Source organism: Microbispora sp. CA-135349 (assembly GCF_050947365.1).
Classification (GTDB): Bacteria; Actinomycetota; Actinomycetes; order Streptosporangiales; family Streptosporangiaceae; genus Microbispora.
This window is the reverse complement of record NZ_CP192001.1, coordinates 3,755,325-3,811,390: the sequence shown is the minus strand read 5'-3', so window position 1 is coordinate 3,811,390 and position 56,066 is coordinate 3,755,325. Positions and strand designations below refer to the sequence as shown.

At 71.1% G+C, this 56,066-nt stretch carries 53 protein-coding genes and 1 pseudogene (2 of these 54 cut by a window edge); 24 read left to right on the top strand and 30 right to left on the bottom strand.

Annotated features, from left to right (window positions below; translation table 11 throughout):
- From ACQPZZ_RS17720 to ACQPZZ_RS17690, 7 genes are all read right to left on the bottom strand, one after another.
- A protein-coding gene (locus ACQPZZ_RS17720) for a GDSL-type esterase/lipase family protein (RefSeq protein ID WP_432933382.1) crosses the window boundary here: on the bottom strand, positions 1–432 show its start. Its footprint begins 855 nt before the window's first position; only the first 432 of its 1,287 coding nucleotides appear in the window; it begins with the start codon at positions 430–432; its stop codon lies off the left edge, out of view.
- Entirely contained in the window at positions 429–2,546 is a 2,118-nt protein-coding gene (locus ACQPZZ_RS17715) for an alpha-glucuronidase (protein ID WP_432933380.1), read from the bottom strand. The genes ACQPZZ_RS17720 and ACQPZZ_RS17715 overlap by 4 nt, the downstream gene beginning before the upstream one ends.
- The gene (locus ACQPZZ_RS17710) at positions 2,533–3,267 is read right to left on the bottom strand and encodes a hypothetical protein (protein ID WP_432933378.1); all 735 of its coding nucleotides are present in this window, start codon (positions 3,265–3,267) and stop codon (positions 2,533–2,535) included. Before ACQPZZ_RS17710 ends, ACQPZZ_RS17715 begins: the two co-directional genes overlap by 14 nt.
- A complete protein-coding gene (locus ACQPZZ_RS17705) occupies positions 3,264–4,853 on the bottom strand; it encodes a GH39 family glycosyl hydrolase (protein WP_432933376.1) in 1,590 nt (529 codons plus the stop codon). Before ACQPZZ_RS17705 ends, ACQPZZ_RS17710 begins: the two co-directional genes overlap by 4 nt.
- Positions 4,854–4,923: 70 nt before the next feature.
- Positions 4,924–6,585, bottom strand: coding sequence for an ABC transporter substrate-binding protein (locus tag ACQPZZ_RS17700; protein ID WP_363642633.1), 1,662 nt, complete (start codon positions 6,583–6,585; stop codon positions 4,924–4,926).
- 59 nt (positions 6,586–6,644) lie between these two features.
- Positions 6,645–7,517 carry a carbohydrate ABC transporter permease gene (locus tag ACQPZZ_RS17695; RefSeq protein WP_432933373.1) on the bottom strand — a complete coding sequence of 291 codons (873 nt, stop codon included), beginning with the start codon at positions 7,515–7,517 and terminating at the stop codon, positions 6,645–6,647.
- Positions 7,514–8,506, bottom strand: coding sequence for an ABC transporter permease (locus ACQPZZ_RS17690; RefSeq protein ID WP_432933371.1), 993 nt, complete (start codon positions 8,504–8,506; stop codon positions 7,514–7,516). Before ACQPZZ_RS17690 ends, ACQPZZ_RS17695 begins: the two co-directional genes overlap by 4 nt.
- Before the next feature lie 345 nt (positions 8,507–8,851).
- Here ACQPZZ_RS17690 and ACQPZZ_RS17685 point away from each other — a divergent pair, with 345 nt between their 5' ends.
- Positions 8,852–9,847 carry a LacI family DNA-binding transcriptional regulator gene (locus ACQPZZ_RS17685; protein WP_432933369.1) on the top strand — a complete coding sequence of 332 codons (996 nt, stop codon included), beginning with the start codon at positions 8,852–8,854 and terminating at the stop codon, positions 9,845–9,847.
- A gap of 79 nt (positions 9,848–9,926) precedes the next feature.
- Here the strand turns inward: ACQPZZ_RS17685 and ACQPZZ_RS17680 are convergent, their stop codons facing one another.
- Positions 9,927–10,613 (bottom strand): MerR family transcriptional regulator, encoded by a 687-nt coding sequence (locus tag ACQPZZ_RS17680; protein ID WP_432933367.1) that lies wholly within the window; start codon positions 10,611–10,613, stop codon positions 9,927–9,929.
- Between the two features lie 147 nt (positions 10,614–10,760).
- Here ACQPZZ_RS17680 and ACQPZZ_RS17675 point away from each other — a divergent pair.
- From ACQPZZ_RS17675 to ACQPZZ_RS17665, 3 genes and pseudogenes are all read left to right on the top strand, one after another.
- Positions 10,761–11,096 (top strand): annotated as a pseudogene (locus tag ACQPZZ_RS17675) (aldo/keto reductase); the annotation flags it as partial.
- 80 nt (positions 11,097–11,176) lie between these two features.
- Positions 11,177–11,752, top strand: coding sequence for a hypothetical protein (locus tag ACQPZZ_RS17670; protein ID WP_432934717.1), 576 nt, complete (start codon positions 11,177–11,179; stop codon positions 11,750–11,752).
- Positions 11,749–12,840 carry an ADP-ribosylglycohydrolase family protein gene (locus ACQPZZ_RS17665; RefSeq protein ID WP_432933365.1) on the top strand — a complete coding sequence of 364 codons (1,092 nt, stop codon included), beginning with the start codon at positions 11,749–11,751 and terminating at the stop codon, positions 12,838–12,840. Before ACQPZZ_RS17670 ends, ACQPZZ_RS17665 begins: the two co-directional genes overlap by 4 nt.
- Before the next feature lie 45 nt (positions 12,841–12,885).
- Here the strand turns inward: ACQPZZ_RS17665 and ACQPZZ_RS17660 are convergent, their stop codons facing one another.
- A complete protein-coding gene (locus ACQPZZ_RS17660) occupies positions 12,886–13,383 on the bottom strand; it encodes an HAD domain-containing protein (protein WP_432933363.1) in 498 nt (165 codons plus the stop codon).
- Between the two features lie 136 nt (positions 13,384–13,519).
- Positions 13,520–14,041, bottom strand: coding sequence for a TIGR03086 family metal-binding protein (locus tag ACQPZZ_RS17655; RefSeq protein WP_432933361.1), 522 nt, complete (start codon positions 14,039–14,041; stop codon positions 13,520–13,522).
- 162 nt (positions 14,042–14,203) lie between these two features.
- Here ACQPZZ_RS17655 and ACQPZZ_RS17650 point away from each other — a divergent pair, with 162 nt between their 5' ends.
- Positions 14,204–14,356, top strand: a complete 153-nt coding sequence (locus ACQPZZ_RS17650) for a hypothetical protein (protein ID WP_432933359.1) — start codon at positions 14,204–14,206, stop codon at positions 14,354–14,356.
- A gap of 162 nt (positions 14,357–14,518) precedes the next feature.
- On the opposite strand, the gene ACQPZZ_RS17645 is transcribed toward ACQPZZ_RS17650, so the two are convergent.
- Positions 14,519–17,947 (bottom strand): helicase-related protein, encoded by a 3,429-nt coding sequence (locus tag ACQPZZ_RS17645; RefSeq protein ID WP_432933357.1) that lies wholly within the window; start codon positions 17,945–17,947, stop codon positions 14,519–14,521.
- Positions 17,948–18,114: 167 nt separating this feature from the next.
- Here ACQPZZ_RS17645 and ACQPZZ_RS17640 point away from each other — a divergent pair, with 167 nt between their 5' ends.
- The 3 genes from ACQPZZ_RS17640 (at position 18,115) to ACQPZZ_RS17630 (ending at position 22,861) form a co-directional block, all read left to right on the top strand.
- On the top strand, positions 18,115–20,775 hold the full coding sequence (locus tag ACQPZZ_RS17640; protein ID WP_432933355.1) for an SNF2-related protein: 2,661 nt from the start codon (positions 18,115–18,117) through the stop codon (positions 20,773–20,775).
- A gap of 167 nt (positions 20,776–20,942) precedes the next feature.
- A complete protein-coding gene (locus ACQPZZ_RS17635; RefSeq protein WP_432933353.1) occupies positions 20,943–21,272 on the top strand; it encodes a hypothetical protein in 330 nt (109 codons plus the stop codon).
- 143 nt (positions 21,273–21,415) lie between these two features.
- The gene (locus tag ACQPZZ_RS17630) at positions 21,416–22,861 is read left to right on the top strand and encodes an MFS transporter (RefSeq protein ID WP_432933351.1); all 1,446 of its coding nucleotides are present in this window, start codon (positions 21,416–21,418) and stop codon (positions 22,859–22,861) included.
- A 22-nt stretch (positions 22,862–22,883) separates the two neighbouring features.
- Here the strand turns inward: ACQPZZ_RS17630 and ACQPZZ_RS17625 are convergent, their stop codons facing one another.
- Complete coding sequence (locus tag ACQPZZ_RS17625; protein WP_432933349.1) at positions 22,884–23,492, bottom strand: O-methyltransferase; 609 nt, start codon at positions 23,490–23,492, stop codon at positions 22,884–22,886.
- 47 nt (positions 23,493–23,539) lie between these two features.
- Positions 23,540–23,890 carry a hypothetical protein gene (locus ACQPZZ_RS17620; RefSeq protein ID WP_363642660.1) on the bottom strand — a complete coding sequence of 117 codons (351 nt, stop codon included), beginning with the start codon at positions 23,888–23,890 and terminating at the stop codon, positions 23,540–23,542.
- Positions 23,891–24,130: 240 nt separating this feature from the next.
- Between ACQPZZ_RS17620 and ACQPZZ_RS17615 the strand changes: the two genes are divergently transcribed.
- Genes ACQPZZ_RS17615 through ACQPZZ_RS17605 form a run of 3 tightly spaced genes read left to right on the top strand, consistent with a single transcriptional unit; the run spans position 24,131 to position 26,648 of the window.
- A complete protein-coding gene (locus ACQPZZ_RS17615) occupies positions 24,131–25,318 on the top strand; it encodes a thiolase family protein (protein WP_432933347.1) in 1,188 nt (395 codons plus the stop codon).
- Entirely contained in the window at positions 25,315–25,992 is a 678-nt protein-coding gene (locus tag ACQPZZ_RS17610; protein ID WP_432933345.1) for a 3-oxoacid CoA-transferase subunit A, read from the top strand. The genes ACQPZZ_RS17615 and ACQPZZ_RS17610 overlap by 4 nt, the downstream gene beginning before the upstream one ends.
- Positions 25,989–26,648: a 3-oxoacid CoA-transferase subunit B gene (locus tag ACQPZZ_RS17605; protein WP_432933343.1), complete on the top strand. Its 660-nt coding sequence runs from the start codon at positions 25,989–25,991 to the stop codon at positions 26,646–26,648. The genes ACQPZZ_RS17610 and ACQPZZ_RS17605 overlap by 4 nt, the downstream gene beginning before the upstream one ends.
- Positions 26,649–26,706: 58 nt before the next feature.
- On the opposite strand, the gene ACQPZZ_RS17600 is transcribed toward ACQPZZ_RS17605, so the two are convergent.
- Positions 26,707–27,126: a hypothetical protein gene (locus ACQPZZ_RS17600; RefSeq protein ID WP_432933341.1), complete on the bottom strand. Its 420-nt coding sequence runs from the start codon at positions 27,124–27,126 to the stop codon at positions 26,707–26,709.
- A 47-nt stretch (positions 27,127–27,173) separates the two neighbouring features.
- On the opposite strand from ACQPZZ_RS17600, the gene ACQPZZ_RS17595 reads away from it, so the two are divergent.
- A complete protein-coding gene (locus tag ACQPZZ_RS17595) occupies positions 27,174–27,728 on the top strand; it encodes a hemerythrin domain-containing protein (protein ID WP_432933339.1) in 555 nt (184 codons plus the stop codon).
- Between the two features lie 142 nt (positions 27,729–27,870).
- On the opposite strand, the gene ACQPZZ_RS17590 is transcribed toward ACQPZZ_RS17595, so the two are convergent.
- Complete coding sequence (locus ACQPZZ_RS17590) at positions 27,871–28,434, bottom strand: TetR/AcrR family transcriptional regulator (protein ID WP_432933337.1); 564 nt, start codon at positions 28,432–28,434, stop codon at positions 27,871–27,873.
- 83 nt (positions 28,435–28,517) lie between these two features.
- Between ACQPZZ_RS17590 and ACQPZZ_RS17585 the strand changes: the two genes are divergently transcribed.
- Positions 28,518–29,402 (top strand): NAD(P)H-binding protein, encoded by an 885-nt coding sequence (locus ACQPZZ_RS17585; protein ID WP_432933335.1) that lies wholly within the window; start codon positions 28,518–28,520, stop codon positions 29,400–29,402.
- A gap of 14 nt (positions 29,403–29,416) precedes the next feature.
- Here ACQPZZ_RS17585 and ACQPZZ_RS17580 read toward each other — a convergent pair whose 3' ends face one another.
- Together ACQPZZ_RS17580 and ACQPZZ_RS17575 are read right to left on the bottom strand one after the other, a co-directional pair.
- Positions 29,417–29,908: a pyridoxamine 5'-phosphate oxidase family protein gene (locus ACQPZZ_RS17580; RefSeq protein ID WP_432933333.1), complete on the bottom strand. Its 492-nt coding sequence runs from the start codon at positions 29,906–29,908 to the stop codon at positions 29,417–29,419.
- A gap of 133 nt (positions 29,909–30,041) precedes the next feature.
- Positions 30,042–30,671 (bottom strand): DedA family protein, encoded by a 630-nt coding sequence (locus ACQPZZ_RS17575; RefSeq protein WP_363642677.1) that lies wholly within the window; start codon positions 30,669–30,671, stop codon positions 30,042–30,044.
- A gap of 227 nt (positions 30,672–30,898) precedes the next feature.
- On the opposite strand from ACQPZZ_RS17575, the gene ACQPZZ_RS17570 reads away from it, so the two are divergent.
- On the top strand, positions 30,899–32,110 hold the full coding sequence (locus tag ACQPZZ_RS17570) for a cytochrome P450 (RefSeq protein ID WP_432933331.1): 1,212 nt from the start codon (positions 30,899–30,901) through the stop codon (positions 32,108–32,110).
- A gap of 164 nt (positions 32,111–32,274) precedes the next feature.
- On the opposite strand, the gene ACQPZZ_RS17565 is transcribed toward ACQPZZ_RS17570, so the two are convergent.
- Positions 32,275–32,814, bottom strand: a complete 540-nt coding sequence (locus tag ACQPZZ_RS17565; RefSeq protein WP_432933329.1) for a hypothetical protein — start codon at positions 32,812–32,814, stop codon at positions 32,275–32,277.
- Between the two features lie 310 nt (positions 32,815–33,124).
- Here ACQPZZ_RS17565 and ACQPZZ_RS17560 point away from each other — a divergent pair, with 310 nt between their 5' ends.
- The gene (locus ACQPZZ_RS17560) at positions 33,125–33,568 is read left to right on the top strand and encodes a hypothetical protein (protein WP_432933327.1); all 444 of its coding nucleotides are present in this window, start codon (positions 33,125–33,127) and stop codon (positions 33,566–33,568) included.
- Between the two features lie 177 nt (positions 33,569–33,745).
- Here ACQPZZ_RS17560 and ACQPZZ_RS17555 read toward each other — a convergent pair whose 3' ends face one another.
- A complete protein-coding gene (locus tag ACQPZZ_RS17555; RefSeq protein ID WP_432933325.1) occupies positions 33,746–34,843 on the bottom strand; it encodes a LacI family DNA-binding transcriptional regulator in 1,098 nt (365 codons plus the stop codon).
- 312 nt (positions 34,844–35,155) lie between these two features.
- Here ACQPZZ_RS17555 and ACQPZZ_RS17550 point away from each other — a divergent pair, with 312 nt between their 5' ends.
- The 5 genes from ACQPZZ_RS17550 (at position 35,156) to ACQPZZ_RS17530 (ending at position 42,156) form a co-directional block, all read left to right on the top strand.
- Positions 35,156–36,028 (top strand): carbohydrate ABC transporter permease, encoded by an 873-nt coding sequence (locus ACQPZZ_RS17550; RefSeq protein WP_432933323.1) that lies wholly within the window; start codon positions 35,156–35,158, stop codon positions 36,026–36,028.
- A gap of 3 nt (positions 36,029–36,031) precedes the next feature.
- Positions 36,032–36,961 (top strand): carbohydrate ABC transporter permease, encoded by a 930-nt coding sequence (locus ACQPZZ_RS17545; RefSeq protein WP_432933321.1) that lies wholly within the window; start codon positions 36,032–36,034, stop codon positions 36,959–36,961.
- A gap of 63 nt (positions 36,962–37,024) precedes the next feature.
- Positions 37,025–38,389, top strand: coding sequence for an ABC transporter substrate-binding protein (locus tag ACQPZZ_RS17540; RefSeq protein WP_432933319.1), 1,365 nt, complete (start codon positions 37,025–37,027; stop codon positions 38,387–38,389).
- Positions 38,390–38,467: 78 nt separating this feature from the next.
- Positions 38,468–40,510 carry a beta-galactosidase gene (locus ACQPZZ_RS17535; RefSeq protein WP_432933317.1) on the top strand — a complete coding sequence of 681 codons (2,043 nt, stop codon included), beginning with the start codon at positions 38,468–38,470 and terminating at the stop codon, positions 40,508–40,510.
- Positions 40,511–40,611: 101 nt separating this feature from the next.
- Entirely contained in the window at positions 40,612–42,156 is a 1,545-nt protein-coding gene (locus tag ACQPZZ_RS17530; protein WP_432934428.1) for an FAD-dependent monooxygenase, read from the top strand.
- A 156-nt stretch (positions 42,157–42,312) separates the two neighbouring features.
- Here ACQPZZ_RS17530 and ACQPZZ_RS17525 read toward each other — a convergent pair whose 3' ends face one another.
- From ACQPZZ_RS17525 to ACQPZZ_RS17510, 4 genes are all read right to left on the bottom strand, one after another.
- On the bottom strand, positions 42,313–43,071 hold the full coding sequence (locus ACQPZZ_RS17525) for a maltokinase N-terminal cap-like domain-containing protein (RefSeq protein ID WP_432933315.1): 759 nt from the start codon (positions 43,069–43,071) through the stop codon (positions 42,313–42,315).
- A 66-nt stretch (positions 43,072–43,137) separates the two neighbouring features.
- Positions 43,138–44,082, bottom strand: coding sequence for an MFS transporter (locus tag ACQPZZ_RS17520; protein ID WP_432933313.1), 945 nt, complete (start codon positions 44,080–44,082; stop codon positions 43,138–43,140).
- Between the two features lie 161 nt (positions 44,083–44,243).
- Positions 44,244–45,542 (bottom strand): DUF2201 family putative metallopeptidase, encoded by a 1,299-nt coding sequence (locus tag ACQPZZ_RS17515; protein ID WP_432933311.1) that lies wholly within the window; start codon positions 45,540–45,542, stop codon positions 44,244–44,246.
- Between the two features lie 155 nt (positions 45,543–45,697).
- On the bottom strand, positions 45,698–46,222 hold the full coding sequence (locus tag ACQPZZ_RS17510; protein ID WP_432933309.1) for an NADPH-dependent FMN reductase: 525 nt from the start codon (positions 46,220–46,222) through the stop codon (positions 45,698–45,700).
- Between the two features lie 469 nt (positions 46,223–46,691).
- Between ACQPZZ_RS17510 and ACQPZZ_RS17505 the strand changes: the two genes are divergently transcribed.
- Together ACQPZZ_RS17505 and ACQPZZ_RS17500 are read left to right on the top strand one after the other, a co-directional pair.
- The gene (locus ACQPZZ_RS17505; protein WP_363642703.1) at positions 46,692–46,829 is read left to right on the top strand and encodes a hypothetical protein; all 138 of its coding nucleotides are present in this window, start codon (positions 46,692–46,694) and stop codon (positions 46,827–46,829) included.
- Positions 46,826–47,959 (top strand): YeiH family protein, encoded by a 1,134-nt coding sequence (locus ACQPZZ_RS17500; protein ID WP_432933307.1) that lies wholly within the window; start codon positions 46,826–46,828, stop codon positions 47,957–47,959. The genes ACQPZZ_RS17505 and ACQPZZ_RS17500 overlap by 4 nt, the downstream gene beginning before the upstream one ends.
- On the opposite strand, the gene ACQPZZ_RS17495 is transcribed toward ACQPZZ_RS17500, so the two are convergent.
- A complete protein-coding gene (locus ACQPZZ_RS17495; RefSeq protein ID WP_363642707.1) occupies positions 47,952–48,155 on the bottom strand; it encodes a hypothetical protein in 204 nt (67 codons plus the stop codon). The genes ACQPZZ_RS17500 and ACQPZZ_RS17495 overlap by 8 nt on opposite strands.
- 349 nt (positions 48,156–48,504) lie before the next feature.
- On the opposite strand from ACQPZZ_RS17495, the gene ACQPZZ_RS17490 reads away from it, so the two are divergent.
- Both ACQPZZ_RS17490 and ACQPZZ_RS17485 read left to right on the top strand, forming a co-directional pair.
- On the top strand, positions 48,505–48,987 hold the full coding sequence (locus ACQPZZ_RS17490) for a DJ-1/PfpI family protein (protein WP_432933305.1): 483 nt from the start codon (positions 48,505–48,507) through the stop codon (positions 48,985–48,987).
- Positions 48,984–49,232: a helix-turn-helix domain-containing protein gene (locus tag ACQPZZ_RS17485; RefSeq protein ID WP_432933303.1), complete on the top strand. Its 249-nt coding sequence runs from the start codon at positions 48,984–48,986 to the stop codon at positions 49,230–49,232. Before ACQPZZ_RS17490 ends, ACQPZZ_RS17485 begins: the two co-directional genes overlap by 4 nt.
- 113 nt (positions 49,233–49,345) lie before the next feature.
- Here ACQPZZ_RS17485 and ACQPZZ_RS17480 read toward each other — a convergent pair whose 3' ends face one another.
- The 6 genes in view from ACQPZZ_RS17480 to ACQPZZ_RS17455 are tightly spaced (at most 12 nt apart) and all read right to left on the bottom strand, a layout consistent with a single transcriptional unit that may run on beyond the window.
- A complete protein-coding gene (locus tag ACQPZZ_RS17480) occupies positions 49,346–52,147 on the bottom strand; it encodes a fumarate reductase/succinate dehydrogenase flavoprotein subunit (protein WP_432933301.1) in 2,802 nt (933 codons plus the stop codon).
- A gap of 2 nt (positions 52,148–52,149) precedes the next feature.
- Positions 52,150–52,938 carry an ABC transporter ATP-binding protein gene (locus ACQPZZ_RS17475; RefSeq protein WP_432933299.1) on the bottom strand — a complete coding sequence of 263 codons (789 nt, stop codon included), beginning with the start codon at positions 52,936–52,938 and terminating at the stop codon, positions 52,150–52,152.
- On the bottom strand, positions 52,935–53,810 hold the full coding sequence (locus ACQPZZ_RS17470; RefSeq protein ID WP_432933297.1) for an ABC transporter permease: 876 nt from the start codon (positions 53,808–53,810) through the stop codon (positions 52,935–52,937). The genes ACQPZZ_RS17475 and ACQPZZ_RS17470 overlap by 4 nt, the downstream gene beginning before the upstream one ends.
- On the bottom strand, positions 53,807–55,264 hold the full coding sequence (locus tag ACQPZZ_RS17465) for an ABC transporter substrate-binding protein (RefSeq protein WP_432933295.1): 1,458 nt from the start codon (positions 55,262–55,264) through the stop codon (positions 53,807–53,809). The genes ACQPZZ_RS17470 and ACQPZZ_RS17465 overlap by 4 nt, the downstream gene beginning before the upstream one ends.
- 12 nt (positions 55,265–55,276) lie before the next feature.
- The gene (locus ACQPZZ_RS17460) at positions 55,277–55,504 is read right to left on the bottom strand and encodes an indolepyruvate ferredoxin oxidoreductase subunit alpha (protein ID WP_432933293.1); all 228 of its coding nucleotides are present in this window, start codon (positions 55,502–55,504) and stop codon (positions 55,277–55,279) included.
- Positions 55,488–56,066 carry the 3' portion of a GntR family transcriptional regulator gene (locus ACQPZZ_RS17455; RefSeq protein ID WP_432933291.1) on the bottom strand. The gene runs 171 nt beyond the window's last position, so the window shows 579 of its 750 coding nt (coding positions 172–750); its start codon lies off the right edge, out of view; it ends in the stop codon at positions 55,488–55,490. Before ACQPZZ_RS17455 ends, ACQPZZ_RS17460 begins: the two co-directional genes overlap by 17 nt.

The following is a 56,066-nucleotide window of genomic DNA, read 5'->3' as shown; positions in this document are numbered from 1 at the left end:
GGTCAGGGGCGCGACCTCGAAGTCCAGCGGATCGGAGACCGCCTGCGCCCCGGCGGGAATCCGCACCGGCGCGTCACCGCTGAAGGTCACCGGCCGCACGGTGCCCGGCTGGATCACGCTCACCCCGGCCCGCCCGCCGGCCGGCAGCGCGACGGTGACCTTCGTGACGGGCAGCGCCGCGCCGCCGAAGGCGTTCGACAGACGCAGCCGGATCCGCTCGCCGCCCACCGACACCCTGATCGTCTGCCGCAGCGTGGTGTCGGCCAGGACCACGTCGTCGCGCGTGAACGGCGAAGGCGGCATGTTCTCCGGCTCGGCGGCCTGCGGCATCGCCGCCCACGTCGGGACCCAGTTCCCGCTCATCTCCGGTACCACGGTGATCTCCCTGGCCATCGGCGCTCCCGGCACGCCCTGCCGTCGTGCTCGCGTCATGGGATACGGCGCCCCTGAGCGTCGGGTACGCCCGACTTGCGGAAGAAGTAGGCGTTGATCTGGTCGCGCCACTCCTCCGCGCAGCGGAGCTGCTCGTCGAAGAGGCCCAGCACCCGGGCGTGCAGACGCTCGTCCACCACACCGGTGCCGGCGAGCTCCGCCCAGCGCCGCCTGGCCTCGGCCACCTGCTCGGCCCCGGCGAAGTGCGTGTCGTAGACGTGCTGGATGACCGTGGACCCGCTGCGCAGCACGTGCCCGTAAGGAACATGGTGGAAGAACAGCAGCAGCTCGTCGGGACAGTCGGCGAGCGACTCGTAGGTCTCCGACCACGGCGGCGGATACTGGCCGGTGAAGCCGGTGCCGGTGGCGCGGGTGCGGTCCACACCGACGCCGTCCCGGTCGGCGAAGTGATAGGTGCCCCACGGCGTGTACTCGTATCCGTCTACATCGGGCCCGTAGTGATGCCCGGGGCGGACCATGAACCCGACGCCGAGCGGCGCGGTGTACCGCTCGTAGGTGCGCCAGGAGCCGTCCATGATCGCATGCAGGGTGCGCCGCAGCCGCTCGCTTTCCCCGGTCGCCGCAGGCGTGAAGGTGAGGTCGATCCACTCGTCGAGAATCGCGGCCGGGTCCGCCCACGGCGCCCAGGCGAGCCTGCCGAAGGCGTACAGGTTGGCCTGGGCGAGCGGGTGACCGGTCCAGTACGGGTCGTCGCCCACGTTGGAGACCCCGACGAGCCCGCCGCCGTCGCCGGGCGCCCGGCCGTGCCTGTCCTCCGCTCCGTCCGCCACGTCCGCCGTACCGGCGGCGATGTCGGCCACGGCGGCCCCGTCCGGCCCCCAGGGACGGAAGCCGAGCACCTCGCTCCACATCGGCGCCAGGTAGCAGACGTGCCGCTGCTGGCCGGTGTACTCCTGCGTCACCTGCAGTTCCACGGCCAGGCGGGTGGCGGGCATGGCGGCGATCACCGGCGACACCGGCTCGCGTGTCTGGAAGTCGATCGGGCCGTGCTTCACCTGCACGATCACGTTGTCGCGGAACCGCCCGTCGAGCGGGGCGAAGTGGTCGTGGGCCGCGCGGGCCCGGTCGGTGGTCCGGTCGCGCCAGTCCTGCCGGTGGTTGTACACGAAGGCGCGCCAGTGGACGACCCCGTCGTACGGCGCCAGCGCCTCGGCGAGCACGTTCGCGCCGTCGGCGTGGTCGCGCCCGTACGCGAACGGGCCGGGCTGCCCCTCCGAGTCGGCCTTCACGACGTAACCGCCGAAGTCGGGGATCGTGTCGTACACCCCCTCGGTGACGCCCGCCCACCACGTCCGCACGTCCTCCTCGAGCGGGTCGGCGGTCGGCAGCCCCCCGAGGACGACGGGCGAGGCGAAGCTCACCGACAGGTGGACCCTGATCCCGTACGGCCGCAGCACGTCCGCGATCGCGGCGACGTCGCCGAGCCGGTCGGTCAGCAGGCGGGCCTCGGCGGCGTGCACGTTCACGTTGTTCACCGAGATCGCGTTCACCCCGCACGCGGCCAGCAGCCGCCCGTAGGCCCGCACCCGTGCCAGATCGCCGCGCGGCGCGCCGTCCCGCCAGAAGATCGACCCGCCGGCGTAGCCGCGCTCGACCTGGCCCATCACCGGATGGACCTCGACGTTGTCCCAGTGGTCGAGCATGCGCCGCCGCATCGCCGGCCGGTGGTGCTCGGCCTCCCGCTCGGCGGCGAACGCCCGCTCGCCCAGCCGTACGACGTGGAACAGGCCGTAGAGCAGCCCTGCGGAGTCGCCGGCGAGCACCACCGTGACGCCGTCGCGCCGCGCGAGCAGGTATCCCTCGGCGCCGATCACGCGCCCGGCAGGGCCGGCATCGCCCCGGAACTCCGCCAGGACCGCCCCTGCGGCGCCGGGGAGCGACTCCGCCGGGATGAGCGCGAGCACCAGATCGTACGGCCCGTCCTCGGCGCCGCGGCGCACGCGTCCGCCGTACCGGGCGCAGGCCTGCGCCACCTCGTCGTGCACGGTCTCGACGAGGAGGCCGTCGCCGAGCACGAGCGTGCGGCGTGAGCCGACGGCCAGGAACGCCTCGGGCGGCAGCCACGCCGGATGGACGGGATCAGGAATCTTCACGAGGCCTCTCCGTGTCGATCGGCGGCGGGGAATCGCCCCGCACGGTGAACTTCTCCGTGACCTCGGCGACCATCGGCCGGCTGTTGCGCAGCAGCGCCGCGGCGAACACCGAGCCGAGCAGCGCCGGCGCGGCCTCGGTGGCGACCAGCGTGACGCCGGCCGCGACGACGAGCAGGCAGGCGTTGCCCAGCGTGACCCGGCCCGAGGAGAACAGGAAGTAGGCGGCGAGACGAGCGACGTCCCTCGCCCGGAACGCGAACAGCGAGGTGATCACGAGGGCGTTCGCGCCCCAGAGGGCCGCCGCCAGCGCGAGGAGGAGCAGCAGGATCGCCCACCACCCGGGGACGCCCGCGGCGCCGAAGTTCGCGAGCGTAGATCCCACGACGGTCAGCCACGCCAGCCACGGGATCCAGAGCTTCAGCACCCCGCGCACGTTCATCCGGTATCCGCGCAGGAACGCCGCCGCCGGGTGGAGGTCCGTCAGGTCCAGCCGGCGGTGGTGCACCGCATACAGCGCGGCGGACAGCGCCGGGCCGGCCGGGAGCAGGCAGGCCGCTGCCAGCGGGACGTTGCCGGCGTCGCGGCCGAGCAGGACGAGCCCGATCAGGCCGGGCGCCGTGGTGGCCAGCAGCAGGAGCTCGACCACGAGCAGGGTGTAGACCAGCGCGGAGGCGCGCGAGAGCGGGCCCTCGCCGAACCGCCGCATCGTCGTCTCCGTCATGGCGCGGCCACCCCGCCCGAGGCGGACGCGTCCAGGCCGAGCAGGCGGCGCTCGTCCCACCTGTCCGCCCATGGCGGGGTCTCGTCCACCACGGGCGTGATCTCCAGCAGGGTGACCTCGTGACGGTCGAGGGTGATGTCCAGACGGACGATCCCGTCCTCGACGGGCAGGCCGCGGTGGCTGCGGACCGGCTCGGCCGCCTCCCGCAGCGCGTCGAGTTGCCGCGGCCGGGGCGAGGCCGGGCGGCCCATCTCGCACCACGCCCGCCAGGCGTTGCCCTTCTCCTCGCTCACCGACGAGCGCAGCAGGAAGGCCGAGCCGGACGGAGACCGGAGCGGAACCGACAGCCGCACGGTGTGCCCGTCGACCGGCGGGCCCCCGGTGACGTCCACCGGCGCCCAGGCCAGCACGGTGACCCGGCCTGCGTCGTCCCGCGTGACCAGATGGTCCCCGCCGCGCGCCAGGATCTCCTCGCCCATGCGCGCCATGAAGGCGTACAGGTGATAGGCGGGTTTCTTGATCTGACGGTGGGTCAGCAGGCCGAAGCCGCCGTGGAACAGCGACGTCGGCACCCCGGTCTCCTCGAACACGTCGCAGAAGGTCCAGTAGGAGAAGGAGTCGGCGTGGTCTCCCCCGGCGGCCAGCACCGGAGCGAGGTACGCGGCGTGGAAGGCCGTGTCGTGGATCGGGTTGTCGGGCCGGTAGGAGGAGTTGAACTCGGTGATGTGCACGGGCAGGTCCGCCAGCGGGCCGCCCCGCAGCTGCCGCCGGGGCATGGCGAACTGCTCCAGCAGGCGCGACGGCGGCGCCAGCGTCTGGTGCACGCCGAACGGCACGTGCCTGGCCGGGCCGGAGGTGTAGGCGTGCCTGCTGACGAAGTCGATCGGCAGGGACCGATCGGCGACGAACTCGGCGAAGCGCACCAGCCACTCGTCCGAGCCCGGGGAGATGGCCGGGCCGCCGACCCGCAGCGAGGCGTCCACGTCCTTGACGGTGTTCGCGGTCACCTCGTACAGGCGGTGGTAGGCGTCCCGGTCCGCGTCGAGCCAGAACTCCTTGAGGTTGGGCTCGTTCCACACCTCGATCGGCCAGGTGCGCACCTGGTCGAGCCCATACCGGTCGACCAGGTGCGTCACGGTGGCCCGCACCAGCGCGGCCCACTCCTGCCACGATCGCGGCGGGGTGATGTTGCCGCGCCACCAGAACACGGTCTGGTCGCCCGAGGCGAGCCCGGAGGGCATGAAGCCCAACTCCAGGAACGGCTTGATCCCGAGGTCGAGATAGGCGTCGACCACCTGGTCCACGTAGGTGAACGCGTGCCGTACGTGCCGCTTCCCCTCGTACTCGTACGGCCGGTGGACGCCGACGGCGTCGCTCAGCAGCCCGTGCCCCCGGATGTGCCGGAAGCCGATCTCCCGCTGGACCAGCTCCAGCGACTCCTGGTAGTCCCGGCGCAGGGCCAGGTCGAAGCGGCCGGTGCCGACGCAGAACCGCCAGGCGTCCGGCAATCGCCCCGGGACCTCGCCTGCGGAGACGTCAGCGGGCGCGGAGGGGGCGTCGGGCACATCGGGGGCAGGGTCGCGCATCATCGTCCTTCGATCACCGTTCGGAAAGGCGCGCGGCGGCCGTGGGACAGGCACGGCCGGCACGGTCCGGTCAGCCGTGCTCCTTCTTGTACCGCTCGTACGCGCCGTTCACGAGGTTGACGTAGGACGACACGTTCTTCGCCTCGAGCTCCTTGACGTACGCGTCCCACTCGTCGAAGCTCCGCTTGCCGAGGATGAAGCTGAGCATGTTCTGGCTGACGTGGTCCTTGAGCGGGGTCTCCCACAGCGAGGCCTGCTCGCGCTCCTCGTCGGAGAGCGGATGGGGAGGCGCCACCGGCAGCGCCTTCCTGGCGTTCATCGTCTTCTGGAACTCGATCTCCTCCTCGGAGAAGGTCGACTGGAGCAGCTCGGTGCTGCCGCCGTAGGCGAACACGCCGTTGGAGAAGCCGAAGTCCTTCTGCAGGTGCTTGGGTGCGCCGGGGTTGAGGCTGACGAAGTCGACGTCCTTCGCCAGCTGGAACTTGCCGGAGGCGTCCTTCGTGTAGGTGGTGCCCTCGACGCCCCACTTGGCGAACACCTGACCCTCGTCGGAGTACCAGAGCCAGTCGATGAACTGCATCATCGCGACGAAGTTCTTGCTGTCCCGGGCCTTCTTGGAGATCATGATGCCGTTCTCCAGGCGGGTGGTGTTCGACCCCGCCTTGATCGGGCCGAGCGGCCCGATGGGCACCGGGATCTTGACGAGCCTGGCTTTCGAATTCGCCTTCTCCAGCGGCGGGCGGTACTCGTTGACCAGTGTCTGCGCGTTGGTGCTGATCGCGAAGGACTTGCCGGACACCAGCTTCTGGATCGCCTGCTCGTCCTGCTGTGTGAAGCTCTCCGGGTCGAGCAGCTTCTCCTTCACCAGCGTGTTGAGGAACTGCAGCGCCTGCTTGAACTCGTCCATCGCGCCCACGTAGACGAACTTCTGCGCGGTGGAGTCCCACACGAGGCCGCCGCTCGTGTAGCCCCACCCCCAGGGAGCGCCGTAGCCCGTGCCGAGGTAGTTCATCAGGGCGCCGCCCGTCGTGGAGATGGTCCCCCACCGGTCGGAGAAGGGGTAGGAGTCCGGGTGTTCCTCCTTGATCGCCTTCAGCACGGAGTGCACGTCGTCCCAGGTCTGCGGGACCTGCAGGCCGAGCTTGTCGAGAACGTCGGCGCGCATCGCCAGGGTGTAGTCGACCCAGTAGTCCTCGTGGAGACCGGGGAGCACGTAGAAGCGGCCGTCGGACTGCCGGAGCGTGTCAAGGTCGGGCTGGAGGTTCCACTTGGCGATCTTCTCTTTGAAGTTCGGCATCAGGTCGATGTAGTCGCTGACCGGCAGGACGGCTCCGGATGCGACGAAGGGGGTCTCCTGGCCGGGATAGGTCTTCGGGATGATCATCGGCGCGTCGCCGGCGCCGATGAGCAGGCTGCGCTTGTTCTCGTAGTCGCTCAGCGGCACCACGCTCGGCTGCAGCGTCACGTTCGTGCGTTTGGTCAGCTCCGACCAGAACAACCAGTCGTTCTTGATCGGATAGAACGGGTGGTTGTTGTAGAGGATGCTGAACGACAGCGGCGCCGCCGCCTTGAACTGCTTGCCCGCCGCGTAGTCGGCCATCGCGCCGTCGCGGTTCGCCGCGAAGTCGTCGCCCTTCTTCGCGTCGCCGGAGCCGCCGTCGGTGCTGCAGGCGGCGAGCGCGAGGAACGCTCCCACGGCGACCATCGCCTGGCGCCGGTTGATCTCATACATGGATGGGGGGTCCTTTCCCTGACAGTGGGCTGGGGGGTGAGAGCGAACGAGAGGCGGGGCTATCCCTTCACCGCGCCGAGCATGACGCCCTTGACGAAGTACCGCTGGACGAAGGGGTAGACCACCAGGATCGGGATGACGGTGAGCACCATCGTCACCGCCTTGATGTTGGTGGCCACGGTCATGTCGGTGGCGTCGGCGCCGACGGAGGTGCCGGTGGTGGCGCCGGCGATGAGGTTGCGCAGGTAGACGGTCACCGGGAACAGGTCGCTCTGGCTCATGTAGAGGAAGGCCGCGAACCACGAGTTCCAGAACGACACGGCGTAGAACAGCACCATCGTCGCGAGCACCGCCTTCGACAGCGGCAGCACGATCCGGAGCAGGATCCCGTAGGTGCTCATGCCGTCGATCGCGGCGGCCTCCTCGAGCTCGGCGGGCAGGCCCTCGAAGAACGCCTTCATCACCAGGAGGTTGAAGACGCTGACCGCGTTCGGCAGCACGATGGCCCAGATGCTGTCCTTGAACCCGAGGCTGGAGATCAGGATGTAGTTGGGGATGAGCCCGCCGGAGAAGAACATCGTGAAGACCGCGATCCCGATGAGGACCTTGCGGCCCTTCAGGTGCTTCTTCGACAGGACGTACGCGTAGCACGTGGTCATGAACATCGCGATGACCGTGGCGACGACCGTGTAGACCACGGTGTTGCGGTAGTTCGTCCAGAACGTCGGGTCGGAGGCGACGAACTCGTACGTCCGGAAGGTGAACCCGACGGGGACGAGGTTCACCTTGCCGGCCTGGATGGCGAACTCGTCGCTGAGCGACCGGGCGACGACGTTGACGAAGGGGTAGAGGGTCACGATCACGACGCCGGTCAGGATGACGGCGTTGACCACCCGGAACACCCGGTAGCCCCGGGTCCTGTCGACGGTCACCACAGGCTCGTCCCCACCGTGCGCCGGGAGATCAGGTTCGCGGACAGGACCAGGGCCAGCCCGATCACGGCCTCCAACAGGCCGATCGCGGCGGCGTAGCTGAAGCTGTTGGAGACGATGCCCATCCGGTACAGGTACGTCGAGATCACGTCGGCCGTCGGGTAGGTCAGCGGGTTGTAGAGCAGCAGGATCTTCTCGAAACCGACCGCCATGAACGTGCCGATGTTGAGGATCAGCAGCGTGACCGCGGTCGGCCGGATGCCGGGGAGCGTCACGTGCCAGACCTGCCGCCACCGGCTCGCGCCGTCGATCCTGGCCGCCTCGTACAGCTGCTCGTCGATGGTCGTGAGCGCGGCGAGATAGATGATCGTCCCCCAGCCGACCGTCTGCCACATCTCGGAGGAGACGTAGATCGTCCGGAACCATCCCGCCTCCTGCAGGAACGCGACGGGATCGTCGCCCATCGCGCGCAGGAGCTGGTTGACCGGCCCGTCCACCGACAGCAGCTCCATGACCAGCCCGGCCACGACCACCATCGACAGGAAGTGCGGCAGGTAGGACACCGACTGCACGAACCGCTTGATCCTCTGGCCGCGTAGCTCGTTGATCAGCAGGGCGAGCACGATCGGCGTCGGGAAGCAGAACAGCAGGGTCAGCGCGCCGATGACCACGGTGTTGGTGAAGACCTGCCAGAACGTCGGGTCGTTCAGGAACATCTTCACGTAACGCAGGCCGACCCATTCCTCGCCCAGCACGCTGCCGCCGGGCTGGAACTTCCGGAAGGCGATGACGTTGCCGATCATCGGCAGGTACCGGAAGACCAGGAAGAACAGCAGCGGGAGGATCGCCAGCGAATACAGCTGCCAGTCACGGCGCAGCGCCTGCCGCCAGGTCCGGCGCGGGGGGCGCAACGCACGGGAGGGACCGGGTCTCGCGCGGCCGGGCTCCCCGGCGTCCGGTGACACGTCGATCGTTCTGGTCGTGCTCATCCCTGTGCCTCCGGTGCCCTGCTCACGCCGACGGCCGCGGCCACCGCTCCGGACGGCCCCGCGAGGGGCTGCGGCACCGCCGTTTCCCCGACGCCGACTGCCGGAAATGCCGGGTGACGCGACAGAAATTTTCGGTGATCCTCAGTAATATTGCGGAAATATAGGCGCAGCCCAGAGCCTCGTCAAGGGGGAAGTCAGCCATCTTCACAAGGGAGTTGATGGCCTCATACCCCAGCGTGGTCTTGGGTTATGCCCGACAACTTTCGATGCTAGAGTTTCGCGAAAGTTTCGACAACAATGAGCGGAACGATGCCCAGCCCTTCTCCAGCCTCCGGCCCACGCCCCGTGACGATCGCGTCCATCGCCGAAGAGCTCGGCGTCTCGGTGACCACGGTTTCCAAGGTGCTCAACGGCCGCCCCGACGTCGCCCCCGAGACCCGGGAACGCGTCGAGGCCGGCCTGACGCGCCACCAGTACCGTCGCCGCCTCCGGCGCAGGCCGCTCAAGGGACAGATCGACCTCGTCTTCCACCAGCTGAACTCCATGTGGTCGATGGAGATCATCCGGGGGGTCGACACCGTCGCCTCCGCCGCGCGGATCGAGGTCGTCCTGTCCCAGCTGAAAGGGGCGCACAGGCCGCCGGAGGAGTGGCTGGACGGCGCGCTCGACCATCGGCCTCTCGGCGTGCTGTTCGTCATGTGCAGCCCGTCGCAGTCGCAGCAGCAGAAGCTGCGGCGCGCGCAGGTCCCGTTCGTCGTCGTCGACACCGACGGCGAGATCGCCGAGTCCGTTCCCGTGGTCGGCTCGAACAACTGGGACGGCGGCCTGCTCGCCACCCGTCATCTCCTGGAACTGGGCCACCGCCGCATCGCGGTCGTCTCCGGCCCGAAGGACGTGATGTGCAGCAGGGCACGGGTCGCCGGCTTCCGGGTCGCCCACGACGAGGCGGGGCTCGCCGTCGACCCCGACCTGGTCAGGTACGGCAACTTCTATGTGAACGCCGGGTACGAGCACGCCATGGACCTGCTGACGCGCCAGGACCGGCCGACCGCGATCTTCGCCGGGTCGGACCTACAGGCGCTCGGCGTCCTGCGCGCGGCCCGGCGGCTCGGCCTCGACGTCCCCGGCGAGCTGTCGGTGGTCGGCTACGACAACGTGCCCGTCGCCGACTGGGTCGAGCCCGCCCTCACCACGGTGGGCCAGCCGCTGTGCGACATGGCGACCGTCGCGGCCCAGATGCTGCTCGACCTGGCCCGCGGCGTGGAGCCGGCCACGAGCCGGATCGACCTCGCGAACGAGCTCGTCGTGCGCCAGAGCACGGCCCCGCCGCCGAGGTCCTGACCCCGGTCACGCCCGCCGCGCCCGGCGGACAGCGCCGGCCGGGACGCGGGGCGCGGCGACAGCACTAACCGCGCCGCGGTCACCGGCCGGAGCCGGTCGGCCCGCCGCCCTGTCCGCCGGGCTCCCCGCTGCGCTCTTCGTCGTCGCCCGGAGAGCGGTAGGCGACGTCCTCGTGGGCGAAGCGGCGCAGCGAACTGAAGACCACGTCGCCGAGAACGGTCCAGATGACCGCGCTCTCCACCAGCGCGTCCGGATCGGTCTCCGTCGCCAGCAGCGCCAGCTCGGCCTCGGCGACGCGCCGGGCCGCCGCGGCGTACTCGTCGAGCAGCTTGAGCTGCGAGGTCTGCCCCAGCCGGAAAAGCGTGGCGACGGCCGAGGCCAGAGCCTGCCGGGCCGGGTTGCTGGCGCGGACCTGCCAGCCGAGCCGGTCGAGCAGCGCGTCGGTCTCCTTGAGCGCCCGCTCCCATGACTCGTCCTCGATCACCGGACGCGGCGTGGTGAGGGCGAACTGCGCCTTGCCCGCCGAGTCGATGACGCTCATCCCCGGGGCGTACATCTTCTCCAGGACGTCCCGGGTGGCCGCGACGCTGAGCCCGCCGACCTCGATCAGCGCCCGGATCACCTTGAGCCGGCGCACGTGCTCCTCGGTGTACTGCGCCTGGTTGTAACTGGTCCGTTCCCCCGGGAAGAGCAGCCCCTCACGCAGATAGAACTTGATGGTCGGCACCGACACGTCCGCCCGCCGGCTCAGCTCGGCGATCCGCATGCATTCCTCCTCGGGGTGTCTTGCCAGTCTACCAAGGAGATAGTAGAAAGTTCTTATATCCATTTTCGTGAGAGGCGAGCCGTCCATGGACTACCGCCTCTGTTCGGACGGACCGGCGTCAAGGTCAGCCCGCTCTGCCTGGGCGGGATGATGTTCGGCTGGTGGGGCGAGAACGGCTACGACGAGACCGCCAAGATCATCCAGCGGGCGCTCGACGCCGGGATCAACGTCATCGACACCGCCGACGTGTACTCCGGCGGCGAGTCGGAGGAGCTGATCGGCAGGTTCCTCGCCGAGAGCGGCACGCGCGACAACGTGTTCCTCGCCACCAAGGTGCACGGCGTGATGGGCGACGACCCCAACCAGGGCGGCAACAGCCGCCGGTGGATCAACCGCGCGGTCGACGACAGCCTGCGCCGCCTGCGCACCGACTGGATCGACCTCTACCAGGTCCACCGTCCCGACCCCGCCGTCGACATCGACGAGACGCTGGGCGCCCTGACCGACCTGGTCCGCGCCGGCAAGGTGCGCTACCGCGGCATGATGGGGCCGTCTTCCTGTTCGTGCAGTTCCTGCAGGACGTGCTCGGCTACCCGCCGCTCGACGCCGGGCTGCGTACCCTGCCCTGCACGCTCATGCCGGTTCTGGTGGCGCTGCTCGCGGGGGCGTTCGGCGAGCGGCTGGGCGTGCGCCGCCTGCTGGTCGCCGCCGGCGTCGGCATGGGCCTGTTCTTCGCGCACGGCATCCGGCAGACGATGGACTTCGTCTCGGCCGCCGAGCACGGCGTGGCCTCGGGCGTCAACAACGCGATGCGGCAGATCGGCATCGTGATGGGCGTCGCCGTACTGTCCGGGGTGTTCGCCACCGCGGGCGGCTACGGCTCGGCTGAGGCGTTCGTGTCCGGACTGCGGGCCGCGCTGTGGACGGGCGCCGCCATCGTCTCGGCCACGGCCGTCGTGGCGCTGCTCGTCCCCGCCGCGGCCCCTCCCGCGTCCGGCGCCGAGGCCGGCTCCTCCGACGACCCGGCCCGAGCAGGCCGGATGTTTCCTACGCAAGGTGAGCACCGGTTCCATCTGATCGGCGGCCTCACGGCAAGACCGCTACGGTTCACTCCAGGGAACGAAAGGAGTCAATCGTGAGCGATGCCAAATTGGGCGACATTCCGTTCGACGCGCGGGTACGCGGCTGCCTGCTCGGCGGGGCCATCGGCGACGCCCTCGGCGCGCCCGTCGAGTTCGACCCGATCAGCGCCATCCGCCGCGATCACGGCAAGGCGGGGCTGACCGACCTCACGCCCGACTGGCGCGGCAGGACCGGCCTGATCACCGACGACACCCAGATGACGCTGTTCACCGCCGAAGGCCTGATCCGCGCCCACGTACGCGTGCGGGAGCGAGGCACCTGCGATGAGGTGCAGGTGATCCGCCACGCGTACCTGCGTTGGCTCGACACCCAGGAGCACCGCGTGCCGCCACCGGCGGACGATCTCGTCCGCACCGGACGGCTCCGCGAGCAGGCCTGGCTGTACTCGCGTCGCGCGCCCGGCAACGCCTGCCTGTCCGGGCTGCGCGCCGCTCCCGGCCCGCTCGCCGCCCTCGGCACGCCCGGGCCGGTCAATCCCAATTCCAAGGGCTGCGGGACCGTCATGCGCTCCGCGCCGTTCGGGCTGGCCACCCGCGACGCGGAGGAGGCGTTCACGCTCGCGGCGCGGTGCGCCCAGATCACGCACGGGCACCCCACCGGGTATCTGGCCGCCGGGGCCTTCGCCGCGCTGACCTGCTTGCTGGCCCAGGGCGCACTGCCCGCGGAGGCCGTACCCGACTCCCTCGCGCTGCTCGGCGAGCGGCCCGCGCACGAGGAGACCGCCGCCGCGATCGAGGCGGCGGTCGCCCTGGCCGGTACGGCGGAGCCGTCGCCGGAAGCGGTGGAGACGCTCGGCGGCGGATGGGTGGCCGAGGAGGCGCTCGCGATCGCGGTCTACTGCGCCCTCGTGAGCGGCGACGACATCGAGCGGGCGCTGCTGCTGGCGGTCAACCACTCCGGCGACAGCGACTCCACCGGTTCCCTCTGCGGCAACCTCCTCGGCACGGCGTACGGCGAGGCGGCCCTTCCGCAGCGCTGGCTGTCGCGGCTGGAAGGCAGAGACACCGTCGTGGAACTCGCCGGCGACTTCATCACCGAGTTCACCGGCGGCCGCCTCGCACCCGGCAAGTACCCCGGCTGCTGACCCTGCCCGGCACACGGCCGGGCCACCCAGTGGGAACGAGCTGACTCACCGGCTCCGAAACCATCGTTCGAGGGTCGTGAAGTCGTCGTCGGTGAGCCCCCGGTATGACTCCACACGGTGGAGGAGAGCTCGGCCGCGATGGTGCGTGGCGACCCACTCCCTGTCCGCGCCGGTGATCTCGTCGTCGACCCAGGCGAACGGGCGTCCGGCCGCCCAGCTCACCAGGGTCCGGGTCTTCCAGCACAGCCCGAACCATCGGTCCTCACGTTCATCTCGGTCGGTCGGCTCCGGCCAGCGCACGACGGGCAGCCGCGGGAGCCCGATTCGGGGTGCCACCTCGGCGTTCGCCTCCTCTTCCCAGGTTGTCGCCCAGACGAGTTCGCAGGGCAGCGCCGCCAGCCGCCTCCCCGGCGTGGCGGTGAGCCGCGCCCAGCGCGCACCGGGTGCAGTACCCCGCGGTGCGCGGTGCGGGTCCTCGCCGAACGGGAGAAGCGGCCCGTCGACGTCGAGGAAGAGCAGCGGGCGTTCGGTCTGAGCGGTCATGCCGGGTCGGCCTTGTCACGTTTCACAAGTACGCCGCGTTCGGAAGCGGGCGCGGCACACACGCGTGCGGCGCCCGGAACGGACCGACCATCCGCACCGGCCGGCGAGGGCGGGATCGTGACAGCGGCCGGCCGGCTCACGGTCTCCAGGCCGGGTCCCGGCCGATGACGCCGAGCAGCCGGTCGAACGGCGGGGCGTCGTCCGGCACCGCGACCGGCGGCCCGAAGGCGCCGTGCTGCCTGCCCATCTCCACCATCTTGTCCGTGAAGCTCCGCGCCCGCGAGACGGCCTCGGGGTCCGGCTCGTACTCCTGACCGGTGGCTGTGGCGAGGTCCCAGCCGTGCACGACCATGTCGACGAGGTACATGTGCGCCAGCGTGGTCATCGGCAGGCCCATGGCGGGGCTGGTCCCCTCCCACGCCTCGGGCCGCGACCAGGCGGCCAGCGCACGCTCCGCCCGCTCGGGGAAGTCGCCGGCGTAGGGCCCCTGCTCGATGCGTGGCCCCTTGTGAGCCAGCGACTCGAACAGCTCCGCCGCCCACTCGAGGTGGTTGATCAGGTCCTGCACGTCGAACTTCGCGCATGGCGTCGGCAGCCCGAGCTGCTCACGCCGCACCGCCCGCACCAACGCCACGGTCCGTTCGGTGGCGCGCGTCATCGGAGGCATCATCTCTTCCATGTCTGCCATCGTGCCCCGCCCGTCCGAGGCGCGGCTTGTAGAAACGCGACAGCGCGGCTGGATCAACCCGTACGCGGGGCTCGACGCCTTCGACTTCGTCCGGCAGGGACGATCGCCAAGGACTTCCACCGGATCGCGGGAGTGATCAAGGGCGGCTTCTCCCACACGATGCGGAGCAGCGGCCGCATGCTCGGCACCCGCTTCCGGCCGTTCCTCGGCGGTCCGGTGTCCCGGCTGTCCGGCCGCTTCTTGGAAATCGGCGAGGTGTTCGGACGGCCGGGGCGGCCCTGGTAGAGCAAGTCCTGGCCGAGCCCGACGCCCGGCCGAGCCACCACCCCGGACCTGATCCGACGACGACCGGTGATCCCTCAAACTCGAGATCACCGTCTGTGCACGTATCCGGATCGGCAAACGTTCACCTGCATCGGCCGCATCGCCCATGAGCGGCGGCAACGGTCAGAAGGGCCGGCTGCCGGCGGCCCAGGTTCTCGGCCAGTCGGCCCGGACGCCGGTGGCGGCGAGGTCACCGAGGTCCACGCCGGCGAAGGGATCGGCGATGTACCGCACCTGGTCGAACTCCGGGCCGGCCGTGCTGACGGTGACCAGTGCGAGCCGGTAATGAGGGGCGGCGTTCTTGCCGGTGACGATCTCGTTGTGGGTGACGTAGAAGTCCTCGGCTCCCTCGATCCGCGCCTTGACCTCGATGCGGACGGAGGGGCCGCCGTCGGAGGGCAGGGACAGGATGTCGTAGCCGGGGTTGTTGAACGCCCGCTCCCGCGGCTCCCGGCCGAGAGCACGCTCGGTCGCGAGCACCAGGTCGACGCCGCGCCGCTCGACGGCCTTGGTCTCCCTGGCATGGATGGGGGCGTCGGCTGCGATTTCGGTCTCCACCATGGACAGCGGCAGCACCAGCGCGGCGGTCATGATGCGCGGCGGCTTGGTCGCCAGCTGTGCCTGCTGCTCCAGCAGCGCCAGACGGGTCTCCCGCCGGACCTGGAGGTCCTGCGCCTTGCGGAGAAGACTGTCGGAGCTCTCCTTCGGCCTGATGCCGGCCCGCTCCTTTTCCTGAGCCGCGACCGCCTCGCCGACGAGCCGGTCCGACTCGTGGGCCAGTCGCTCGTCCACCCGCGCCCGGGTCCGTTCGATCTCGGCGAGCCGGCGGGGTGCCACCTCGCCGAGGTACTCCTTGAGCTGGTGACCGATGATCCAGGTGCGGGCCCGGGACTCGGCCTCGGCGAGCCAGGCCGTCTTCGTGACCGCCGCCACGGCGGGGGTGTGCGGCGCGGCCACGCAGTCGAGGTACGGCGCGGGACCGGCGGGCCTGACCTGGCCGGCGGCGTCGACGTAGGCGTAGCCGAACCGCCGGGCGATCGACGCCCCGGTGCCGTCGACGACCTCCTCCACGACGCCGGCCAGCAGGTTCGGCTCCTCCACGTCCGCGGAGACCAGGACGGTCCCGCGCTCGAGGATGGGGCGCAGCTGCGTGATGGTGAGCTCGGCGACGGCGTCGTGGAGCGGGTGCCCGGGGGCGAGCAGGTCGGCACGGGGCTTGCCGGGGACGTCGATGCGGTCGAGTTCGAACGTCACCCGCTCGTAACGGCTGGCGACAGGGCCGTGCTTGGTGACGGCGCGGACCGCCGCGGGAACGTGCGCGATCTCGTAGCGACCGCGCTCACGTCTCGCGAGCCGGCCGCCGAGGCGCTGAAAAGCGAAACGGAAGGCCCACTCGATGTAGTGCGGCTGCAGCCGGCGGGCGCGCGCCTCCTCCATGACGCGCTGCATCTGGGCCAGGTCCGCGTCTGACATGACGTCGTGGGTGAGCGCGCGTTCCTGGAGAAGCTCCTTGAGGCCGTGGGCGACCGAATCGTCGATGACCTGCTCCATCCTGGCCCGGGTCTCGGGGAGGTCGCCGTACCGGATGGCCTCGATCAGCAGCTCGCGCAGCGGTGTCTCGTCGAAGGCCGACCCCAGAACGTCGAAGACCTTGCCGCCGTAGGCCTTGCGCTGCTCCTCGACCTTCTGCAGCAGCCGGCCGAACACCTCCCCCTCGCGGGTGTTGGCGGCCACGAGGTTCCACAGGCGGCACACCTCGGTCTGGCCGATCCGGTGGATGCGGCCGAAACGCTGCTCGATGCGGTTGGGGTTCCACGGGAGGTCGTAGTTGACCATCAGGTGGGCGGCCTGGAGATTGAGCCCCTCACCGGCCGCGTCGGTGGCCAGGAGCACCTGGCAGGCCGGGTTCTTGGTGAACTCCTCGGTGATGGCGCGCCGGTCGGCACGGCGGACGCCGCCGTGAATGGCCTGTACGGTGCCGGGCCTGCCGAAAAGCGAGCGGATCTTGCGGGCGAGGTAGTCGAGGGTGTCTCGGTGCTCGGTGAAGATGATCAGCTTGCGCGGCTTCTCCGCACCGGGATGAATGAGGTCGTTGTCGTCGAGGATCTTGCGCAGTTCGACCCACTTGCGGTCGCTGTCGAGATCGCGCACCCGGAGGGCGACGTGAATGAGCTGGTCGAGATCGGCGAGCTCGGCGTTGAGCTCCTCGATGGTGCGCGCTGCGGTGGCCGCGTCGAGCAGTTCCTCCTCGATTCGCTCGACCTCCTCGGCGCTGTGCTCGTCGTCGTCCCAGCCGGCCGGGTCGATCGGAGCGAGCTCGCCGGCGACGCCACGGCCGTGGAGCAGGTCGTCCCGGCGGCGCTGCAGCCGTGCGGCGCGCCGGACCAGGGACCGGTAGATCGCCTCGGGACTGGAGGCGAGGCGTCGCTGGAGCACCGTCAGCGCGAAGCCGACGGTGTTGCGGCGCTTGTCGTCCAGGCGATCGGCGCGGTTCATCCCCTCGCGCACGTAGTCGGTGACGCGCTCGTAGAGGTCCTGCTCGTCCTCGGTGAGCTCGTAGGGCACGGTCTGCGCGATCCGTTCGGGGAAGAGCGGCCTGCCCTCGAAGGTGAGCAGGTCCTCCTTGACCATGCGCCGCATGAGCCCGGTGGTGTCGGCGTTGTGCACGCCCGACTTGAATTTGCCCTCGAAACCGTCCCGCTCGAGCAGCGTGAGGAAGAGGTGGAAGTCCTCCTCCTTGCCGGCGTGCGGGGTGGCCGTCATCAGCAGCAGATGACGCGTGCGGTCGCGCAGCCTCTCGCCGAGCTGGAAGCGGCGGGTCTTGTTCAGCTTGCCGCCGAAGTAGTGGGCCCCCATTCGGTGGGCCTCGTCCACGACGACCAGGTCGAACTCGGCGTCGTCGAGCTGCGCGGTCAGATCCTCGTTGCGCGCGAGCTGGTCCATCCGCGCGATGAGCAGCGGGTACTGCTCGAAGACGCTCGACCCGAGCGCGCTGTCGGCCATGGCCGTGGTCAGGATGTCGAAGCGCAGGCCGAATTTGAAGAACAGCTCGTCGTGCCACTGGTCGACGAGTCCGCCGGGCGCCACGATCAGGCAGCGCTTCACGTCGTCGCGGAGCAGAAGCTCCTTGATGTACAGCCCGGCCATGATCGTCTTCCCGGCGCCCGGGTCGTCGGCCAGGAGGAACCGCAGCGGAGTGCGGTCGAGCATCTCGTCGTACACGGCCCGGATCTGGTGGGGCAACGGCTGCACGGCACTGGTGGCCACGGCGAGCATCGGATCGAACAGACCGGCCAAGGAGATCCGCTGCGCCTCGGCGACCAGCCGGAACTCCTCCGGGTCCGCGTCGAACGGCCGGCTGCCCGCGTCGGAGGGGCTCAGCTTCGCCTCATCGGTCCGGAAGAGCACCTGCTGACGCAGCCCTCCATCGAGGGTCTTGAAGGTCAGTTCCAGCGCGTCGGAACCGTGCCACTGCGCGGCGATCACCGAGACCGTCTCGCCGGACACCACCCCGGACACCCGGACACCGGACACAAGATCCTCGAGCCTCACCAATGACCTCCAGATCGTCGGTCTGCAGACCTTACCGACGATCAGCGCCAAATACCGACGAGCGCGGCGCCGGTACCCCTGCTGTCTCCTTGGCGGTCCTGTTCCCCGTCACAGGCGGGTGCTTTACCATCGCCTGACGCTAACTGATCGAACCCGTGTGGCGAGGCATGAACAAGACAGAGCGCGAACAGATTCGTCGCCTCGTGGCGGACTTCACGCAGTGGGGACGGCGAGCCGAGGAGCTGCGGGCCTGGCACCACGCCGTCCGTGAGGCCGCCGCCGGCGGCGAGCGGCACCTGCGCTCGCGCAGCCTCGAGATCACCCGGGCGGGCGAAGCCGCGTGGCGGGTGGTCCCACTCGGGACGGACGAGACCGGCGTCGTCAGGCACCTGTGGGAGCGCGCGAACCTTCCCGAGACGACAGCCGGTGATCGTGCCCTGCTGCGGCTGCTCACCGAGGACGCCCCCCGCGCGATCGCCGAGGTCGGCCCCGCGCTCGGTGTGCGTCGTTTCTTCACCGGCTCGGCGAGGAAGCAGTCGGCGGACGCCGCGGCCGAGCTCCTACGGCGTTGGCATGCGACGTTCACCGAGGCCGGCGGACCGGGGCGGCTGGAGCAGCTCGGGACCTTCACCGCGGCCGTCGGCGGGCCGGGATCCGGGTTCGGCGCGCTGCTCGACCCGGCCCTTCGCCTCGACCTCGTCTCCGGGCACACCGGCCCGGAGCCGGCGATCGTGGACCGCTCGGCCTTCGACGGCCTGGCCGAGGCGCTGGCCGTCATCGCCAGGGTCGTGGCAAGCGAGGCCTCGTATCGATCGGCCGCGCGCGACGCGGGCGAGAAGGTCCGGCGCGCGGAGGCTCAGCGGCTCCTGCGGGAGATGCCGGTGGACGCGCTGAAGGCGGCCACCCGTGAGCGCCTGCGGCTGAGTCCGCTCTCCCCGGCCGGCATCACCACGGTGCAGGACGTGCTGGACCGCGGCATGTCTCTGCAGGCGCTGCCCGGGGTCGGAGAGATGTCCGCACGACGCATGCTCGGAGCGGCGCGGACGCTCTGGCAGACGACGTACGACGAGACGCCCGTACGCATCGACATCAACAGCCGCCGGCCGGAGACCACCCACCTGCTGCGGCGCCTCGCCGAATGGGACGCGTGCCGTCAGACCCGCGGCGCGTCCGCCGATCTGGAGCGAGCGGCCGAGCTGGACCCGCTGCGGACGGTCCTCGGAGGCAGGACGAGTCACCTTCTCGTGATTCCGACCAGAACGCTGCCCGCCGCCGGACTGCGCGAAAGCATCCAGATCGTCAAACGGCGCGCCGAGCTGCTCCGTGGCTCGCCGGGGTCCGGCCCGGGCGGCGTCGGCGCGGATCCGTGGGACGACTTCCTCTCGCGGCCCGCCGACTATTTCGCCATGCTCTCCGAGCTCGGTTTCATCACCGAGGACGAGAACGCGGTGCACGGGGATCTCCCGGAGGAGATCATCAAGGCGGTACGCGACCAGGCACTGAGCGGTGAACACCTGACCGCGTCACTGCGCGGCTACCAGAGCTTCGCGGCCCGCTTCGCACTTGTGCAACGCAAGGTCATCATCGGAGACGAGATGGGCCTCGGCAAGAGCGTCGAGGCCCTTGCCGTGCTCGCCCACCTGCGCAGCCGGGGTGAGACCCACTTTCTGGTGATCTGCCCGGCCGCCGTGGTGACCAACTGGGTCCGCGAGGTGACCGGCAAGTCGAAGCTGCGAGCGCACCGCGTCCACGGGCCGGATCGCGAGCGCGCGGCCCGGGCATGGATACGCGACGGCGGGGTCGCCATCACGACGTACGAGACCCTGGCGTGGTGGGAGCCCGGACTGAAGGAGCTTCGCGATCTGGCGTGCGTCGTGGTCGACGAGGCTCACCTGATCAAGAATCCTCAGGCACAGCGCACGATCAGGACCAACGGCCTCATCGCGCGCTCGGACCGCGCGATCCTGCTCACCGGCACGCCGCTGGAGAACAAGGTCGACGAGTTTCGCAATCTCGCCTCGTACGTCCGCCCCGACCTCACCGTCGACGCCACGGACCTGTCGCCGAGAACCTTCAGGCGGCAGATCGCACCGGCGTATCTCCGCCGCAACCAGGAGGACGTGCTGACCGAGCTCCCGGAGCTCATCGAGGTCGACGAATGGCTGCCCATGTCCGCAGCGGACGCCTCCCGTTACCGCGCGGCCGTCGGGCGCGGGAACTTCATGGAGATGCGCCAGGCGGCCATGCTCGAAGGGCCTCGCTCCGAAAAGGTGCGGCGGCTCATCGAGATCGTCCGCGAGGCGGAGGAGAACGAGCGGCGGATCATCGTGTTCTCCTACTTCAGGGACATACTGGACCTGCTCGTCCGGTCGTTGCCGGGCCCGGTGTTCGGGCCCCTGACGGGGTCGGTGCCCGCCGGCCAACGCCAGCAGATGGTGGACCAGTTCTCGTCGGCCAAGCATGGCGCCGTGCTCGTCGCCCAGATCGTGGCCGGCGGCGTCGGGCTCAACATCCAGTCCGCGTCCGTCGTCGTCATCTGCGAGCCTCAGCTCAAGCCCACCACGGAAGCCCAAGCCATCGCCCGCGCGCACCGCATGGGTCAGGTGCAGTCGGTGCAGGTGCACCGGCTGCTGTCCGAAGACACCGTCGATCAGCGAATCATCGAACTCGTGGCCGGGAAGAAGCGGCTGTTCGACGACTTCGCCCGGGTCAGCGACATGGCCGACTCGGCTCCGGAAGCGGTCGACCTTTCCGAGGCCGAACTCGCCCGCCAGGTCGTCGCCGCCGAGCGCCAACGCCTCGCCCAGCGCGCCTCTGCCACGACCTGACGACCCCTCGCCTGCGGACCGCGACGGCACGGGGGTTCATGGAACCACGTATTTCATTGTGTGTACGGTTCACAGCGTGCTTTACTTGGGGCAGTAGCCGTTCGCTGACTCGCGGTTCTCGCGGTCAGTGACGCACCTACCGTTTCCCCCTCCCCAGGAGAACTCCCATGCTCCGCCGCATCCTCGCCGTCTTCACCCTGACAGCCGCCGCGCTCACCACGCCGGCCGCCGCGCAGGCCGACACCACCTACCGGGGCGAGGGCGACGACGTCGTCCGCATCCACGCCACGAAGAAGCCCGGCCTGATCCGCTTCACCCACGACGGGGAATCCAACTTCATCGTCCACACGGTCGACTCCCGAGGAAGGACCGGGGAGTACCTAATCAACTGCGCCGGCCACGCCGCCTCCGCGCCCGGCCGTCGCCGGCGTCTTCGCAACACTCTTCGCAAGGACCGTCCGGCACTTCCGGCTCGGCTTCGAGCGCCACGACCCTGAAGGCGTACGCTTCCTGGCCGCCCTGAACCTCCCGGCCCCGGACTGAGTGACATGAGCTCCCACCATGCGGACGGGAAGGCCTTCGGGTAACACATGGTGTGTAAGGTGCACATCGCTCTGATCGCCGATCAAGGGAGACCCGCGTGGAAGGCTCCACGTCCGCCGCCCGCCCCGGTGGCATCGTCAGCGTGATGGCGATGGCCGGCATCGTCGCCTCGCTCATGCAGACCCTGGTGGTGCCACTGGTCGGCGAGTTGCCGGGCCTTCTCCACACCACCGCGTCGAACGCCTCATGGGTGATCACCGCCACGCTGCTCGCCGGAGCGGTCACCACCCCGGTCACCGGCCGCCTCGGCGACCTTTACGGCAAGCGCCGCATGATGCTGCTCTGCTCGGTGCCGCTGATCGCGGGCTGCGCCGTCTGCGCCGTGGCCGATTCCCTGACGCCGATGATTATCGGAAGGGGCCTGCAGGGCATGGGCATGGGCATGATCCCCCTGGGCATCAGCGCCCTGCGCGACCTTCTGCCGCCGGAGCGGCTCGGCCCCTCCATCGCGCTGCTCAGCTCGTCGATGGGGATCGGCGGCGCGCTCGGCCTGCCGCTCGCGGCGGCGGTCGCCGAATACGCGAGCTGGCGGGCACTGTTCTGGGGCGTGGCCGTGTTGAGCGTGCTGGTCGCGGTGCTGATCCGGCTGCTGGTCCCGGCCACGCCCGCCCGCGCCGCGGGCCGGATCGACGTCGCCGGTGTGCTCGGTCTGGGAGCCGGGCTCGTGTGCCTGCTGCTGGGCGTCTCCAAGGGCGCCGACTGGGGCTGGTCGAGCGGCACCACGCTCGGCCTGCTCGCCGCCGCGCCGGTCGTGCTGCTGCTGTGGGGCTGGTGGGAGCTGCACGTGAAGGACCCGCTGGTCGACCTGCGCGTCACCGCGCGGCGGCAGGTGCTGCTGACCAACCTGGCCTCGATCGTGGTCGGCTTCTCGATGTACGCCCAGGCGCTGATCGTCATGCAGATCCTGCAGCTCCCGGCGGCCACCGGCTACGGCCTGGGCCAGTCGATGCTGGCGGCCGGCCTGTGGATGGCCCCTTCCGGCCTGGTGATGATGGCCGTCTCGCCGCTGGGCGCCCGCCTGTCGGCCGCCCACGGCCCCAAGGTCACCCTGATCTCCGGCAGTTTGGTCATGGCGCTCGGGTACGGCTCCTCGATGGCGCTGCTGGGCTCCGCCTGGGGCATGTTGATCGTCACCTGCGTCTGCAGCGCCGGCGTCGGCCTGGCCTACGGGGCGATGCCCGCGCTGATCATGAGCGCGGTTCCCCGCTCCGAGACCGCCGCCGCCAACGGCTTCAACACGCTGATGCGCTCCATCGGCACCACCGTCTCGGCCGCGGTGGTCGGCGTCGTCCTGTCACAGATGACCGTGCGACTGGCCGGCCACGTCCTGCCGTCGGAGGACGGCTTCCGTGCCGGCATGCTGATCGGCTGCGCCGCCGCCCTCGTCGCCGCCGCCGTCACACTGGCACTCCCCACGCGCATGTCGACCCCTGCGACCGGGCGCGACGTCCCCGCCGAGCCCGTCACCACCGCCAAGCCCTGAGCCGGGGAAGGGATCGCCTCGATCACTGATCGGCGGCGAAACGACGAGTGGCGACGAGCGCGGCCAGATCCGGCCCGAGCCGGAGCTCCGCCGCGTCCAGCCCCGGATGATCGAGCCAGTGCATCCGCGCCCGGTCGACGACGCCGTCGAACCGCGGCGGCCAGTGCCGTGCCGGGGTCAGGTCGTCGATGACGACCGTTCCTCCCGGCCTGAGCAGCCGGTGCGGATCAGCCGGCTGCTCGGCGCCCTTGCCCTGGCCGCCACCGTCGAGCACGAGCAGGTCATACGGCCCGTCCCGATGGATCTCCCGCCAGTCACCACCGATCACCGACACCTGCGGGTGATCGTGGAAGACCTGGGCGGCCAGGGAAGCCCGGTGGGCATCCCGTTCGACGCTGACCAGCCGGGCCCCGGGCCGGGCGCCGGAGGCCAGCCACGCCAGGCCCACTCCGCACCCGGTGCCGGTCTCCCCGATCATCTCGGCGCCGGCCGCCAGGGCGTACAGCAGTCGCCCCTGTTCAGGGCGGCAGGAAGGGGCGAAGCCCGCCTGCCGTGCCGTTTCGACCGCGCGCCTGACCAGCGGAGGCAATCCCTCGACGCCGTCATATGCCGCCATACCGTCAATCGACATCGCCCCAAGCTAGGGCAACCCGGCGGCGTAGATCAACGCGTCTGTCCCTAGTAGGAGCAGGCGCGGCGGGGAAGCGTGCCGGACGCCTTGATGACGACCGTCTTGTGGCGCCTGCTGTCCGGATCATTGATCCACATGGTCAGGCGGGGGTACTCGTGGGCGCACACCCTCTTCTCGCTCTTCTTCAGGTGCTTGAACCGGTAGACCACCCGCTTCCAATTCTTGACCGGGGTCTCGATCATCCATCCCTCGCCGCTCTGCATCTCACCCGCGCAGTTGCGAATCCCCTGGCATGGGCTGCTGTACGTCGTCGCGGCGCCGGCCGGCCGCGCGATCGACGGCTGCACGATGAGCGCGGTCAGGGCAACGGCCACGCCCGCGGCGAACTTCCTGGTCACGGTTGCTGTCCTCACGTCGGTTGTCGCAAAGGTCCGTCACTTTTCCGCACCAGCGTGGCGCGTGGTCCTTGTGATCCACATGGAACTCCCTGCAGCCCCACGTCCCGGCCCCGGCCGCCGGCGGCGCCTCCCCCTGTTTCGAGGTGCGGATCCGCCCGGCAGCACGGCGACAGGCATGGACTATGCTCAGAATGTTCGCATAATGAACTCGTGTTCGCATAGCGAACAGAAGGGAGCGTCATGGGTTCGGCCTTCGTCTACGCCGCGGCGCGCACGCCGTTCGGCAGGTTCAACGGAGCGCTCGCCGGTGTCCGCCCGGACGACCTGGCGGCCACCGCGTTGCGCGGCGTCCTGGCAAAGCTCCCCCAGCTGGATCCGGCGGAGATCGGCGACGTCGTGTGGGGCAACGCCAACGGCGCGGGCGAGGACAACCGCAACGTCGGCCGGATGGCCGTGCTGCTGGCCGGGCTGCCGGTCACCGTGCCGGCCACCACGGTCAACCGGTTGTGCGGGTCGAGCCTGGACGCCGCCATGATCGGCTCGCGTACCGTCGAGAGCGGCGACGCCGACGTCGTCGTCACCGGCGGCGTGGAGTCGATGACGCGGGCCCCCTGGGTGCTGCCCAAGCCGTCTCGGGCCTTCCCCGCCGGGGATGTGACCGCGGTCTCCACCACCCTCGGCTGGCGGCTGGTGAACCCCCGGATGCCCAAGGAGTGGACGGTCTCCCTCGGCGAGGCCAACGAGCAGCTTCAGGAGCGCTTCGGCATCTCGCGCGAGCGGCAGGACGCCTTCGCCGTACGGTCCCACGTGCTGGCCGACGCGGCGTGGAACGACGGCTTCTACGACGACCTGGTCGTCCCGGTGGAGGGCGCCGACCTGGCCCGTGACGAGGGCATCCGGCCCGGCACGACGCCGGAGATCCTGGCCGGGCTCAAGCCGGCCTTCCGCCCCGACGGCACCATCACGGCCGGCAACGCCTCCCCGCTGAACGACGGGGCCTCCGCGGTCGTGCTCGGCTCGGAGGCGGCCGCCGCCCGGATCGGCGCCGACCCGATCGCCCGCGTCGCGGGCCGCGCCGCGTGCGCGCTGGAGCCCCAGATGTTCGGGTACGCGCCCGTCGAGGCCGCCAACCAGGCGCTGCGCCGGGCCGGCATCGGCTGGGACGACATCGGCGCCGTCGAGCTGAACGAGGCGTTCGCCGTCCAGTCGCTGGCGTGCCTCGACGCCTGGAAGATCGATCCCGAGATCGTCAACACCAGGGGCGGCGCCATCGCCATCGGCCACCCCCTGGGCGCCTCCGGCGGGCGTGTCCTCGGCACGCTCGCCCACGTGCTGCGCGAGCGCCGCCAACGGTGGGGCCTGGCCGCGATCTGCATCGGCGTCGGCCAGGGCCTGGCCGTCGTGCTGGAGAACGTGAGCGCCGCATGACCACCGTGTTCACCGACCCCGACGAGGCCGTGGCGGGCATCGCCGACGGCTCCACCGTGCTGATCGGCGGTTTCGGTATGGCCGGCATGCCCGTACGGCTCATCGACGCGCTGATCCGGCAGGGCGCGACCGACCTGACCGTGGTCAGCAACAACGCGGGCAACGGCGACACCGGCCTGGCGGCGCTGCTGGCCGCCGGGCGGGTCCGCAAGATGATCTGCTCGTTCCCGCGCCAGAGCGACTCGTGGGTCTTCGACGGCCTCTACCGCGCCGGGAAGATCGAGCTGGAGGTCGTCCCGCAGGGCACCCTCGCCGAGCGTATGCGCGCGGCCGGGGCCGGCATCGGCGCCTTCTACTGCCCCACGGGGGTCGGCACGCCGCTGGCCGAGGGCAAGGAGACGCGCACCATCGACGGCCGCGACTACGTGCTGGAGTATCCACTCAAGGGCGACGTCGCCCTCATCGGCGCCCACGCCGGCGACCGGATGGGCAACCTCGTCTACCGCAAGACCGCGCGCAACTTCGGGCCGGTCATGGCGACCGCCGCGACCATGACGATCGCGCAGGTGAACCACGTCGTCGACACCGGCGCGCTGGACCCCGAGACGGTGGTCACCCCCTGCATCTACGTCGACCGGATTCTGGACCTGAGCGCAGCGGAGGGAACGCAGTGAGCACCGTGGAGCACCTCGGCCGGGGCCCGCTCGGCCGCGACGAACTCGCCGCCCTCGTCGCCCGGGACATCCCGTCCGGTTCGTTCGTGAACCTCGGCATCGGTCAGCCGACGACGGTCGCCGACCATCTCCCGGCCGGCTCCGGGGTCGTCCTGCACACCGAGAACGGCATGCTCGGCATGGGTCCCGCCGCCCGCGGCGACGAGGTCGACCCCGACCTGATCAACGCCGGCAAGATCCCCGTCACCGAGCTGCCGGGCGCCTCCTACTTCCACCACGCCGATTCCTTCGCCATGATGCGCGGCGGTCACCTCGACGTGTGCGTGCTCGGCGCCTTCCAGGTCTCCGAGCGCGGCGACCTGGCCAACTGGCACACCGGCGCCGCCGACGCCATCCCCGCCGTCGGCGGCGCGATGGATCTGGCCACCGGGGCCAAGCAGGTGTTCGTCATGATGACGCTGTTCGCCAAGGACGGCACGCCCAAGTTCGTCCCCGAGTGCACCTACCCGCTCACCGGGCTGGCCTGCGTCAGCCGCCTCTACACCGACCTGGCCGTCTTCCACATCGGCCCCGGCGGCGTCACCGTGACAGAGACGTACGGCACGAGCGTGGCCGAGCTCGCCTCCCGGCTGGACATCGCCATACGCCTCGCGTAGCTGTGGACGCCGGAAAACGCCGCCGGGTGCACGGACGACCCGTGCGGGGAGCGGAGGGTCAGTTGGGGGTCGAGTATTTGACCAGGATCTTGTCCAGCTCGCTCACGACCGGCTGCCAGGTCGGCGGCAAGGTGTAGCGAGTGGCCTGGTGACTCCCGTAGGTCAGCCGGTAGGCGAGGAAGTCCGCCCCCTGCGGCGGGGGCTCGGACCGGCCGAGCCGCAGGTGCTTGAGCGAACCGCGCAGGCCGCGCCACTCGGCGGGGGTCAGGCACTTGCGGACGGTGGGTCCGGTACGGCGGCTCAGCACGGCGCAGCCGTCCGTGTAGACGGCCACCCTGTTGTGCAGCCCGGCGAACCCGCCCTCCTCCCGCAACTCGACGAGCAGGTGTCTGTGCGCCGTGACCGCCTCGGCGGGAGCCGTGACGGCCAGGACGGGCAGGGCCGCCAGCGGCAGCAGCGCGGCACGCGAAATCCTCATGGCCCTAACACGTATCACGGTGCCCTCCGGCTCACCGAACACCTGCCGTGGCGGGTCGGGGTGTAGGGACGCCGGCGCGGGGCGGGCGCAGGCGTGAGCTGTTCAACGAACTCGTACGGCTGCCGGCGGTGCACGAGAGCGCGGAGGAGCAGGTCGTGCATCCGGCGGCGCGGTCGAAGGCGGGAGACGAGGTCGTCGAGGCCCGGCTGCACGAGGAGGACGAGGCGAAGCACGCCCTGTCCGACCTGTACGACCTCGGCGTCGACCATCCCGAGTTCGACACGAGGCTGGCCGCCCTGGAGAAGGCGGTCGTCGAGCACGCCACGCACGAGGAGCGGGAGGAATTCCCCCGGCTGCGTAGGGAGACGTCCCCCGAGAGGTTGCGCCGCAGGGCCGGTGCGGTCCGGGCGCCGAGGCGATCTCACCCACCAGACCCCACCCGGGCGCCGGGGAGTCCGCGACCGCGAACATGCCGGCCGGGCCGCCCGTGGCCGTGTTCAACAAGATCCGCGACGCCGTCCGGGACTGGCGGCAGTCGAACAAGGACTGACGGGCGACGAGCACCTCCCGGGGGCTCCCCCGGGACCGGCCCCAGGCGCTGAAGACCGTGCCGGCGATCAGGACGAAGACGTGTCCAGCTCGATCGGCAACCACAGCGCGCAGGGGACGTCGGCCCCGCCGCCCAGTGGCATCGTGTCGACCACCGGAACCCCCGGCGCCGGGCATCCGGAGGGTCGGTGCGGATCAGCGTTCGGGGCCGCGGATGCCCTCGAGCAGAAGCGTCAGGTGCCTGCGCCAGTCACCGGCACCGGTCATGTTCGCCATGGCGCCACGGGTGATGAGGACGAAGTCATCGGCGCGGAAGTCCTCGCGGAGGCGGCCGGCGCCGACGGCGCGCCGCACGATGCGTTCGGTGATCGCCGAGAAATCCGTCTTCTCCGCGGCGATGTCGTTCCAGCTCGGTTCCTCCGGGCCGAGGAGCGCGAAGCGGAACGCGGCGTCGGCCTGCGCGGACTCCAGATAGCCGTAGAGCAGCGTCTCGAAGGCCACCCAGGGATCCTCGGCCTCGTCGGCGGCGCGGGCCAGGGCGGTCATCGCCTCGAACCGGCGGCCGATGATCGCCGCGAGCAACGCCTGCTTGTCGGCGAAGTGCCGGTAGAGGGTGCCGACGCCCAAGCCCGCGCGCTCGGCGATCTCGTCCATCTGCACGGCGTCGCCTCGCCGGGCGAACAGCTCGCCGGCGGCGTCGAGGACGGCCTCGCGGTTACGCCGGGCGTCGGCGCGCAGCGCACGTTCGGGAGCGGTCATGGTCACTCCACTTTAGTTGACGGTGCGTGGACGCCGTCTCTATATTCGGAACCGGAGTTCATGTTCACGTTAGAGGAGATTCGATGATCGTCGTCACCACACCGACAGGACGGATCGGCAGTCAGCTGGTCCGTCAGTTGCTCGACCAGGACAAGGAGGTCCGGGTCATCGTCCGTGACGCCTCGCGTCTGGATGACACGGTCCGCGAGCGGGTCGAGGTCGTCGACGGCTCCCACGACGATCCGGCCGTGCTCGACAAGGCACTGCCCGGGGCGGAAGCGCTGTTCTGGCTCGTCCCGCCGAACCCGCGGGCGCCGAGCGCCGAGGAGCACTACCTCAGTTTCGCCCGGGCGGGTGCCGCTGCCATCGCCCGCCACGAGGTCGGTCACGTCGTCGGGGTGTCCAGCGCCGGGCACGGCTGGCCGGCCCCGGCCGGCGTTCTCTCGGCGGCCTTCGCGATGGACGCCGAACTTCGCACGTCCGGTGCGGCGTATCGGGCGTTGTCCATGCCTTTCTACATGGAGAACCTCCTCGGGCAACTCGATGCGATCCGCGGGCACGGCGCGTTCTCCCTGACCTGTGCAGGTGACCTGCCGCTGGCGTTGATCGCGACACGGGACATCGCCGGCATCGCCGCCGGCCTGCTCACCGATCTGTCCTGGACCGGGCAGGAGAACCTCCCCGTGTTCGGTCCCGACCGGCTGACCCCTGACGGCATGGCCGAGGTGATCGGCCAGGAGCTCGGGCGGCCGGTCGCCTACCGTCGCACGAGCGTGGACGACTACGCGTCGCTTCTCCGCTCCCGAGGCGCCGGCGACCAGGCGGTCAAGGACGTGACCGAGGCGTTCGCCGCGCAGGACCACGGCATCTACGACGCGGACTGGGCGACCGCCACACCCACATCGACGGACTTCCGCACCTGGTGCAGGGAAGTGCTCAAGCCCGCCGCGGACGCCGGGGCCTCCTGAAAAAGTGATGCAGTCTAGGCGCGCTCGAGACGGCGGAGTCCCTGCCCCGGACGCCAAAGATCCATGACCATGGCGGTCCCCTCGATCCGCGTCAGGACGACCTCACGGATGTCGGCCGTGAAGAAATGGGACTCGCTGAAGTCACCGGGACCGAACCCGCGTGCGGCCAGCATCGGCGCGATCCGGTCCCGATCGGTGACCTCGACCGCGTATCCGGACAGCTTCGTGTCGCCGGCCGCACCGGCGGGATCGCCGGCGCCGAGGAGAACCGGAGGGCCGTGCAGCGCGAAGCGCGGGTCACGCCGCAGGTCGCGGGCTTTCAGAGCACCGGGCATCGATCCGAACCACAGGTCGTCGCCGATGATGTAGGCCTCGATGCCGCTGACCCGCGGTGAACCGTCCTTGCGCAGCGTCGCGATGGTCTTGTGCTTGTGCGACTCGAACAACGCCCTGATCCAGCCGGCGAACTCCGGTGCCGATTCGGCCACCTCACGCCAGTCGGCCATGCGGCCCCCCTTCATGCGATTCCGAATTGACAGCGGATCCAGCCTGTCAGACGGGACCGACAAACAGCCGCGGTCGAGATCGTCACGTGTTCGACCAGCCGAGAGGCTCCCCCGGCAGACCCCGCTGCCCGGGTCAGTGAGTGACGTCCTCGCGCTCGCGGGAGCCTCTGCGGTGCCGCCGTACGCGCCACACGACCAGCGCGGCCACGACGGCCGCGGCGATGACGCCCGCGACCACACCGCCGACGGCCGTCCGCACCCGCTCGTACGCCGCTCCGGCGAAGAAGCCGACGAGCGTGTAACCGACTCCCCAGATCACCCCGCCCAGGACGTTGAACAGGAAGAACCGCCGATAATCCATGTGCGAGACCCCGGCCAGGGTCGGCATCAGGGCGCGGAGGAACGCGACGAACCGCGCGACGAGCACCGCCTGAGGACCCCAGCGGCGGATCAGCGCCCGGGCCCGCTCCACGCGATCGCGGCGGCGGCGCAGCACCCGTACGTCCAGGACGCTGGGGCCGAGGCGGCGGCCGATGAAGTAGCCCGTGCTGTCGCCGGCGATTGCGGCCAGCGTCACCACGAGCCCCAGCCAGTAGACCGACAGCCTGCCCTCGGCGGCGAACACACCGCCGAGCACCACGGCCGTCTCGCCCGGCACGACAAAGCCGACGAACAGCGCGTCCTCGGCGAAGACCAGCGCGGCCACGACCGTGTAGAGCACGATGCCCGACAGGCCCCACAGCCAATTGATGATCGTGTCCACCGGTCCTCCACGCGGCCCCCACCGTTGTCGTCTCCGGAAGGAGGCGCGCTTACGCGTGCCGCCGCGTGGACGGTCGCGGTCCGCCCCTGAGACATTCCGGGAGTTTGCCTACCGACGGACACCCGCACGACCGGCCTTCACGCTTACCCGGGCATACGTGATGGGCGCCGTCCTTCCGATCAGGAGGGTTCGCGGCGACCGACCACCTATGTACGAGGAGACGCGGAATGAATGCCGACGAGCAGATCCTGAACTACCCGATCCCCAACGACGCGGCGCTGGATCCGCCGGCGGAATGGGCCGAACTGCGCGCCACCTGTCCGGTCGCGCACGTCACGCTGCCCAGCGGCGACCGAGCGAGGCTGCTGACCCGTTACGAGGACGTCAAGCAGGTGCTGGCCGACCCGCGCTTCACCCGCAGGCTCGACGCGGCCGACGCGGCCCGGGTGTCGGCGGACGGCGGCGGAGTGTTCGGCGGCGAGATGGCGGCGATCATCCCGGACGGCGGCGAGGAGCACCGGCACTGGCGCCGTCTGATCAGCAGGTGGTTCACCGTCAGGCGCATGGACGCCATGCGGCCCGCCATGATTCAGATCGCCGAAGACCTCGTCGACGACATGGTCAAGCGCGGCACGCCGGGCGATCTCAGGGCGGGCCTCGGCTTCCCGCTGCCGGTCTACGTGATCTGCGACATGCTCGGCGTGCCCTCCGCCGACCGGGACCGGTTCTCCTACTGGTCCGACACCCTGCTCAACCTCACCCGGTACGGCAGGGCGGAGACCGAGGCCGCGCAGGGCGACTTCTTCCAGTACATGTCCGACCTCGTCGCCGCCAGGCGCGCCGCGCCCGCAGACGACCTGCTGAGCGAGCTGATCGCGGCCGGCGGCCCCGAAGAGGGTGGGCTGTCCGACCTCCAGATCGTGGTCACCGGCATGGCTCTGCTGGTCGCCGGGCACGAGACGACGGCGAACATGATCGGCAAGATGGTCTCCATGCTGCTGGCCGACCACTCCCGGTGGGAACGGCTGCTGGCCGACCCGTCGCTGGTCCGCACCGCGGTGGAGGAGTCACTGCGATTCGACGCCAACTCCGGTTTCGGCCTGCCTCGCTACCTGCCCGAGGAGACCGAGGTCGGCGGCACGGTGCTGCCCCGCGGCACGACCGTGGTGTGCGGCATGGCAGCCGCCAACCGCGACGAGACCGCCTTCGCGAACGCCGCGGAGATGGACCTGACCCGCAGCCCGAACCCCCACCTGGCCTTCGGCTCCGGCGCCCACTCCTGCCTGGGGCAGGCGCTGGCCCGCACCGAGCTGCAGGTCGTCCTGGAGGTGCTGCTGCGCAGGCTGCCGACGCTGGAGCTGGCGGTGCCCGTGGAGGAGCTGGAACGCGTGGAGGGGCTGGCCGTCGGCGGTCTGCGCGAGGTCCCAGTCCGCTGGTGACCCCGGGAGCGTGCCCGCGGCCTCCCCGGGCGGGCACGCTCCCCGCGGGCTCCCGGTACGGTCGCGACGGCGTGCGCCCCGGGAACCGCTGAGCTGAGAAGGAAGTCGCGACATGCCGATACTCGCACCCGAACGCCGGGCGAGGTCTTCACACCGATCGACGGTCACTCCGCGAGGGGGCCTTCTGGCCGCGCCCTCGCGTTCTTTCTGCGGCGATAGCGTTCTTCGCCCGCAGCCAGCAGCATCGCCGCGTAGGAGTCGCCGGCATCGGCCTTGGCCCGCAGCTCCGCGATTGTCGCCTCATCTCCCCGCTCTACCAGCATCAGGGTCAACTTCTCCGCCTCTATGAACCCCCACTCCTCTGGGCCGTCGTCTTCCCACATCCGGTCCTCGGGATCCAGGCTGCGCATGTGCTCCTGATGAAGACCTTCCGGGTTGTACCACAGAGCGTCCGACCCCTCCCACGCCCGCACCGCGCCTTGCAGATCACCGTCTTCGGCCATCAACTCAGCCAACCGCTTCGTCGTGGGCGAGGAGTCGCCGTAGGCTCGAGCCCACACGTACAGCGCGCCTTCCTTGTCGCCGCTCCTGGCGAGCAACTCCCCCAAGCGCCCCGCCGCGTTCTGGTCGCCGGCATCAGCCCGAACCCGCAACTCCGCGATTTCATTCGGGTCGGGCACACCGCTGTCTGATCGACGCTTCATCGCCGGGTCACCTCATCCGAGAGCCCTGGGAGCCGAAAGGCCGCCGCCCCACTCAAAATACGTCCGCGCACCGTTTCCCACAAGCGGTTGACGACTCTGCCGAACGGGCAGAACCGGCACCGGTCCGAATATTAGTTTCGGCGACCAGAATGCCCGGTGACGCTTTCGCCGTCATTCGGTAAGGGCTATTTTCGGACTCAAGGCGAAGCGCCGGTTGTTTTCAGCATTCGCCGGTGGCGGGCGCTGACATGTGGCCATGGCGCGAAGGCCGCTCCCCGTTATTCCCGTCGATTCTCCGAGGATATGCCCCATGCCCTCGGACATGTACGGCCGGCGCGGACATCGGGCCAGCGCGTTCACCCTGGCCGACCCGCTCGAGGTCGCGAACTACTTCCTGTGGCGGCAGCGCGACTGCGTGCGCAACAGCATCACCATGGCCGCGCAGGCGAAGTTCCCCCAACCGGAGCTCCACGGCAGGTCCACCGGCCAGATGCAGGAGATGCTGTGGGCCGGCCACGGCATCAACTGGAACGACTACGACGCGGGCGCGAAGCGGGGCCGCGTCGTAGTCAGGGAGACCGGGCGACGCGAGGTCGCCTACCGGGACGGCCGGACGGGAGAGGCGGAGACGGTCCTCGCCGTGCGGTCGTGGTGGGAGACGCGGGAGGCGCCGCACTTCACCGCGGACCCCGACGGATGGCTCGCCGCCGTGATCCCCGCCATGCCGTCGCCGACCGCCGGAAGAACCACCTGATCCATGCTCGTCCCGGCCGGTACGGTGTCGCCCGGGAGCTGATCGAGGGCACGGAGCGCACTTCGCGGGGACGCCTGCCGGGCCGTGCCGGCCGCCGCGGTCTCCGCCGGGGCCGCCGCTCAGACGACGGCTGCGGCGGCGGCTGCTGACCGGATCCCCGTGCCCCGGGGCCTCGTCTCAGGTCCGGGTGCGTGGCGGCGCCGTGCTGTCGCGGACGACCAGGCGGGTGGGGACGAGGTCGGTGCCGGGCCGCGAGGCGCCGCCCTCGCGGATCTGCCGCAGGACGCCCTGGACACAGCGCCGGCCGACCTCGGCGAAATCCTGGTGGACGGTCGTCAACGGTGGCACGAAGCACGAGGCGTCGGGGATGTCGTCGAAGCCGACCACGCTGATGTCGGCGGGAACCGATCGCCCCTGCTCATGAAAGGCGCGCAGCAGGCCGAGGGCCATCTGGTCGTTGGAGGCGAACACCGCCGTGCAGCCGGGTTCGCCGGCCAGCGCCAGCCCGGCGGCGTAGCCCGACCCGGCCGACCAGTCGCCGTGCAACGGTGGGGGCACCGGGCGTCCGGCCTCCTCCAGGGCCAGGCGCCACGCCTGCGCGCGGCGCTGGCTCGCGAAGGACGTCTCCGGGCCGGTGACGTGCCAGACCGTCTCATGGCCCAGGCCGAGGAGGTGGCGTACGGCGAGCCGGGCGCCTTCGGCCTGGTCGGTGTCGACGACGCTGTAACGGTCTCCGGCGTCGGAGTCCACGACGACGACGTGGACTCCGGGAGGAAGCGTCACGGTGCCGGCGTCGAGCAGGTGGATCTCGATGATGACGATGACGGCGTCGACGGCCAGCTCGCCCATCCGCGTGAAGGCGCCCAGCACGTTGTCCTGCGTGGGAACGCCGATGGGGATCAGCGTGATCGCGTACCCCTCGGCCGCGGCGTGGGTCGCGATCGCCTCCACGGTGCGGCTGTTGCCGGTCGACGCGAGCCCGAAGAGGATCACGCCGATCGTGTTGAACTGCCCGTAGCGCAGCGCCCGGGCGGCGCTGTTGGGCCGGTAGCCCAGCTCGCGCATCGCCGCGAGCACCTGCTCGCGGGTCGCGCCGACGACGCCGGGATGGCCGTTGGCGACCCTGGAGACCGTCTGGGACGAGACGCCCGCGAGCCTGGCCACGTCGGCCATGGAGACCCGCTGCTTGCGGCGCCCGCCCGGGATGCCCGAGCCGCCCCGCTGCGCACCGCCGATCGGCGCCGGGACCTGCCGGGCCGGGCCGTCCGGATCCATTCCTGTGTCGCTCCCGCCTGCTCGCCCCGTCGCCGGAGATCGTACGCCGCGATCCGACCGGGTGTGACGTGGGCGAGCCTTGACCTCTCAATGGACGGGTGCCACCATACCGCAGCAGAAGTTTACGTAAACATAACCCTGGCGACTCGAGAGATCACCCTCCGCAACAACCGAGCCGTGCTCGTTCGCTCGCGATGTTCACGTAAACATGCTCGTGATGTTCACGTGAACAGGAGAGTCACGGCCGGTAACCACACCGCGGAGAGGAGCGAGCCGGTGGTCTCGGAAGGGTATTCGCATGGTCGGGGGGCCATGACCGGCAGACGCCGGTCATGGATCGGGTGGCGGTTCGCAGGGCCGTTCATGGCGGTCTTCGCCCTGGTCTTCCTGGCCCCGATCGCGTACTCCGTCTACCTGAGCCTGTTCCGCACCCGGCTCATCGGGGGGACGTCCTTCGTCGGCGCCGACAACTACCTGAAGGCGCTGCAGGACCCGCAGTTCTGGTCGGCGTTCGGGCGCGTCGCGCTCTTCCTGGTCGTCCAGGTGCCGATCATGCTGTTCCTCGCACTGCTGGTCGCGCTGGCGATCGACAGCGGCAGGCTGTACGGCTCGGCGTTCTTCCGGATCTCGGTGTTCCTGCCGTACGCGGTGCCCGCGGTCGTCGCCACGCTGATGTGGGGCTTCATGTACGGCACCAGGTTCGGCCTGATCGGCAACCTCAACGAGGCGTTCGGGGTCTCACTGCCCGATCCGCTGTCGCCCGACCTGGTCCTCGCGTCCATCGGCAACATCGTGACGTGGGAATTCGTGGGTTACAACATGCTGATCCTCTACTCGGCGCTGAAGGTGGTGAACCCCTCGCTGTACGAGGCCGCCGCGCTCGACGGGGCCGGCCAGCTCCGGATCATCTGGGCGATCAAGCTTCCCGCCCTGCGCGGCGCGCTGCTGATCGCCACGATCTTCTCGATCATCGGCAGCTTCCAGCTGTTCAACGAGCCGAGCATCCTCAAGACGATCGCGCCGAACTCGGTCACCACCTACTTCACGCCGAACTACTACGCCTACTCGCTGTCCTTCAACGGGCAGCAGTTCAACTACTCGGCGACGGTCGCCATCGTCATGGGGATCATCACGATGATCGTCGCCTACATCGTCCAGCTGCGCGGCATGCGGAAGGCGGTCTGAACCATGGCGACCTCCACTCCCACCGCCGACCGGGCGCCTCGCCACAAGACCGGCCCCGGCCCTCTGGTGATCAAGCGCCGCCGGTCCCCGCGCGGCCCCCGCAACGCGACGCTCACCGTCCTGACCGCGCTCATGCTCGTCTACACGCTGCTCCCCCTGGTGTGGCTGGTGATCAACGCCACCAAGACCCAGGAGGGGCTGCTGGGCTCGTCCGGCCTGTGGTTCGACGACGACTTCGCCCTGTTCGACAACATCGGCGCGGCCTTCACCTACAACGACGGGATCTTCCTCCGCTGGCTGCTCAACACCCTGTTGTACGTGGTCGCCGGGGCGGGCGGCGCGACCCTGCTCGCGGCACTCGCCGGCTACGGGCTGGCGAAGTTCGACTTCCCCGGCAAGAAGGCGGTGTTCGCCGTGGTGATCGGGGCGGTGGCGGTGCCCGGCACCGCGCTGGCCGTCCCCACGTTCCTGATGTTCGCCAAGATGGGCCTGACCGACACCCCGTGGGCGATCATCATCCCGTCGCTGGTCTCGCCGTTCGGCCTCTACCTGATGTGGACCTTCGCCACCGACGCCGTGCCCAAGGAGATCCTGGAGTCGGCGCGGGTGGACGGCTCGGGCGAGTTCCGCACCTTCTTCCGCATCAGCCTGCCGCTGCTGGCCCCCGGCCTGGTCACGGTCCTGCTGTTCAACGTGGTCGCGACCTGGAACAACTACTTCCTGCCGCTGATCATGCTGAAGGACCCGAGCTGGTATCCGCTCACCGTCGGCCTCAAGGAATGGAACCAGCAGGCCCTCACGGCGGGCGGCGAGGCCGTCTTCAACCTCGTGATCACCGGATCGCTGCTCACGATCGTCCCGCTGATCGTGGCGTTCCTGCTGCTCCAGCGTTACTGGCAGTCGGGCCTGGCCGCCGGAAGCGTCAAGGAGTGACCGGACAAGGAACGACCGCTCCCACCGACGTCTCTCCCCGGACAACTCAGAAAGGCATATCCCATGGCGATAACCCGTCGTCACGCCCTCCTCGTGGGCGCGGCCCTGACCGTGTCGCTCACCGCCGGGGCCTGCGGCTCCGGCGACGACGCCTCCTCCTCGGCCGCCGACGCGCCCGCCGCGCCCGCGGCGTCCGCGGCCGTTTCCGACGCCGACATCCAGAAGGCGCTCGACACCGGCGGCTCCATCACCGTCTGGGCCTGGGAGCCGACGCTCAAGCAGGTCGTCGCGGACTTCCAGGCCAAGTATCCGAAGGTGAAGGTCAACCTGGTCAACGCCGGCACCGGCAACGACCAGTACACCGCCCTGCAGAACGCGATCAAGGCCGGATCCGGAGTGCCGGATGTGGCCCAGGTGGAGTACTACGCCCTGCCGCAGTTCGCCCTCGCCAAGTCGGTCGCCGACCTCAGTGCCCTGGGCGCCGGCAAGCTCGACGGCACCTTCACCCCCGGCCCGTGGAGCTCGGTCCACATGGGCAACGGCATCTACGGCCTGCCCATGGACTCCGGCCCGATGGCGCTGTTCTACAACAAGGAGGTCTTCGACAAGTACGACCTCAAGGTGCCCACCACCTGGGACGAGTTCGCGGCCGACGCCGAGAAGCTGCACAAGGCGAACCCGAAGGCGTACATCACCAACGACACCGGTGACGCCGGCTTCACCACCAGCATGATCTGGCAGGCGGGCGGCAAGCCGTACACGGTCGACGGCACCACGGTCGGGATCGACTTCGCCGAGCCGGGCACGCAGAAGTTCACCGCCACCTGGCAGAAGCTGATCGACGGCAAGCTGCTCGCGCCGGTCACCAGCTGGAGCGACGAGTGGTACAAGGGCCTCGGTGACGGCAGCATCGCCACCCTGGTCATCGGCGCCTGGATGCCCGCCAACCTCGAGTCCGGGGTCGAGGCCGGTAAGGGCAAGTGGCAGGTCGCGCCCATGCCGCAGTGGGAGGCCGGTGGCAGGGCCACCGCCGAGAACGGCGGCAGCTCGCTGGCGATCCCCGAGGCCGGCGCCAACAAGAACCTCGCCTACGCGTTCCTGAAGTACGCGAACGTCGACGAGGGAGTGCAGACCCGGGTCGACGGCGGCGCCTTCCCCGCCACCACCGCCCAGCTGCAGGACCCGAAGTTCCAGGACAAGGAGTTCCCCTACTTCGGCGGCCAGAAAGTCAACCAGGTGCTCGCCGAGTCCGCCTCCCAGGTCGTGAGCGGCTGGTCCTACCTGCCCTTCCAGGTCTACGCCAACAGCATCTTCAACGACACGGTCGGCAAGGCGTACACCTCCTCGGCCACTCTGCAGGACGGACTGAAGGCCTGGCAGGACGCCTCCCTGAAGTACGGCGAGGAGCAGGGCTTCACCGTCAAGTAGTCAGGTTCCCGTTCGTCCCCGGCGTATGCTCGCCGCCCATGTTCACGTGACCATCTCCGAGTTGAAGCAGGAGTCCTTGTGCGATCCGACCACGGCCACCGGTGGCTGCGCTGGCCGTCCGACCCCGGACGGGCCCGCCTGGGGTTCGGGGCCGACTACAACCCCGAGCAGTGGCCCCGGGAGGTCTGGGACGAGGACATGCGCGCGATGCGGGCGGCCGGGGTGAACATCGTCTCCTTGGCCATCTTCTCGTGGGCCCGGATCCAGCCGGGCGAGGACGTGTGGGACTTCGGCTGGCTCGACGAGGCGATGGACCTGCTGCACGCCCACGGCATCGCGGTCGACCTGGCCACGGCGACGGCCTCGCCGCCGCCGTGGCTGACGGCGAAGCACCCGGAGATCCTCCCCGTGGACGAGAAGGGCCACACGCTGTGGCCGGGCGCGCGGCAGCACTGGCGGCCCACCTCGCCCGTCTTCCGGGAGCACGCGCTGCGGCTGACCCGGGCCCTCGCCGAGCGGTACGGCGGCCACCCCGCTCTCGCCGCCTGGCACGTCTCCAACGAGCTCGGCTGCCACAACGTGTACGACTTCTCCGACGACGCCGCGGCCGCCTTCCGTGAGTGGCTGCGGGCACGGTACGGCACGCTTGACGAGCTGAACCGCGCCTGGGCGACCTCGTTCTGGTCCCAGCGCTACGGCGACTGGTCGCAGATCCTGCCGCCGCGCCTGGCGGCCTCCTACCCCAACCCCACCCAGCAACTGGACTTCAAGCGGTTCTCCTCGGACGCGCTCAAGGACCACCTGCGCGCCGAACGCGACATCCTGCGCGAGCTGACCCCGGACGTCCCCGTGACCACGAACTTCATGGTGATGGGCGAGACCAAGGGCATGGACTACGCCGACTGGGCCGGCGAGGTCGACTTCGTCTCCAACGACCACTACCTGCTGACCGGCCCCCAGGCCCAGGACGAGCTGTCCTTCTCGGCCAACCTCACCGGCTCGCTCGCCGGCGGCCTGCCGTGGTTCCTGATGGAGCACTCCACCAGCGCGGTCAACTGGCAGCCGGTCAACCTCGCCAAGAAGCCCGGCGGCCTCGCCCACGACTCGCTCACCCACGTCGCCTACGGCGCCGACGCCGTCTGCTTCTTCCAGTGGCGGCAGTCGGCGGGCGGGGCCGAGAAGTACCACTCGGCGATGGTCCCCCACGCGGGCACCGACAGTGACGTGTTCCGGTCGGTCGCCGAGCTGGGCGCCACGCTGGCCGCCCTCGCACCGGTCGCGGGCAGCCGGCGGCGCCGCGCCTCCGTGGCCGTCGTGTTCGACTGGGACTCGTGGTGGGCCGGCGAGCTCGACTCCCATCCCACCTCGCTGCTGCGCTACCGCCAGGAGGCCCTCGACTGGTACACCGCGTTCCTCGACGCGGGCGTCCGGGTGGACGTGGTCGACGTGGACGACGACCTCAGCGGCTACCGGCTGCTCGTGGCACCGATCCTGCACGTCGTGCCCGCCGCGCTCACGCGCAGGTTGGAGGACTACGTCGCCTCAGGCGGGCACCTCGTCACCACCTACTTCTCCGGCATCGTCGACGAGGACGACCACGTGTGGCTCGGCGGCTACCCCGGGGCCCTGCGCGACCTGCTCGGCATCCGCGTCGAGGAGTTCGGGCCCCTGCTGGACGGCGAGGCCGTCGACCTCGACGTCGGCGTGTCCGGCACCCTGTGGACCGACCGGATCGACCTCACCGACCCGGCGACCGAGGTCGTGGCGACGTACAAGTCCGGCGACCACGCGGGACGCCCCGCCGTCACGACGCGCCGCACGGGAGCGGGATCGGCGTCGTACGTCTCCACCCGGCTCGGTTCGGAAGGCCTCGGTGTCGTCCTCCCCCGCCTGCTGGACGTCGCCGGGGTCTCCTCGGAGCTGCCGCCCGAGGCCCGCGGCCTGGTCGACGTCGCCGTCCGCACCGACGGAACCGGCGAGTACTGGTTCCTGATCAACCGTACGGACCGGCACGTCGACCTGTCCGCGATCCCCGGCGAGCCCCTCCGCGGACCCGCCCTGGCCCCGGACACGACCCTGGCCCCCCGGCAGGTCCGCGTCCTGCGGCGGCCCCGCCCATAGCGCGGCCGTCACCGGCTGGCGCCGTCCCCTCCGCCGGGAGAAGATGACGGGGCGACGAGGGCCGGGCGCCGCACGCGCGGTCCGTCGTCCTCGCACCGACGATCACGTCAGCGGGTCGTTCCTGGGAGAGGCGCATGGGAGAAGTCGTCATCGTCGGAGGCGGCCCCACCGGGTTGTGGCTCGCGGCGGAGTTACGTCTCGCGGGGGTCGAGGTCACGGTCCTGGAGAGGCGGGCGGAACGCGACCCGCACTCCAAGGGCTTCACGATCCACCCCCGCACGATGGAGCTGTGGGCCTCGCGCGGCGTCGGCGAGTCGTTCGTCACGCAGGGCAGGCGGGTGCCGGACTCGCACTTCGGTCTTCTCGGCCACCGGATGGACTACGGGACGCTCGACACCCCCTTCCCGTACGTCCTTCTGCTCGCGCAGCCGAAGGTCGAGGAGCTGATGGAGGGCTACGCCCGCGACCTGGGGGTGGACGTCCGGCGAGGGCACGCCTTCACCGCGTTCGCCCAGGAGACGGACCGGGTCGTGGTGCGGGCCGAGGGCCCGGAAGGGCCCTTCACCATGGAGACGGCGTTCCTGGTCGGCTGTGACGGAGCGGGCAGCGCGGTCCGCTCGGCCGCCGGGATCGATTTCCCGGGAACCGCCTCCACCGCGTACGCCTGGGTCGCCGACGTGACGCTCGACGATCCTCCGGCGGTGCCGTACTTCCAGAAGACCAACGAGGCCGGCCAGGTGCTGGTCGTGCCCATCGGCCCCGGCCTCCACCGGGTGGCGGGCGTCGACGGCGCCGGTGTCCTCGGGCGCGGGGGCCGGCCCGCGGACAAGGACCTGCGCGCCTGGCTCGTGGCCGTCGCCGGCACCGATTTCGGCCTGCGCGACCCCGTGTGGGTGTCCGGCACGGGATCCGCCTCGTGCCTCGCCGACCGATACCGCAGCGGCCGCGTTCTCCTGGCCGGAGACGCCGCGCACCGCCTGTTCCCCGCCGGGGGCATGGGCCTGAACCTCGGCGTGCAGGACGCGTCGAACCTCGGCTGGAAACTGGCCGCCGCGGTGCGGGGGTGGGCTCCCGGAGGTCTGCTGGACACCTACCACGCGGAAAGGCACCCGGTGGGTGCGGCCACGCTGCGGCTGACCCGGGGGCAGACCGCGCTCATGACGACGTTCACGCCCGAGAATCTCGCCCTGCGGTCGGTCCTGGACGACGCCATCGCGCGGGTGCCGGAGTTCTCCCGCTTCCTGGCGGAACAGATCTCCGGCGTCGGCGTGTCGTACGGGCGGGACGCCGGTGATCATCCGCTCGTGGGGACCCGGGCCCCCGACCTGCGGCTGTCCGGCGGGCGGGGGCTGTTCGCGCTGCTCGCCCCCGGATGCTACGTGTTCCTCGACCTCACGGGGGCGGGCCGCGCCCTCCCCGGCCGGGCGACCGCGTCCCCGGAACCGCCCACGCCGCCGGGCTTGGCCGTGTGCGTGGACGGGCCGGTCGGGTCCCGGCCCGACTGGCGGCTGGTCCGCGCCGCGCTCATCCGCCCGGACGGGCACGTCGCCTGGGCCTCGGAGGAGGAGGAGGAGGACGACGCGGCGCTGCGGTCCGCGGCGGCCACGGCCCTCGCCGCCACGGCACGCGCCGGGAGACCGGACTGACCGCCTTCCCGGGTGGGCGCCCCTCGGCGGCGTCTCCGGAAGCACCCAGGAGAGCCCCAGGAAACCCCAGGAAACCTCGGAGAGCGGGGACGAGGTGACCCACCCGTCAGAACGGAGGCCCGCCCGCAGCGGCCGGACGACTCGGGGAAGGCGCGGTCAGCGGGGCGCGCCGGTGACGACGGCGAACACGCCGCGGACCTCGGTGCCGTCCGGCAGCCGCCAACCGGCCGTGAGGTGCCCCAAGGCGTCGGCGGCGTCGGCTTCGCCGGGCCGCAGAACGCGGGTCACGCGCATGGTCAGCCGTCCGCCCCGGCCGCCGTCCACTGCACCGTCCACTGCACCGGCCACTGCAGCGGCCACTGCAGCGGCCACTGCACCGGCGACTGGGCCGCCCGCTGCGCCGTCCGCTGTGAGGGTGCCCAGGACGATGTCGGTGGCGTGCGGCGCCTCGGCCACGGCCGTCAGCCGGATCGGGCCCGGCGCCGCCGCTCCCGTGAAGTTCACGGTGACCGAGGGGTCGGGGGTGTCGCTCACGTTCTGGTCCTGCGCCTCGATGTCGCCCTGGAACAAAGCGTGAAGCTGCGCGACGAGGACCGGATCGTGCGTGCCGTCGTAGGCCCACCGCCGTCCCAGGACACCGTGCTCCATCGTCCCGACGAGGGCGTGATCGGCTCCCTCCAGCGGCGCTCCCCGGTAGGTGAGCGGCACCTGGTAGGACACCGGCGTTTCGCCGGACACGTCGGTGACCACCATGAACTCCATGCCGACTTCACCCTGCGGGTCGTCGAGGCGGAAGCCGCCCGCCTTCGTCAGCTCCGGCCGCCCGTTGCCCTCGTACCAGGGCTGAGCAGGAAGCCACGACGTGAGCAGCTCCAGTTTGCCGGGCGCCAAGGTGGTGTGATGGATGACAGCCATTACCGTGAAGCCCCTCTGTCGGCGTCCCGTCACCTGTTTTCCCCGGCGCGGCCGCCCCGGGGCCGATCATCGTCTCATACGGTTGGTGGCGATGATGCCGACGGACACCGGCGCGGTGACCATGGCCGCGCCGAACGGGCTCAGGCCCAGACGCTGCTGCAGGTAGATCGCCGTCACGTACATGACGCCCGTGACGGTGCCGAAGAACAGCGCGCCGAAGACCAGACCGGCCACGAAGCCGCGGTTGCCGAACAGCGACCGTTCCAGCAGCGGCCTGCTGGTGCGTGCCTGCTGCCATGCGAACGCGGCCAGCGCGACGGCGCCGGCGACCGTGCCGACGAGTGCCCGGGCGGTCCACTCGCTCGTGCCGCCGTCGACCATTCCGGCGAGGAGCAGTCCGAGACCCGCCATCAAGGTGAAGGCCGCGCCCGGACGGATGCGGATCGACGCGTCGCCGCCGAAGGGCGGGATGACTTTCAGCCCCGCCACGAGCATCAGCACTCCGAACAGGACGTTGAGGAGGAACACCGAGCGCCAGGACAGGCCGAACGGGTCGAGCTCGATCAGCAGCCCTGCGACCACCGGGCCGCTGATCGACGACACCGCGAGCAGGGGCCCGAACAGGCCGAACAGCATGCCCATCGACTCACGGGGGATCACCCGCACCAGCAGGACGAACCCCTGCGGGATGAGCAGGCCGCCGAACACCCCCTGTCCGATGCGGAAGGCCACGAGTTCGAGCGGCGTGGCGGCCAGGGCGTCCGCGAGCGAGCAGACGGTGAACCCGGCCAGCCCGATGAGGAACAGCCGCCGGCAACCGAACCGGTCCCCAGGCGGCCGCCGACGATCATGAGGGAGCCCATCGCGAGCGTGTAGCTCGCGCCGAGCCAGGGAGCAAGTGACCAGGAGGCGCCGAGGTCCCGCACGATGGTGGGGGCGGCCACGTTGGTCACCGTGGTGCTCAGCAGGTCGAGCACATCGGCGGCGACCACGAGCAGGAAGATCGCCCACGCGCGTGGGGACAGGGTCGAGGACAGGGCAGGGCAGACTCTCCGCTGAGAGATCCAGACAGCCGTCGCTGAGGCTGTCGTGCCGGCCCACGAGCACCTCGTGCTGTACCGCGAGCGACCGTAGGACCCGCGCCGCTCGGCGGGCCGGGCGTGCTCCTCGGGTCAGCGCGCGAGCGCCGCTTTCCGGGGCAGCAGAGGATGGTCGAGCGCATGGATCTCCTGCTCCAGCCCGGCCGGCAGGCTGCCTCTCCCCTCGTTGTGGTGGTAGGCCAGGCCGGTGACCAGGGCGTTGCGGTAGTACTCGTCCAGATCCACGTAACGCCCCAGGGCGCCCGGACGCGGCAGCGGCCCGCCGGACAGGCCGCCCGGCCCGCGCCCGCGCGGCGGTGTGAGCCCGCGCAGGCGACGCCGGTCGCGTGCGATCCGGTCGTAGACCGCCTCGCAGGACAGCCCGCGCAGCGCCGGATCGTGGAGCTGTCCCTCGGGCATCTCGCCGACGCCCATCTCGACCAGCCAGCCGTTGACCGCGTAGTCGCAGGCGACCTTCCACAGGTACGGCTCCCGCCGGCCGATCCGCTCGTCGTGCCGCAGCACGGCGCGCAGCATCTCGCGGGCCAGCACGAACCGCCATTCCTCGGCGGTCATCGAGACCAGCGGGTTGACGTACATCTCGCCGGCCTCGGCGTCGGCCACCGCGATGTCCCGGGCGCGCGCGAGGCCGGCGTCCGCCACGATGGTCATGCCCGCCGCCAGCGCCCCCAGCAGCGGGTACGACGACACGAACCAGGTGAGCGCGTGGTCCCACGGCTTCTTCGCCGCGCCGCGAACGCAGTCGTGCACGCCCCCGGCCACTTCGATGGCCGTCGTCGCCGCGGTGCAGACCCCGACCGCGAACTCCTTCTCGTAGTTGCGGGCCTTCGCGGTCTTGACCGTTCCGGCGAAGAAGTCGGGGAAGGCCGGCACGTCGAACTCGTCGGGCACCCCTGACGTGCGCCACAGGCCGGCCAGCGTCCGCTCGTCCTCGGGCGGGAAGGCGGGCGGCAGCGGCTCCGGCGCCCGGCCGATCCCGAGGGTGGTCAGGAACCTGTCCACGCTCAGGCAGCAGGCGGCCAGGTACGCGTGCCGGGGGGCGCGCAGCGGCTGCTCCCGGCGAGGGGTCTCCTCCCCGTACAGGTCGCCGGGCAGGGCCTTGCGCGGGTCCAGGTGCCCGAAGCCCGCGTGCAGCAGGCAGTGCGCGAACACCCACGCCCACTCGCCAGGCTCGGCGCGCCTTCCGGGGTGGTGGTAGACGCTGCCCGCGGGGGTGATGTAGGCCCACCGGTCGTGCGGCAGCTCGCGCTCGTCGGCCGCGTACAGGTAGCCCCCGAGGTGGCGGAACAGCGGGTGGGAGCGCACCTCCTCCCAGCCTCTGAGCGCGGCGTCGCGCCGGCAGGGGTCGTCCTTCTGCGTCCCGCGGGTCACGTCAGCTCCCTACCGCCCGGCGCGGGCGCGGCAGGTCCCGGCCGGGCTCGACCGGCGACGAGCATCCGCCGCAGCCCATCACTACTCCCCGGCGCGGCTCCCGCAGCGGCGGCAGACCGAGGACGACGCCCGGCGCACGATGCCGCCGGAGCCGCTCACGCGGTCGCTCTCTTCTCCACGGCCGCGATCACCTGCGGGGCGACTCGCTCCGTCCAGTCGGCGAGGACCCGGTCGAGGTCGGGGATCTCGGCCTCCAGCAGCGCCAGGCCGGGGGTGGGCACGAGCGCGCCCAGCTCGACCAGCACGGGACGCAGGTGCAGCTCGACCGCCAGGGCGTGCCGGGGAGCGCCCATGACCAGCAGCGGCAGCGCCACCGTCGCGGTCAGCGCGCCGCCGGGAAGGCGGTCGAGGAACGCCTTGAGCAGACCGGTGTAGGTGGCCTTGTACGTGGGGCTGGCGACGACGAGCACCCGTGCTCCGGCGACCAGCTCCAGCGCCACCTCCAGGATGGGCGAGGGGCCGGGGGTGAACAGGTGCGGGCCGATCGCGGACAGGTCCACGACCTCGGGCGGCCCCTCGTGCCCGATGCGGCGCCCCAGTGCCTCGGCCGCCGACACCGCCGCGAGATGGGTCCGGGAACCGCCGCGCGGGTTGCCGACCAGCACCACGAGAGAGCTCACGGCGCCACCACCTCGTAGCCGGGCCCCCGGCGGTGCCGGACGTCCGTGCACGGAGCGGTTCCTCCAGGAGGAGCCGCGGGATGTCCCGGGTCCGGGGCGAGGCCGATCGGCCGGGGTTCGCGAATGGTCAACAGACGGTCCTCCAGATCGGAACGACGTTCGGGCGAAGCGGAGTCGCGGGTCACGGAGAGCTCGGCGCACCGGCCGATGCCCTCACGCGCGTCGCGAGCGGCCGGATCGACCTGGTCAGACGGACGCCCCGGCTCATACCGCCGAACGTACGATCACGGGCCCAGAAAGTCAATATTTCCTACTCGCTTTGAGGAGATATCTCCGCCCTGCGCACACCCGCCCACGGCCCACCACGCCGCCACCACTCCCCCCTTTTCCTGCATTCCCTATTGACTGGATGGGTATTGCCGTCCCACAGTCGTGCCGAGCACTCGCACTACCGAGAGAGGCGTCCGGCGTGAGCAACCAACACCCCCCGACCGTCGGCGAGCACACCCGTGCCGCGATCAACGAGGACTGGGCCGCCACCATCGTGGGTCTCGTCCTCCTCGCGCTGGTCATCACCGGCGTGATCCCGACCGGACTGGTGCCGTGACGAGCGACGAAGCGGCCGTCCCCGCCACCACGAGAGCCACTCCGGGCGCCACAGCGAGAGCCGCGGCGTGGCAGTGGCCCACGCTGGGCGTCCTCGTCGTCCTCGTCCTCGCCGCCGGCACGAGAGCCCTGGAGAAGGGCGTGCCAGAGTGGTTCGCCGGGTCCGATCTGGCCAAGGCCATCGAGTATCCCGTCTACGCGATCGCCCTCGGCCTGCTGGGCAACGCGGTGCTCACCGCGACCGGGCTGCGCGACCGCCTGGCCGGCGGCTTCCGCACCGAGTTCTTCATCAAGACCGGGCTCGTGCTCCTCGGGGCGTCGATCAACCTGAAGGTGATCGCCACGGCGGCCGGTCCCGCGATCGTCCAGGGCATCGTGCTGATCAGCGCGGTGTTCCTGTTCACCTGGTGGCTCGGCGGCCGCCTCGGGCTGGACGACAGGCTGCGGGCGCTGCTGTCGGCCGCGGTGTCCATCTGCGGCGTCAGCGCCGCGATCGCGGCGGCGGGAGCCGTACAGGCCAGGCGCGAGCAGCTCGCCTACAGCGCGAGCCTGGTGATCGCGTTCGCCCTTCCGTCCATCTTCGTCCTCCCGGCGCTGGCCTCCGCCCTGGGGCTGAGCCCGGAGGTGGCGGGCGCCTGGATCGGCGGCAACATCGACACGACGGCGGCGGTCACCGCGGCGGGCACCCTCTCGGGCGAGCACGCGCTGGCCGTCGCGACCATCGTCAAGGTCACTCAGAACGCCCTCATCGGTGTCGTGGTGGTCGCGCTGACCGCCTGGTTCGCCTTCCGCGTCGAGCGCCGTCCCGATGCCGAGCGGCCGGGCGCGGGCGAGCTGTGGCGGCGGTTCCCGAAGTTCGTCCTCGGCTTCGTCGCGGCCTCGGTCGTGACCACCTGGTATCTCACCACGGTCGGCGCGGCCGAGGGCAAGGCGGTCGTCGGCGTCGCCAACGACCTGCGCACCTGGTTCCTCATCCTGGCCTTCGTCAGCATCGGCCTGGAGTTCCGGGTGGCCTCGCTCCGGGAGGCGGGCTGGCGCCCGGTCGTGGTCTTCGCCGCCGCCACCGTGGCCAACGTGGTGCTGGCCCTGGGGCTCGCCACGGTCCTGTTCAGCGGCTTCACCGTCACCTGAACAGCCGGCGCCACCAGGGCCCGCGCCCGTCCTCGTCCTCCTCCGGCGCGGCGTCGTCGTCCGGCAGGTCGTACCAGTGCGTGTCCCCGGGGTAGGGGTCGCGCCGCACACCGGGCGCCTCCGCGGCACCCCTGGGGGCGGGGACGGCGGCCACGGCCAGGTCCACGGATTGCGCACCACGGTCGGAATCGGTCACGGGCTTCATCCTGGCACAGGTTCCCCACACATTCGATATGTAATAAAGGGATTTCCGCTCCGTCCCGGGCGACCTCACGAACGACGCGGTAGCCGCCCCCCTCCCGGCCGGCAGGCCGACGAGGGAGACGGCTGCTACCGCGTCGCCGATCGCGGCGCGGGCGCGACTCGGCGGCCGACCGGGCCTCAGCCGGGGATCTCGGCTGTCACGGTCAGGACCTCGCGGCCGGCGGGGCGGCGCACGCCGGCTGACGTGTGCCGGTCAGCTCGCGACTCCCACCGGCGGCGCGGCCGTCGTCCGGGTCCGCAGTCGTGTCGAACCGGCCGCGAGGACGGCCAGCCCGGCGGCGGTGAGCATCCCGCAGCGAATTTTCAGTATCGCCGCGGGGGCGGACGGCGAGCCGCTCTACGAGGTCCTGACCTGCGGCGTCAGCCGTACCGTCCGGACCGACGCCGACTTCTCGATAACGGTGGACCACGACATCGACGTCGTCACGACGGCCGACACCCTGGTCATCCCCCCGTTCGCGGCCGCGGGAGTGGACCCCTCGGGTTGGCTGCCGGCGCCGGTCGCCGATGCCCTGGCCCGTCTTCGCCCCGGCGTGCGACTGGTGTCCATCTGCACCGCGGCCTTCGTCCTGGCCGCGGCCGGCCTGCTCGACGGCCGGCCCGCGACCACGCACCCCCGTGGCGGGAGGGCGGCCAGGCGCAGTACGTCGAACGGCCCGTCCCGACGACGGCCGACCTGTCCACGTCGGCCACCCGGGCATGGGCCCTCGAGAACCTGCACCGACCGCTCTCTCTTCAGGAGCTGGCCGGACATGCCCGGATGAGCGTGCGCACCTTCACCCGCCGCTTCCGCGAGGAGGTCGGCATGCCCCCGGGCCAGTGGCTCATCCGGCAACGTGTCGAACTCGCCCGCCATCTGCTGGAGAGCACCGACCTGCCCGTGGACCGGATCGCCGCCGAGGCCGGGTTCGGCACCGGCGCCTCCCTCCGTCAGCACCTCACCGCCGCGCTGGGCGTCTCCCCCACGGCATATCGCCAGACCTTCCGGGTCGTCGAGTCCGTGGCCTGAAGGGTCCGGCCGACGCGGCGGCGACGCGGGTGGACGTGCCGGCGTGATCGGCCGGCGGGGCCCCGTCCGCGGGGTTCCAAGCCGGTGCCCCCGCACGGTCAGACCCCGCACATTCAGACCCCCGCCGGCACCCCGGTGGCCTCGGCCCGGGCGGTGTCCAGCGCCCTGCGGGCGTAGGCCCGGACGTCGGCGTCGGAGTCGCCGAGAGCATCCCGCAGGGCCGCGGTCACCTCGGGCCGCACCGCCCACGCGGACAGCGTGAGGACCGCGGCCTTGCGCACGTCGAGGTGCGGATCGGCCAGCGCCGCCACCAGCGGTCCAGCCGCGAGGGCCGGGCCTGCGGCCGCCAGTCCCCGTGCCGCGCCCACTCTCACCTGCCAGGCGGGATCGGCCAGGGCCCGTACGACCGTCTCCGCGAGGACCGGTTCCGCCTGGAGAGCCGGCCCGAGCCCGGCGAACGCCTCCAGCGCCGCCGCCCGGACGAGGAGGTCTGCGTCGGCGGCCAGGCGCGCGACGGCGGGGGCGCCAGCCGGCAGGCCGACGACGCCGAGCCCCCTGGCCGCCCACACGCGCACCTCGCGGTCCTCGTCGCCGGCGGCGAGCGCCACCCGCTCCGCGTCGTCGAGCGCGACCAGGCCCCTGACCGCCTCGATCCGCACCCGCGTGTCGGCGTCGGCGAGCGCCGCCTCGAACAACGCGGCGTCACCGAGGCGCAGCGCCCGCAGGACGTCCAGAACGGCCGCACGGACGAGCGGATCCCCCGCCGCCCCGGCCCCCACTCCATACGCCGCCACTGCACCGGCATCCACTCCACCGGCCGCTTCCTCTCCGTAACCGGCGGCCGCGCGGAGCGACGCGCCGAACTCGGCGGTCGCGGGCAACACCTCCACGAGCTCCCGCAGGCCGGTGGCGGCGGCGCGGCGCACCGTGCCGTGGGGGTCGGCGAGGGCCCGGACCAGCGCGGTCTCCACGCCCCGGGGCGCGGTCTCGGTCAGCGTCGCCACGGCGGCCCTGCGCACCTTGGGGTCGGCGTCCGCCAGGTAGGGAGTGATCTGGTCCAGCGCCGGCTCGCCGTCGGCGAGCCGCAGGAGTTCGAGGATGCGGGGCGAGCGCCCGATCGCCTCCACCGCGAGCCGCCCGCCCGCCCTGCGCCGCGCCGTACCGGCCTGGCCGCCCGCCGTGCCGTACGCGCCGAGCAGGACGGGCTCGGCCGGGCGGGGAGCGAATCCCTCGACCGGCACGAGATAGGGCTCGACCGGGCGCTTGACGAACTCCATCGCCCCGGCGGCGTTCTTACGCAGGTTGAGGTGGTAGAGCCACTCGTCGTCGTCCCGGCGGGGCAGGTCGGCGCGGTCGTGGTAGAGACCCCACCTGCTCTCGGTGCGGACCAGCGAGGACCTGGCCGCCATCTCGGCGCAGTCTCTGATGAACGTCACCTCGGCGCAGCGCATCAGCTCGTGCGGGGTTCTCGCGCCCATGGCCGCGATCTCCTCGCGCATCCGCTCGAACGTCTCCAGCGCGATGTCCAGCTTCCTTGCGGTCTTCGGCGGAGCGACGTAGTCGTTGACGAACCGGCGCAGTTTGTACTCCACCTGCGGCTGCGGCGGGCCGTCCGGGTTGCGCAGCGGGCGGTAGACCAGCTCGTGCGCGTCGGCGATCTGGTCCTCCGGCAGACCGCCCGGCGTCCGGTGATGCTCGGCGGCGTGGGCGCCGGCGAGGTCGCCGAACACGAACGCGCCGATCATGTAGTTGTGCGGCACGCAGGCCAGGTCGCCCGCGGCGTACAGGCCGGGGACCGTGGTGGCGCCGTTCTCGTCCACCCAGACGCCCGAGGCCGAGTGGCCGCCGCACAGGCCGATCTCGGAGATGTGCATCTCGACGTCGTGGGTGCGGTAGTCGTGCCCGCGTCCCGCGTGGAAGGTGCCGCGGGTGGGGCGCTCGGTGGTGTGCAGGATGTTCTCGAGCGCGGTGAGCGTCTCGCCGGGCAGGTGACTGGTCTTGAGATAGATCGGGCCGCGGGCCGAGGCGATCTCCCTGGCGACCTCGGCCATCATCTGGCCGGACCAGTAGTCGCAGTCGACGAACCGCTCCCCCTCGGCGTTGACCTGGTAGCCCCCGAAGGGGTTGGCGACGTACGCGCAGGCCGGGCCGTTGTAGTCCTTTATCAGCGGGTTGATCTGGAAACACTCGATGCCGCTGAGCTCGGCCCCCGCGTGGTAGGCCATCGCGTACCCGTCGCCGGCGTTGGTCGGGTTCTCGTACGTGCCGTACAGGTAGCCGCTGGCGGGCAGGCCGAGCCGCCCGCACGCGCCGGTGGCGAGGATCACGGCGCCGGCGGCGACGGTGACGAAGCGGCCCGAGCGGGTGTCGAACCCGGCGACGCCGACGGCCCGGCCCTCGCTGGTCAGCACGCGGACCGGCATCACCCGGTTCTCGATGCGCACCTTCTCGCGGATGTCGCGGCGGCGCAGCACCCGGTAGAGGACCTTCTTGACGTCCTTGCCCTCCGGCATGGGCAGGACGTAGCTGCCCGAGCGGTGGACCCGGCGCACCGCGTACTCACCGTGCTCGTTCTTCTCGAACTTCACGCCGTAGCGCTCCAGCCGCCGGACCATGTCGTAGCCGCGGGTGGCGGTCTGGTGGACGGTGCGCTGGTTGACCACCCCGTCGTTGGCTCTGGTGATCTCGGCGACGTAGTCCTCGGGGGTGGCCTTGCCGGGGATGACCGCGTTGTTCACGCCGTCCATGCCCATCGCCAGCGCGCCGCTGTGCCGCACGTGCGCCTTCTCCAGCAGGATCACGTCGGCGCCGCGCTCGGCGGCGGTGATCGCGGCCATGGTCCCGGCGGTGCCGCCGCCGACCACCAGGACCTGGCATTCCAGATGCGTACGGTCCGCCGGGGCAGGGATGTCCATGTTCACAGCTCCTCGATGATGCGGGCGCGCAGCGCGGCGCGGTCGATGTCGGGGGTGCGCGGGTCCGGCACGCGCAGGACGGTCGCGATGCCGCCGTGTCCGGTGCGGCCGTGTGCGCCGTGATGTCCGAGCACGACGACCCGGTCGGCGAGCAGCAGCGCCTCGTCCACGTCGTGGGTGACGAAGACGACGGTGGAGAGGGTGTCGCGGAGCACGTCCAGCAGCAGGCGCTGCATCCCGGCCCTGGTCTGCGCGTCCAGCGCGCCGAAGGGCTCGTCCATGAGCACGGCGCGCGGCGCGCCCGCCAGTGACCTGGCGAGCTGCACGCGCTGCCGCATGCCTCCGGACAGCTCCCGGGGCAGCCGGTCCTCGCAGCCGGCGAGGCCGACGCGGGCGATCCAGCTCGCCGCGGCCGTCCCGCGCTCCCGCCTCGGCACGCCGCGGATGCGCAGCGGCAGCTCGACGTTGCGCCGGACGGTGCGCCAGGGCAGCAGCGCGTCGTCCTGGAAGACCATCGCACGGTCGGGCGACGGCCCGGTGACGGGGACGCCCTCGGCCAGGACCCGGCCGGCGCGTGGCGCCAGCAGTCCCGCGATCGCCCGCAGCACGGTGGATTTGCCCGACCCGGACGGTCCCACGATCACCAGGACCTCACCGGGGGCGATGTCGAGATGCAGATCCTCCAGCACGGCCTGCCGCCCGTAGCCGAGCGAGACGCCCTCCAGCCGGATCGCGAGCCCGGCGTCCGCGCGTGCGGTCTCGACGGCCGATCCGGCGGCACCCGCGCTCATCGGGCGGTCCCTTCCCCGCGAGGCAGCCATCGGGTGAGGCGCCGGCCGAGCAGTTCGATGGATGCCGAGGTGACCCAGCCGAGCACGCCGATCGACGCCATGCCGACCAGCACCGCCGGGTAGTCGACCACGGTGTAGGCGTGCCAGGTCCGGTAGCCGACGCCGAACTCGCCGGAGATCATCTCGGCGGAGATCACGCAGATCCAGGCGACGCCCATGCCGACCGACAGCCCGCCGAAGACGCCCGGCAGCGTGCCCGGGAGGACGACGTTCCACAGCACGTGCGCGCGCCCGCCTCCCATGGTGCGGACCGCGTCCTCCCACAGCGTCGGCAGCGCGCGTACGGCGTGCCGCGTGCTCACCATGATCGGGAAGAACGCGGCGGCGAACGTGATGAACACGATGCCCTGCTCGTCGGTGGGGAACACCAGGATCGCGATCGGCACGAGGGCGATCGCCGGGATCGGCCGGACGACCTCGACGGGCGGCAGCAGCAGGTCGCCGATCCACCGGGACCGCGCGACCAGGACGCCCAGGGCGATGCCGGCGACGGCCGCCAGCGCGAACCCGGTGAGGATGCGGATCATGCTCTGGGCCAGGTCGAGATAGTAGATCCGGGTGCCGAGCTGCCGGCCGAACTCCGCCGCGACCTCGGCGGGCGAGGGCAGCCGGTCGAACCGCAGTCCGAGGCGGGCGTCCGCGGTCGTCAGCCACTGCCACAGCGCGACGACGACCGCCAGGGAGCCGAGCCTGACCGCCCATCTGCGCAGGCCGGCCGCCGTCCTCGTCCGGCCCGTCGCCGCGGCGGCGTCCGCGCTCGCGGCGGCGGGGGCGTTGGGAGCGAGGGCCGCGTCCAGCGCCGGGGTGCTCATCGCGACGCACCTCCCCCCGCCGCCGCCTTCAGCTCTCCCCCCGCCGCCTTCAGCTCTCCCGCCGCGGCCTTCAGCGCCTCGTCGTAGCCGACGATCTCCGCCCGGGGGTGCTCCTTCACGTACGCCTGCGCGCCGTCGCGGGTGGTGAAAGGCTCGAACCGCTCGTTTTCACCGGCCGAAGGGTCGCGCACCCAGACCGATCTGTCCGCGAACCAGTGCGTCCCCGTGGCCGCGTCGGGCACGTAGGCGGCCCGTACGGTCCGGCCGCCCGAGATGGCGGCGGCGATCTGGCGCAGCAGGCAGGCGGGGGTGGCCGCGGGGCGGAGCCGGTCCTCCCCGGCCAGCCAGAGCTCGCCGGCCTTCGCCGGGTCACTCACGGCGGTCCCGCAGGCCTCGTCGGTCCCGCCGATCTTCGCGGCGTTGGCGGTGCTCGCGGTGCCGGCGTCGTAGGAGGCGCCGTACGCCTCCCTGAGGTAGGAGTCGTTCGCGAACCTCGCCACGTCGACGCCGTTGAAATCGGCGCCGATCGACTTCAGATACTTCTGGTCGTGGTCGAGGGCGGCCAGCAGGCGCGGCTTCATCGTGACGTCGAACGAGGCGATGCCGTCACGGCCGTTGTAGAGGTAGACGACCTCCGGCGGCAGGCCGGTGGCCGTGGCGACCGCCTCGGCCGCCTCCACGGGATGTTCGTGGAGGTAGTTCGTCGCGTCGATCTGCGCCTGGAGGAACGCCCGGACCACGTCGGGGTGCTCCTTCGCGTACGCCTGCCGTACGACGACGCCGTGGAACGTCGGCACGCCGAGCGCCGAGCCGTCGTAGACGAGCCTGGCCTGGTTCTTGAAGACGAGCAGTCCCGGCCAGGCCACGAACTGGGCGTATCCCTGCACGTTGCCCGACTGCAGCGCGGAGGCGCCCACCGGCGGCTGCTGGTTCACGACCTCCACGTCGGTGGCGGGGTCGAGTCCGGCCCGTTCCAGGGCCTGGACCAGCGTGCCGTGCCCGGCCGACCCCGAGCTGGCCGAGACCTTCTTCCCCTTCAGATCGGCCAGCGTCCGCACGTCCGACGACGGGGGCACGACGACCGAGTTCAGCCCGCCGCGCAGGTTGTAGCCGGTCACCGAGACGAGCTCGGTCCGCGCGGCGGGCAGGCCCTGGGTGCGGGAGGCGTTGATGAGGAGCGGGTAGTCGCCCATCGACCCGATGTCGATCTTCCCGGCCACCATCTTGGCGGTGATCGGGGCGCCGGTGTCGTAGTCCTGCCACTCGACCCGGTATCCGTCGCCGAGGCGCTTTTCGAGGTAGCCGAGACCGCGCAGCAGCGTCCCGGCCGTCACCGTGTTGATGGTCTTCGACTGGTATCCGACGACGACCGTCCGCCTGCCGTCGTCGGCGCCCGCGGACACCGAGCAGCCGGCCGCGGCCAGCAGCGCCACGGCGGCGATGAGCTTACGCATGGGGGTGTCCTTCTATCGCAGCAGGTAGGGGATGTTCACCGTGACCGCGTCGGCGGGGCACCGGTCGGCGCAGGGGCCGCAATACCAGCACTCGTCCACGTGCATGTACGCCTTGCCGCTCACCTCGTGGATGGCCAGCGAGTCGAGCGGGCACACGTCCACGCACAGCGTGCAGCCTTCGATGCACAGCGATTCGTCGATCGTGACCGGCACGTCGGAGCGGCTATTGACCAGGGTCATCGGTGTTCCTCCAGAGATGGCCACGCATGGTGAGGCGGTCGCCGCGGAACCTGACGAACTCCAGGTCGACCGGGCGGCCGTCGGACAGGTGGGTGAGGCGTTCGACCATCAGCAGCGCCGCGCCGCGTGGCGCGTCGAGCACGGCCGCGGTGTGGGCGTCGGCGTTCACGGCCTCGATCGTGAGCTCGGCCACGCCGAGCGGCTGGCCCGCGATCCGTTCCAGCAGCACGAACACGTCGTTGTGCACGAGATCGGCGTCGAAGAGCGGCTCCCCCACCTCACGGACGAGGTAGGTCAGGTCGAGCGAGAGCGGCAGCCCGTTGAGCCTGCGCAGCCGCTCCACGTAGACGACGGACTCGCCCGGCGGCAGCCCGAGCCGCCCCCGGACGGCGGCCGGAGGCGGGATCAGCCCCATCGCCCGGACCTCGTTGGTGACCTCGCCGTGCTCCCTGAGTGTCTCGGCGAGGCCGAGCAGCCGGTGCAGGCCGTGCGGGTACTTCTCCGCGGCCACCGTCGTGCCGACTCCCGGGCACCGCTCGATGAGGCCCTCGTCGCGCAGCAG

Coding starts and splice junctions, on each gene's coding strand:
- ACQPZZ_RS17550 (WP_432933323.1), top strand. CDS start 35,156: ATGACCGGCAGACGCCGGTCATGGATCGGGTGGCGGTTCGCAGGGCCG.
- ACQPZZ_RS17545 (WP_432933321.1), top strand. CDS start 36,032: ATGGCGACCTCCACTCCCACCGCCGACCGGGCGCCTCGCCACAAGACC.
- ACQPZZ_RS17590 (WP_432933337.1), bottom strand. CDS start 28,434: ATGACCGCTCCCGAACGTGCGCTGCGCGCCGACGCCCGGCGTAACCGC.
- ACQPZZ_RS17640 (WP_432933355.1), top strand. CDS start 18,115: ATGAACAAGACAGAGCGCGAACAGATTCGTCGCCTCGTGGCGGACTTC.
- ACQPZZ_RS17465 (WP_432933295.1), bottom strand. CDS start 55,264: ATGCGTAAGCTCATCGCCGCCGTGGCGCTGCTGGCCGCGGCCGGCTGC.
- ACQPZZ_RS17710 (WP_432933378.1), bottom strand. CDS start 3,267: ATGACGGAGACGACGATGCGGCGGTTCGGCGAGGGCCCGCTCTCGCGC.
- ACQPZZ_RS17475 (WP_432933299.1), bottom strand. CDS start 52,938: ATGAGCGCGGGTGCCGCCGGATCGGCCGTCGAGACCGCACGCGCGGAC.
- ACQPZZ_RS17560 (WP_432933327.1), top strand. CDS start 33,125: ATGCCCTCGGACATGTACGGCCGGCGCGGACATCGGGCCAGCGCGTTC.
- ACQPZZ_RS17615 (WP_432933347.1), top strand. CDS start 24,131: ATGGGTTCGGCCTTCGTCTACGCCGCGGCGCGCACGCCGTTCGGCAGG.
- ACQPZZ_RS17480 (WP_432933301.1), bottom strand. CDS start 52,147: ATGGACATCCCTGCCCCGGCGGACCGTACGCATCTGGAATGCCAGGTC.
- ACQPZZ_RS17635 (WP_432933353.1), top strand. CDS start 20,943: ATGCTCCGCCGCATCCTCGCCGTCTTCACCCTGACAGCCGCCGCGCTC.
- ACQPZZ_RS17555 (WP_432933325.1), bottom strand. CDS start 34,843: ATGGATCCGGACGGCCCGGCCCGGCAGGTCCCGGCGCCGATCGGCGGT.
- ACQPZZ_RS17540 (WP_432933319.1), top strand. CDS start 37,025: ATGGCGATAACCCGTCGTCACGCCCTCCTCGTGGGCGCGGCCCTGACC.
- ACQPZZ_RS17470 (WP_432933297.1), bottom strand. CDS start 53,810: ATGAGCACCCCGGCGCTGGACGCGGCCCTCGCTCCCAACGCCCCCGCC.
- ACQPZZ_RS17580 (WP_432933333.1), bottom strand. CDS start 29,908: ATGGCCGACTGGCGTGAGGTGGCCGAATCGGCACCGGAGTTCGCCGGC.
- ACQPZZ_RS17570 (WP_432933331.1), top strand. CDS start 30,899: ATGAATGCCGACGAGCAGATCCTGAACTACCCGATCCCCAACGACGCG.
- ACQPZZ_RS17660 (WP_432933363.1), bottom strand. CDS start 13,383: ATGACCGCTCAGACCGAACGCCCGCTGCTCTTCCTCGACGTCGACGGG.
- ACQPZZ_RS17690 (WP_432933371.1), bottom strand. CDS start 8,506: ATGAGCACGACCAGAACGATCGACGTGTCACCGGACGCCGGGGAGCCC.
- ACQPZZ_RS17700 (WP_363642633.1), bottom strand. CDS start 6,585: ATGTATGAGATCAACCGGCGCCAGGCGATGGTCGCCGTGGGAGCGTTC.
- ACQPZZ_RS17705 (WP_432933376.1), bottom strand. CDS start 4,853: ATGCGCGACCCTGCCCCCGATGTGCCCGACGCCCCCTCCGCGCCCGCT.
- ACQPZZ_RS17585 (WP_432933335.1), top strand. CDS start 28,518: ATGATCGTCGTCACCACACCGACAGGACGGATCGGCAGTCAGCTGGTC.
- ACQPZZ_RS17460 (WP_432933293.1), bottom strand. CDS start 55,504: ATGACCCTGGTCAATAGCCGCTCCGACGTGCCGGTCACGATCGACGAA.
- ACQPZZ_RS17485 (WP_432933303.1), top strand. CDS start 48,984: ATGAGCGTGCGCACCTTCACCCGCCGCTTCCGCGAGGAGGTCGGCATG.
- ACQPZZ_RS17565 (WP_432933329.1), bottom strand. CDS start 32,814: ATGAAGCGTCGATCAGACAGCGGTGTGCCCGACCCGAATGAAATCGCG.
- ACQPZZ_RS17680 (WP_432933367.1), bottom strand. CDS start 10,613: ATGCGGATCGCCGAGCTGAGCCGGCGGGCGGACGTGTCGGTGCCGACC.
- ACQPZZ_RS17610 (WP_432933345.1), top strand. CDS start 25,315: ATGACCACCGTGTTCACCGACCCCGACGAGGCCGTGGCGGGCATCGCC.
- ACQPZZ_RS17625 (WP_432933349.1), bottom strand. CDS start 23,492: ATGTCGATTGACGGTATGGCGGCATATGACGGCGTCGAGGGATTGCCT.
- ACQPZZ_RS17525 (WP_432933315.1), bottom strand. CDS start 43,071: ATGGCTGTCATCCATCACACCACCTTGGCGCCCGGCAAACTGGAGCTG.
- ACQPZZ_RS17655 (WP_432933361.1), bottom strand. CDS start 14,041: ATGACGCGCGCCACCGAACGGACCGTGGCGTTGGTGCGGGCGGTGCGG.
- ACQPZZ_RS17600 (WP_432933341.1), bottom strand. CDS start 27,126: ATGAGGATTTCGCGTGCCGCGCTGCTGCCGCTGGCGGCCCTGCCCGTC.